Genomic DNA, 57,260 nt, shown 5'->3' with positions numbered 1-57,260 from the left:
ACTGGGGCTATCGGCTGCCCAGGCCGGTTTGCTGACCACCTTGCCGGTACTTTGCCTCGGTCTGTTCGCGCCGTTGGCGCCGGTGCTGGCGCGACGTTTTGGTGCCGAGCGGGTGGTATTGGGGATTCTCCTGATGCTGGCTGGCGGGATCATTTTGCGCAGCTCGTTCGGCGAGGTCGGCCTGTTCGCCGGCAGCGTGCTGGCCGGCGCCAGCATCGGGGTGATCGGCGTGCTGCTGCCCGGCATCGTCAAGCGCGACTTCCCGAAACAGGCCGGCACCATGACCGGCGTCTACACCATGGCGCTGTGCCTGGGCGCGGCCATGGCGGCTGGCGCGACAGTGCCGTTGAGCGAACACTTCGACAACAGCTGGGCCCTGGGCCTCGGCTTCTGGGTGGTTCCGGCCTTGGTCGCGGCCATGTTCTGGTTGCCGCAAGTCGGTCAGAAACACGGCGCGCACCACGTTGCCTATCGGGTCCGAGGCCTGTTGCGCGATCCGCTGGCCTGGCAAGTGACCTTGTACATGGGCCTGCAATCGTCTCTGGCCTACATCGTATTCGGTTGGCTACCGTCGATTCTGATCGGTCGCGGTTTGACGCCAACCCAGGCCGGTCTGGTGCTGTCGGGTTCGGTGATTGTCCAGTTGATCAGCTCGCTGGCGGCGCCGTGGCTGGCGACCCGTGGCAAGGATCAGCGGCTGGCGATTGTGATCGTCATGGCAATGACCCTCGGCGGCTTGTTCGGTTGCCTTTATGCGCCGATCGACGGCCTGTGGGGCTGGGCAATCCTGCTGGGGTTGGGGCAGGGCGCTACGTTCAGCCTGGCATTGACCCTGATCGTGCTGCGCTCGCGGGATGCTCATGTCGCAGCCAACCTGTCGAGCATGGCCCAGGGCTTCGGCTACACCCTGGCCTCCATGGGCCCGTTCGCGGTCGGTGTGGTGCATGACTGGACCGGCGGCTGGACAGCGCTGGGCTGGATCTTCGGTGTCATCGGCCTCGGCGCGATCATCGCCGGCCTCGGTGCTGGACGTTCGCTATACGTTCAGGTGGTCAGCGAAAAGGTCTGACTATAGGTAAACAACGTCCAGCGTCGCTGAACCGTCGAGTTGCACTTCGGTGCTCAGGTCCAGCTCGGAGGTCGGCGCGATGACCGTTTCGACTGTCACACGACTGGTCAGAGTGCGGATGGCAATCGGGCCGGCGCTGCTGCCTGCGCTGTCGGTAAAGCCAAGATAGCTTTTGGCGCCAATCGGAATGACCTGGCTGTTCGACGAACTCCAGGCTTTGCCGCCCGTGGTGGAGTCGGTTCGATAGACCTGCGTCAGGTCGTCGACCACGGTGCTGGCCGGATCGAAGTTGAGCGAATACAAGCCGATTTTATTGTGGCTGCGGTCGTGGTTCAGGCCGTAGTAAATCTCACTGTTGACGATGGCCGAGCCGTCGCGGTTGTCGTGCATCAGCAGGGCAAAACGCGCGGGCGCGTTGCACTGAATGATGAGGTCGAGCGTCTGGTCTCGCAGTCGCGTGCGTTTGTCGACGCTGAGGTCCTGCCGGGAGATTTTTCCGTAGTCGACGAGACCGCTGTTGGACAGCATCGGCGTGCAAGCGAGTGGGGTGATGGTGCCTTTGACGGTGAGGTCAACCGCAGATGTTGCGAGAGCGTGGGGTGGGGTGTCGATTAGTAGGATTGCGGAGAGGGCTGCGAAGTATTTGTTCATTCATGAAAATCCTTTTCGTGGGTTTGCCGTGTGCCGGTACCGCATCACCGTTGCGCTGTTTATGGTGAGCGGAATCGGTTCTTGCCCGAAGCATGACCTCGGGCAAGGTGCACGGCTTACAGGTACTTCATTTCAAATGTTGCTTAACCGTCGATAGCGACATCGTCGGCTAAGGTGAGGCTGTCGGCCCGGGCAATGAAGGTGTAAATCGTCAGTTCCATGGTGAGGTCTTTCACGGAGATTGGAATGAGAGTGCCGACAGCGCTTGTCGATGTGAGGTTATCCTTAAGGATCTGATAGAAGCGCGTCCAACTCGCGCCGTTATCAATTGATCTGATCGAGTGCACAGGTTGTCCGTCCGCAAGAGCGCTTTGGATCGATGGCGTGAAATAGCCTATTTTTCGTTATTGCTGGTCAAACCCAATCCGAAATACTGGTTGGACGATGATGTTCCGGCTTTATTATCTATACCGTTAAGTGCAAACAGAGTTGACGCATCACACGCGACCGTCAATTGCATCGGATGACTGCCTACTCTCGTGTACTGGGTTGGAAGGAGGTCTGTTGCCTGTACCTTGCCGACGTCGACCATTCCTCCGTCGGACAGCGAAGGTGCACAAGCTTTCGGCGTGATGATACCTGTGACAGTCAGGTCAGTGCTCGAAGCCGCCATTGCATAAGGCGCAACGCCGATCAACGCGGTGGCGGAAAGTGCTGCAAAGTACTTTTTAATCATTGTTTACTCACTTCTAAGGTTGTGTCCTGACTGCCCCGAACCGCTCAAGTGCACCCCGGATCCAGCAGGATCGGGTTGGGTATTACAGGTAAATAATCTCGATCGTCCCCGCGCCATCGAGCTCGATGGCGGTGCTCAGGTCGAGGTTGTTGGTGGGGGCGATAACGGCGTCGACGGTCACCGTGGTGCTGAGGTTCTGGATCAGCGCCGGGCCGACGCTGCTGCCGGCGCTGTCGGTGAACGCCAGGTAACGGGTCTGGCCTATGGGGATCGGGTGGGCGCTGCCGATGCTCCAGGCTGTGCCGGCGGTGGAGGAGTCAGTTCGATAGAGGCGGGCGAAGCCGTCGGCATTGGCGTCGGCCGGATTCACATTCAGTGAGTACTGGCCAATCTTGTTGCCGCGGCTGTCCTTGCCCAGCCCGTAGTCAATCTCGCTGTCGACTGTCGCCGAGCCGGCGCGGTTGTCATGCATGATCAAGGCGAAGGACGCCGGCGCGTCGCAGCCGACCATCAACGTCAACGATTTGGGTGGCAGGCGTGTGTTCTTGTCTGCGTTGAGGTTTTTTTTCGACAGTGTGCCGAAGTCGACCACACCACCGTTGGACAGCACCGGCTCACAGGCCGCCGGGGCGAAGCGGGCGCGCAAGGTCGCCTCGCGGGTGCGTCCTGCGCCGATGGCGTCGAACACCCCGAAGGCTTCCCAGGTCACAGCGTCACGCACCTGCATCCCTTGCTCTTGAACCCAGGCGGTCAACTCAAGTTGCGCCGAGAAACTGCGGCCCTGTACCGGCACACCGGCCCGCACCGGCACGACCCCGTGCTCCGGTCGCCAGATCAGGTTCGATGCCGTTACGGCCGGCGGCTGACTGGTCCCGGCAATCAATCCGATCTCCACCGATTGGCCGTCGAGCACGGCGTCTCGAATACGCAGCTGATAGCTGCCGCGTTCGGCAAAGTGAAAGCGGTCGGCGGTCGCGGCCATGGCCCGGTAAAACAGGCTCATGTCGATGGGCTGCGAACAGCTCAACGTCAGGCTGAGCTGGCGCTCGCCGAGGTGTCGTTCCGGTGCGGCATCGGGGCGGATCGCCCGGTTCATCAACCCGTAATCGAGCACCAGCTGGCTCAGGTTGAACTGGCAGTCGTCAGTGGACGCCGAGGCCAGTGGCGTGAATCCGCTCAGTGCCAGTGGCGCGAGGGTCAAAAGCAGATAGCGCGACAGGTTCATAAAGTCATCCTCAGAGGGCTCGGCACTTGGCGGGGGCGGTTTCGTAGTACGCGTGGGTGTCCGCGTCGGCGGGCAGTTTGAAGCGCAGCTCGCAGCGCTCCAGCCCCGGTGCGGTGATCCACAGCGCGCGGCGGTCGAGTACGTTGGGCAGAAACACCAATCCACCGTCCTGCACCAGGGTCACGAACTGGCCATCCTCGGTGTTCACGGCGGCACCACGCGGCAGGGGCGCGCCGTTGGCGGTGGTAGCCTTGAGCAAGGCTCGACGGGTCACCGTGACGCTGAATTCAACGTTGTCGACCGCACCGCGACCGGCCGAAATCACCGCCAACCCGTTGTGAATGTCGGCGTTGCGCGGCAAGGTTTTGGTGTCGACTTCCACCGGGCTGTTGCCGTATGCCGCCACCTGCGGGATCACCGCCTGACCTTGCCAGTCGGTCCACACCGGACCGCTGGGCGTCGACACTTTGATGGAACCCATGTCGCCCACCGATAGCAGCGCAAAGGTGTCGCTCACCGGGTACGGCGACAGCGTCAAGCCACCGCCGTGGAGCACGGCGCCGCCACGGGCGCTGGCCTGATAGCTGGAGCGTTCGGCGTCGGCGCGGGTGTAGTTGAGGTCCAGTTGGGTGTAGCGCGGCAGCAGCGAAACGCCGGCCGTGGACTGCACCTGTTTGTCGCGCGTGTCGTGTTCGACGCCGACCCTGTATGCCAGTTGATCGTTGATTTGTTCACTCAGGCCGACGCCGCTGCGGTATTCGCCGGCGGAACTGCGCACCCAGGTGCGCGCCCGTCGGTTCTCGCCCAATGGAATGCTGAGGTTCAGGTAAACGCTGTCATCGTTGCGGTTCGCGCCACTGACCTGCCATTCGGCGGTCGCCGAGACCGACACACCGCCGAGGCTGGTCCCCCAGGAGGCGAGGGCGCGGCTGCTGCTTTGGCCATCGAACGAGCTGGACCGACTGAAGCCGCTGCTGAAGGCGCCGAGCCATGGATGCGACCACGACAGGGCCGCGCTTTGCTGATCGCGGTAACGGGACTTGCTGTTGTCGGAAGAAGTGGCGAACACCGCCTCTTCCAGTTCCCGGTAGCCCAGAGTTCGATAAGAGCTGCCGGCATTGAGCGCCCACTGCTCGCTCAACCGGTGCGAGAGGCTCAGGTCAGACTGAAGTCCCTGACTGGCTTGTTTGCCACCAGTGTCTGCGCCGGTCAGTGTGGCTTGCACCTGGGTGGCGGGTGAGGGCAACAGGCCGACGCTGGCGCCCGTCGCTCGATAGTCGGCGGCGCCGGTCAGACCGGCACTCACCAACACTTGCTGGGTGAGCGCACCGCTCCAGCCGCCGCTGATCACCCAGGGATCGCCACCCTGCGCGTCACCGACACTGCGCACCTGGCCGGCACCGAACGAGTAACCGGGCGCTGGCAAAGTGACCCCCAGCATCGCGGCGGGAACGGTAAAGCTGCGCTCGCTGCCATCGGCCTCCTTGATCGTGACCTCAACGTCGGAGCGCGTGTTGAGCCGCCGCACGTTGGTGAGCGCGAACGGGCCGGCGGGCACCACCGTGGAATGGATCAGCGAACCGTTCTGGCGGACCTCGACCTGTGCCTGACTGTTGGCAATTCCTTCGATGACCGCGCTTTGCCCTTCGACCTGCAGTGCTTGCTCGTTCAGCACTTGCACGCCGGTGATCTGCGCACCGGCAAGCACCGGGTTGTAGAGGTTGATCTGACCCGCCTGCAGCACCGCTTCCTGACGGGCGAAGGTGCGCTGGGCGTAGGCCGCAATGTGCGTTATGCGGGAGATGTCGTCCTGCCAGGTCTGTACCTGACGGCTGCGCACGATCCAGTCACCGGCATTGAATCCGAGTTCGGTGTTGGCCGAGGCGTAGCGGCTCGAATTGTCGCCTGAACGACTGTGCAAACCGGTGACATCGTAGTTGAGCAAGCCGGCAATACCACCGGTCTGGTAGCCGGAAAAATCCCGGGCAATGGGGCGTATCGCATCGTTGGGCACGATCAACGACAGGGCAAGGCTCGCGGGGTCCGGTTCGATGGCGGTCTGCGGCGCGGTGCCAAGAAAATCGTGGCACTGGCCATCCTCCAGCGTAAGAACGGGTACCTTCAGGTTCGCCGCATCGAGCAGTGCGCGATCGAAGCACAACGCTCCTTCGTGATCGAACGTGACGTTGACCCGGCCCTGGCGCTGGCCGTTGACGCTGAGCGTGACCGGGTGCTGGCCGGCCGTGAACCGCGGTGCCTGCATCAGCAACGTCGCCAGCGCCGGATCAATGCCTCGCTGCAGCAACGTGTCCTTGTCGAACGACGCCGGCAACGACACCTCTGCGTGGGCGTCGAGCATCATCAGCGCGTTGCTCAGTAGCAACGCCACCGTGGTTCGCCGCCATGGATGAGGGCGAGCGCCGACCCGAATCACGGGCACGGCTTCGCCATCACGGTAAATCGATACTGTGGTCATCAGGTTCACTTGGGTTATTGCGGCGTGCGGTTACAGGCACTCCTGTGGCAACGGCCAGACGGCCGTCGCCTTGAAACATTGGCGCTCATCGTTCCTGAATGACGCCGTCAGGGTGGTTCAGGACTGGATAGGCGCCTCGTAATGCGGCACCGCAAAGCCGTAGACCGTCGCCGGTTGAAAACGCACCTGCGTGGCGGCGCCTTCGGGTACCTTGATGCTGATGTGCTCACCGGGTAGCACGTAGGTTTTCGGCAACATCGCGTTGCCCGCCGCCGGCAGCAATTGCACTTCCTGGCCCAGACGGACCACGTAAGGCGTGTCGTTGCGCACGGTCAATTGACCGTCTTTGAGCGACCATTGCAGGTCGGTCCACGGCGTGCGATTGGGCGCCAGGCCCTTGGGGTGCAGGATCACCGGCAAGTTCTGGCGCACCGTCACGCCGACCCGTGCCTGCCCCGCCTCGGCGGGGGCTTTGCCTTGGGGGATGCCTTCAAAGATCACCCGTTTCAAACGCTGGGTGAGCAGGGGTTTTTCCGATTGCAGAATGAACCGCACCAATTGGGTTTTGCCCGCTTCGACACGCGCCAGCGGTGGCGTCACGAACACCAGCGATTCGCTGTCCTCGGCAATGTCTTCGAGGGTGACGTGCATCAACGCCAGGTTGGCATCGGTGTTGGTCACCGACACGGACGCTTCGCCGTCGGCCTCGTTGACGATGACCACAGAAGTGTTCGGCACCATGCCGTCGGCCTGAGCCAGTGCGCTCAGCAACAGGGCGAATGCACCGATGCCGGAATGGAACAGATGACGGGTGACACTGGAAAACATCGTCATGACGTGTCTCGTTGAATGTTCGAAAAAAAGGAGCTGGAGCCCCGGCAGATCAATAGTTCAGCTGCACGGTGACATGCCCGTCGATGGGGATTTCGTCGGTCAGCGTCAGGTCGTTCGCGCGAACGATGGTGGTAAACGCCGTGAGCCGCGCGCGCAAATCCTTGATGGCGATGGGTGTGCTCAGGTCGGTCAATGCCGCGAACGCAGTCAGGCCGGCGTGCCCCAGGTAGGAGGACACTCGCCAGGAGGCACCGCCGTTGCGGGAGATGATGGTTTTCACCGCAACCCCATCGGCCACCGTATCGAACAGGCCGAAAGCGACACTGCCCAGATTCTGGTCGTCGTTGACGACGCCTAGCCCGTGACTATTGGGGTGGATGGCGGAAGAACCTTCGCGGTTGTCGATCGTGGTCAGGGTAAACGGCGTGGTGGCATCGCAATTCACCTCCAGGTACAACGTGCCCCTTTTCAGGGCTGTGGGCTGGTCCGGCTTTAAATCTTTCACTGTGACTTTGCCGTGGTCGACAATGCCGCCGCCGGACAGGCTGGGTGTGCAGGCGCTGGGTGTGATCAGGCCGGTGACGCGCAGGTCGGCACTGCTGGCGGCTAAGGCCACGGGGGCGCAGGCGATTACCAGAGGAGTCAATAGAGCAAGGGAGCATCTGTCCATGATGGGTCGTCCTTTGAGTGAGCGGGCAGCGCCGTGTACCAGGTGTTGCCCGTTGACGAGGGAGGGTTACAGGTACTTGATCTGGAGCGTTGCGGAGCCATCGAGTGTGACTTCGTCAGTGAGGGTCAGGCTGTTGGTGGGGGCGATGCCGGTACGCACATAGAGATCAAGGCTCAGGTCCTTCATCGCGATTGGCGCAATGACGGGCCCCAGGGCTCCGACACTCCAGATGTTATTGACCCCCCAGAATGCTGTGGACCCTTCCTTCAGCCAGGTCTCGCCGCCATCAGTGGAGAGAATGGCTTGAGCGTGGGTGGCGTCCGCCATCACATTGCGCGGAACAACGCGAAAGTGGCCCAGCTTTTCGTTGGTGTTGATCAGTCCCAGGCCAAAGTAAGCACCCGAAGTGCCTGTGCCTGCACGGTTATCAATCGGGTTGATGGCAAACGGCGTCGCGGCATCGCAGCTCACTGTCATTTGCATGATGATTTCAGACAAGTAAGTGGTTTTGTCGGGATGGAGGTCTTGTACGGAAAACTTGCCGTGATCGGCGATGCCGCCCCCGGCCAATACGGGTGTGCATGCATTCGGCGTGATCAGACCCTTCACGGTCAGGTCCGTGCTGGAGGCGGCAATAACGGACGATGCGCCGGTGAGCAGCAAAGCAGCCGCGAGGAGGGATACATTCTTGTTCATGTGTCGGTTCTTCTTTGATGAAAGATTGTTGGGGAGTTGCCCTGTGCGGACAGGGCGCAATCTATCGATCGGGGTAGCCGGGCGGAATGCAACTAATACGAAAAAGGGTGGCCGCGTGTATGAAAGTTCATGGAGGGCTACAGATCTCATTTTCTGAAGTGTTGTCTGTAGTCTTTTGGTGTGAGCTACGTAGCTTTAAAACGTAGGGCGGTTCCTTTTGTTTTATCAGAGAAAGGACAGAGTCCCGGATACGTTGGGGCAGGTGGTTATGCGGTCGGGATTGGTCGTTGTGGTTGGAATAGGACGGCGTTATTTTTCGCGTATTCCAGTCGCCAAACAGGATAAATCCGACAATGCGCGTAATTATTGCTGACGACCATCCTGTTGTCCGCATTGGATTGCGGATGCTCATCGATCTAAGCCGCACATGTGTGGTCGTGGGTGAGGCCGATGGTCCGGACAGCCTGTTGAGCCTTCTCTCAACCACGCCTTGCGATCTGTTGATCACGGACTTTTCCATGCCGGGCAACCAACAGGCCGATGGATTGAAGATGCTGAGCACGGTTCGACGTCACTACGCTTCGACACCGATTATTCTGGTCACGATGTTTGCCAACGTTGCGACGCTGAGAGTGGCGTTCGCTCAAGGCGTGATGGCGATCGTTGCCAAGGATGCCTCAGCGACGGAGCTTCCCCTGGCGATCAAATCGGTGAGCGAAGGGCGGCGTTTCATCAGCGAGTCCTTGCGTACGGCGCTCGCTCAGGCAGACACCACTGCTCAGTCGCATTCCCCTTCGCTGTCGGCCAAAGAACATGAAGTGGTGAGAATGCTCGCCAGCGGCATGACCGTCAGTGAAATCGCCAGCTACTTCAAACGCAGCGTTTCAACGATCAGCAAACAAAAAAGTATGGCCATGCAAAGGCTGGGCATTTCCACGGATGTGGATCTCTTTGCTTATGCTCGTGACAACGGCATGGCGCATTAGGCTTCGGCGCACATCAGGGTATTCCCGTCACGAATGCTGATGGTGTTTCGTCTGTTTGCAGATTATCGTGCTGGCAATCTGCCTATTCTCCGGAGACTGTCCATGAGTGATGCCCACGACGCCTTGATCACCCGCTTCTACCAGGCTTTTCAGCGGCTGGATTCCGAGGCCATGAGCGCCTGCTATACCGACGACGTGGTGTTCAGTGATCCGGCGTTCGGCGAACTGCGCGGGCGCGATGCCGGCGATATGTGGCGCATGCTCACTACCCGCGCCAAGGACTTCTCCCTGACCTTCGATAACGTACGCAGCGATGAGCGCACCGGCGGCGCCCATTGGGTGGCGACGTACCTGTTCAGCCAGACCGGCAATATCGTGGTCAATGACATTCAGGCGCGTTTCGTGTTTCGCGACGGCAAGATCTGCGAGCACCACGACAGTTTTGATCTGTGGCGCTGGTCGCGTCAGGCGCTGGGTTTCAAAGGGCTGCTGTTGGGCTGGACGCCAGTGGTGAGAAACGCCGTGCGTGCTCAGGCCTTGAAGGGCCTGAAGGCATTCCAGGCCAGTCGCTGATAAGATCGCGGCTTGTTTCCTATCAAGCCTTGATCGTCACGTGAGCACTTCGAGCGAATCTTCCGTCATTGCCGCCGAACCGTCGGTGCCCGTCAGCAAACCCTGGTTCGTCTACCTCGTTCGCGCGGCCAATGGTTCGCTCTACTGCGGGATCAGCGACGATCCCGTTCGCCGCTTCGCCACCCACCAAAGTGGCAAAGGTGCGCGCTTCTTCCTGTCCAGCCCGGCCGTGGCGCTGGTCTATACCGAAGCTTGCCGCGACAAAAGCGAAGCGCTGCGTCAGGAGCGCTTAATCAAAAAACTCAAGAAAAGCGCCAAGGAATGTCTGGTGGCGAGTGCGGCCGCGGGCTTATCAATCTGACTGATAAGTGCCCATCAGGCAGATGGGTAGGCTGCCTGCCGATTGCGCGTTAAGCTGCGGGCTCCTTATCCGAGCGGCGGAGCCGAGCATGTCCGAGTTGATTCTGCATCATTACCCGACGTCCCCTTTCGCCGAAAAGGCTCGCTTGCTGCTGGGCTTCAAGGGGTTGTCCTGGCGCTCTGTGATGATCTCGCCGGTGATGCCCAAACCCGATCTGACGGCCCTGACCGGCGGCTACCGCAAGACGCCGGTGTTGCAGATTGGTGCCGATGTCTATTGCGACACCGGGTTGATCGCTCGTCGTCTGGAGCAGGAAAAAGCTTCACCGGCGTTTTTCCCGGAAGGCCAGGAAATGGTCACGGCGACCTTTGCGGCGTGGGCCGATTCGGTGGTGTTCCAGCATGCGGTCAGCCTGGTGTTCCAGCCAGAATCGGTAGCGGTGCGCTTCGGCAAATTGTCGCCGGAAGCGATCAAGGCATTCCTGGCCGATCGCGCCGGTTTGTTCAGCGGTGGCAGTGCCACTCGGTTGTCAGCCGAGCAGGCCCGGCATCAGTGGCCAACGATCATGGCGCGTCTGGAGCAACAGCTTCAGCGCGAGCAGGGGGATTTCCTGTTCGGTGAACCGTCGATTGCCGACTTTGCCCTGGCTCATTCGCTGTGGTTCCTCAAGGCGACGCACGTGACGTCACCGTTGGTGGATGCTTATCCGGCCGTTTTGGCGTGGTTTGGCCGCGTGATGGGTTTTGGTCATGGCGCATTCAGCGAGATGACGGCCGAGCAAGCGCTGGAAATTGCCCGCAATGCCACACCGGCCGCATTGCCGGATGAGCAGTTCGATGAGCCGAACGGCTTTGAGGTCGGCCAGCAGGTGGTGATTGCAGCGACCGATTACGGGGTTGATCCGGTGGCGGGGGAATTGCTGTTTGCCGGCAGCGAGGAATTGATTCTGCGCCGTGAAGACGAGCGGGCCGGTGTGGTGCATGTGCACTTTCCGCGGTTCGGGTTTCGTATCGAAGCGCGTTGATCTGCTCTGAAATGCTTTGGTGACAGAAAACGCAAAAAGATCGCAGCCTTCGGCAGCTCCTACACAGGATCGGTGTGAACTCTGTAGGAGCTGCCGAAGGCTGCGATCTTTTGATTTTAAGGGTTACTTCAGCGCCGCAAGCACCTGGTCCGGGTCATACCCGCGAATCAGCGTCCCGTTCACATCGATCAGCGGAATCCCGCGTCCCCCCAGCGCCTCATAGGCTTTGCGCGCCACGGCATCCTTCTCGATATCGAATTCCTTGTACGGAATGCCTTTCTGATCGAGGAAGCGCCGGGTCAGCTTGCAGTAGCCGCACCAGTCAGTGGCGTAGAGCACGACGTTGGCCTTGGCCTGGGTCTGCTCGGACACCACCTGCGAGGGGTGAAGTACCCGCTCGATCTTGCCCCAGTTCTGGTAAACCACAACCACCAGCAGAATCAGCAGGAATTTTTTCAACACGCCACCGAGCATCAGTTGCGTCGCTTGAGCTGGTCGGTCAGTTGGGTCGGCAGACCCTTGATGATCAGCGTGCCGGCTTCTTCGTCGTATTCGATCTTCGAGCCCAACAGGTGCGCTTCGAAGCTGATCGACAGGCCTTCGGCGCGACCGGTGAAGCGGCGGAACTGGTTCAGGGTACGCTTGTCCGCCGGGATCTCCGGGGACAGGCCGTAGTCCTTGTTGCGGATGTGATCGTAGAAGGCTTTCGGGCGATCTTCATCGATCAGTTCGGACAATTCTTCCAGGCCCATAGGCTCGCCCATTTTGGCCTGGCTGCTGGCGTAATCCACCAGGGTCTTGGTCTTCTCGCGCGCGGACTCTTCCGGCAGGTCTTCGCTTTCGACGAAGTCACTGAACGCCTTGAGCAGGGTGCGGGTTTCGCCGGGGCCGTCGACGCCTTCCTGACAGCCGATGAAGTCGCGGAAGTACTCCGAAACCTTTTTGCCGTTCTTGCCTTTGATGAACGAGATGTACTGCTTGGACTGCTTGTTGTTCTGCCACTCGGAGACGTTGATCCGCGCTGCGAGGTGCAACTGGCCAAGGTCCAGATGTCGTGAAGGGGTCACGTCCAGCTGATCGGTCACCGCCACGCCTTCACTGTGGTGCAGCAGGGCGATGGCCAGGTAATCGGTCATGCCTTGCTGGTAATGCGCGAACAGCACATGGCCACCGACCGAGAGGTTGGATTCTTCCATCAGCTTTTGCAGATGCTCGACCGCCACCCGGCTGAAGGCTGTGAAATCACGACCACCGTCGAGGTATTCCTTCAGCCAGCCGCTGAATGGAAACGCGCCGGACTCCGGATGGAACAGCCCCCAGGCTTTGCCCTGTTTGGCGTTATAGCTTTCGTTCAGGTCGGCGAGCATGTTCTCGATGGCCGCGGACTCAGCCAGTTCAGAGTCGCGGGCGTGAAGAACTGCGGGTGTGCCGTCGGGTTTTTTGTCGATCAGGTGGACGATGCAATGACGGATCGGCATGGGCTTCTCGGCTGATTGAAGAGAGGAGGGCGTGCTCCCCCGAAAAAGCGCCCAGTGTACCGCAACCACTGGTTTTGGCGTGGTCCGAAGGGCAATTCGAAGCTCTGCGGCGACCCTAATGTGATTTTTTCCCGATTTAGAGCAATAAAGCTGACCAAATGGGTAGCTAGAGGCGGATATTTCCCCGTCTCTGTGCTAGTTTTGCCCGGTCTTACGCGAAGTCACTGCGTTAAGCGTGCATTCAGCATTTGTCAGGTCGAACCAAACCCTGATTTCGGTATCTATAACCCCGACTCGTCGTGGTTATGGCCGAGGGTGCCAGATCCAGAAGATCGGGCTCGATGGCTGACACTGCACTCTGCAATCCATATGAATTTGATAGGGAAGGAACACTACAATGGCTCTTACTAAAGACCAACTGATCGCCGACATCGCTGAAGCTATCGACGCGCCAAAAACCACCGCGCGTAACGCTCTGGACCAACTGGGCCAAATCGTTGCCGATCAGCTGGAAAACGGCGGCGAAATCACTCTGCCAGGTATCGGCAAGCTGAAAGTGACTGAGCGTCCTGCCCGTACCGGCCGCAACCCTTCGACTGGCGCTGCCATCGAAATCGCTGCCAAGAAAGTGATCAAGCTGGTTGTGGCCAAAGGCCTGACCGACGCTGTTAACAAGTAAGACTTGTTAAAAAAAACCGTGCTCCGGAGCAATCCGGGCACGGTTTTTTTGTGTCTGCGATTCAGCGATTGATCAGGCTCAATCGCTGTCTCGGTTGTTACTCAGCTTTTACGGGCCCAGCGTTCGCGCCAGACCTGTTGCTCGGATTTGGTCTGGAAGGTCCAGGCGACGAAACGGCTTTGCTTCTGCCCTTGGGACATTTCCACGACCTGGCTTTCCAATACGCCGGCCTTTTTCAGCGCCGTCTGGATCGCCGGCAGGTTCGAGGCTTTCGAGACCAGGGTACTGAACCAAAGCACTTTGTGTTGAAAGTGCGCGCTCTCGGCGATCAGTTGCGTCACAAACCGTGCCTCGCCACCTTCACACCACAGTTCGGCCGATTGCCCGCCAAAGTTCAGCACCGGCAGTTTGCGTTTTGGGTCGGCGCGGCCCAGCGCGCGCCATTTACGCACGCTACCCTTGGTCGCCTCGTCCATCGAGGCATGGAACGGCGGGTTGCACATCGTCAGGTCAAAGCGTTCGCCGGGTTCGAGCAAGCCCAGCAGAATGTGCTTGGGATTAGTTTGCTGGCGAAGCTGGATGGCTTTGTTCAGCCCGTTGGACTGCACGATGGCTTTGGCTGAGGCTACGGCTATCGGGTCGATTTCCGAGCCCAGGAAGTGCCAGCGGTAGTCGCTGTAGCCGATCAACGGATAGACGCAGTTGGCGCCCATGCCGATATCGAGCACCTTGACTGGCGCGCCGCGAGGGATTTCGCCGTCGTTGACGCTGGCCAGCAGGTCGGCCAGGAAGTGCACGTAGTCGGCACGGCCCGGAACCGGCGGGCACAGGTAGTCGGCCGGGATGTCCCAATGGGCGATACCGTAGAACGCCTTGAGCAGCGCCCGGTTGAACACTCGCACCGCGTCCGGGCTGGCGAAGTCGATGCTCTCCTTGCCGTACGGATTGATGATCACGAACTTCGCCAGCTCCGGCGTGGTCTTGATCAGCGCCGGGAAGTCGTAACGACCCTGATGGCGATTGCGCGGGTGCAGGCTGGCCTTCTCGCGTGGCTCCACGGCTTTGGCCGGGGTCGCGGGTTTAGGCTTTTTGCGCGCAGGTTTGGGTGTGCTGGGGGCGGTCATGGGCGAGGTCGATTCGGGTATGGCTAAAAGTGGCGGGTATTGTCCCACATCCAGCTGCTGCTCACCCAATTGTGAAGATCGCTGCATGTCCCTGTGGCAACGGGTGTTTGGGAGTATGTGGCGGGCATAAAAAAGGGAGGCCGCTGGGGCCTCCCTGTTTTATTGCGATGTGCCGTTACAAACTGGCAATCCGCGCATGTTGCTCCGCCAGCTTGCCCAAAGCCTGTTCAGCTTCAGCCAGTTTGGCGCGTTCCTTCTCGATGACTTCGGCCGGGGCCTTGTCGACGAAACCGGCGTTGGACAGCTTGCCGCCGACGCGCTGAACTTCGCCCTGCAAACGCAGGATTTCCTTGTCCAGGCGCGCCAGTTCGGCGTCCTTGTCGATCAGGCCGGCCATCGGCACCAGCACTTCCATCTCGCCAACCAGTGCGGTGGCGGACAGTGGTGCTTCTTCGCCAGCCTTCAGAACAGTGATCGATTCCAGGCGAGCCAGCTTCTTCAGCAGGGCTTCGTTCTCGGTGAGACGGCGCTGATCTTCGGCGCTGACGTTTTTCAGGAACAGGTTCAGCGGCTTGCCTGGACCGATGTTCATCTCGCCACGAATGTTACGCGTGCCGAGCATCAGACCCTTGAGCCATTCGATATCGTCTTCGGCAGCCTGGTCGATGCGTGCCTCAACGGCCACTGGCCAAGGTTGCAACATGATCGTCTTGCCTTGAATACCGGCCAGCGGCGCAACGCGCTGCCAGATTTCTTCGGTGATGAATGGCATGAACGGGTGAGCCAGGCGCAAAGCGACTTCCAGCACTCGAACCAGAGTGCGACGGGTGCCGCGCTGACGTTCGACCGGTGCGTTTTCGTCCCACAGCACAGGCTTGGACAGTTCCAGGTACCAGTCGCAATACTGGTTCCAGATGAACTCGTACAAGGCTTGTGCCGCCAGGTCGAAACGGAACTGATCGAGCTGACGGGTCACTTCGGCTTCGGTGCGTTGCAGCTGCGAAATGATCCAGCGATCCGCCAGGGACAGCTCATAGGCTTCGCCGTTCTGGCCGCAGTCTTCACCTTTGTCCAGCACGTAGCGCGCGGCGTTCCAGATCTTGTTGCAGAAGTTGCGGTAGCCTTCGACGCGGCCCATGTCGAACTTGATGTCGCGACCGGTGGACGCCAGCGAGCAGAACGTGAAGCGCAGGGCGTCGGTGCCGTAGCTGGCGATGCCGTCGGCGAACTCGTCGCGGGTCTGCTTCTCGATCTTCTTCGCCAGTTTCGGCTGCATCATGCCGGAGGTGCGTTTCTGCACCAGATCTTCCAGCTCGATACCGTCGATGATGTCCAGCGGGTCCAGGACGTTGCCCTTGGACTTGGACATCTTCTGGCCCTGGCCATCACGCACCAGACCGTGCACATAAACAGTCTTGAACGGAACCTGTGGCGTGCCGTCTTCGTTTTTCACCAGGTGCATGGTGAGCATGATCATCCGGGCAACCCAGAAGAAAATGATGTCGAAACCGGTCACCAGCACGTCGGTGGAGTGGAATTTCTTCAGGAATTCGGTCTGTTCCGGCCAGCCCAGGGTGGAGAAGGTCCACAGGCCCGAACTGAACCAGGTATCCAGAACGTCGTTGTCTTGTTGCAGCGCAACGTCCGGCCCGAGGTTGTGCTTGGCACGCACTTCGGCTTCGTCGCGACCGACATAGACCTTGCCCGACTCGTCGTACCAGGCCGGAATCCGGTGGCCCCACCACAGCTGACGGCTGATGCACCAATCCTGGATGTCGCGCATCCACGAGAAGTACATGTTTTCGTACTGTTTTGGCACGAACTGAATGCGGCCGTCTTCAACCGCAGCAATGGCCGGCTCGGCCAATGGCTTGGTGGACACGTACCACTGGTCGGTCAGCCACGGCTCGATGATGGTGCCGGAGCGGTCGCCTTTCGGCACTTTCAGGGCGTGGTCATCGACGCTGACCAGCAGGCCGGCGGCTTCGAACGCCGCGACGATTTCCTTGCGGGCCTGCTCGCGGTTGAGGCCGACGAAATCGGCGGGCAGTGTGCCGTCGATCTGCTCGTTAACGCTGCCATCGAGGTTGAACACTTGGGCTGCTGGCAACACGTCGGCATTCTTGTCGAAGATGTTCAGCAGCGGCAGGTTGTGGCGCTTGCCGACTTCGTAGTCGTTGAAGTCGTGGGCCGGAGTGATTTTCACGCAACCGGTGCCGAATTCAGGGTCGCAGTAATCGTCGGCGATGATCGGGATGCGGCGGCCGACCAGCGGCAGCTCGACAAATTTGCCGATCAGGGCTTTGTAGCGTTCATCGTTCGGGTTAACGGCCACGGCGGCGTCGCCGAGCATGGTTTCCGGACGCGTGGTCGCGACGATCAGGTAGTCGTTGCCTTCTGCGGTTTTGGCGCCATCGGCCAGCGGGTACTTCAGGTTCCACAGGAAACCTTTCTCGTCGTGGTTTTCCACTTCAAGGTCGGAAATCGCCGTGTGCAGCTTGGTGTCCCAGTTGACCAGACGCTTGCCGCGGTAGATCAGACCGTCTTCGTGCAGGCGCACGAAGGCTTCTTTCACCGCTTCCGAGAGGCCGTCGTCCATGGTGAAGCGCTCGCGGCTCCAGTCCACGGATGAGCCGAGGCGGCGGATCTGACGGCTGATGTTGCCGCCGGACTGATCCTTCCATTCCCAGACTTTCTCGAGGAATTTCTCGCGGCCCAGATCGTGGCGATTCTGGCCCTGGGCTTCGAGTTGACGCTCCACCAGCATTTGCGTGGCGATACCGGCGTGGTCGGTGCCCGGCTGCCACAGGGTGTTGCGACCCTGCATGCGGCGGAAACGGATCAGGGCGTCCATGATCGCGTTGTTGAAGCCGTGACCCATGTGCAGGCTGCCGGTGACGTTCGGCGGCGGGATCATGATGGTGTAGGACTCGCCCGCGCCTTGCGGGGCGAAGTAATTCTCAGACTCCCAGGTGTTGTACCAGGAAGTTTCAATGGCGTGCGGCTGGTAGGTCTTATCCATGCGCGGCGGGACCCTATTGGCATTTATTCAGGAAAAGCCGGGAAGTATAGCGGGGCACGGGGCGTAGGGCGAGCAGGGGCGGACTGTGGCGAGGGGGTTTACCCCCGTTCGGCTGCGAAGCAGTCGTAAAACCGATGTGTGGGTGCGCCAGATGCACCACGATGGCAGATATTGGGGCCGCTTCGCGACCCAACGGGGTAAACCCCCTCGCCACGGAAGCCCGCTCGGCTCAAGGTTACTCGTACTGGCTAAGCAACCGTTCCATCCGCGCATCCAGCCGGCGTTTGATTTCGGTTTCGATGTGCGGGGCGAAGTCGTCGATCACGTCTTGCATGATCAATTGCGCGGCGGCGCGCAGCTCGCTATCCAGGTGCAACAGGGCATCGGGGCCCTTGTTGGCGGCAGGAACCGGCTGGGCGGCCGGGGCGGGTGGTGGCGGTTCGACCTGCGGCGCATGGCCGACGGTGTCGAACAGCATGGGAATCTGTTCCTGGTCGCCTTCAATGACGGCGTCGGTCAGCAATGGCGGTTGCAGGTTGTCATCGCCGAGCAGTTGGCGGATCGACTCAAGGTCTTCCAGCAGGTGCACGGACTTTTGCGGTGGTTTTGGAGTGTCCATCGGAATGCTCAGAGTCGCTGTAAACGGTGATCTTGCAGAGGATAGCCCTGTTCGCGGTAGAAACGAAAACTCTCCCGCGCAGCCGCACGAATCGCCGGGTCTTCCACCACCACTTCCGCCACGCGGGCGAACTGTCTGGCAAAGGCCGGGACTTTCAGGTCGAGATTGACCAGCAGATCCTGATGCTGACCGCAGTCATCGCCAAGACCCAGCACAATCAAACCGTCCGGCTCGCTTTCGGCTGGGCCGTGGGGCACGAAGCTTTCGCCCTTGAACGCCCACAACCGCGCATCGAGCGCATCACGCTGGGCGGCATCGCTGCAATGCAGGTAAATGCGGTGGCCCATGCGCCAGGCTTTTTCGGTGAGCTTGCAGGCGAAATCCAGCCGCGCCGAAGGATCGGCGCTGGGCAGGATATAGAAGTCGACTTTGGTCATTGCGGTTCCTGAGCCACGGACGGCGTCACTCGAAAGTGACGCCGTCCGAGGTCATTGGTTTCAGGCTTTGGCGCGGTCCAGCAGGTATTGGGTCAGCAGGGGAACCGGACGGCCAGTGGCGCCCTTGTCCTTGCCGCCGCTGGTCCAGGCCGTGCCGGCGATGTCCAGGTGCGCCCAGTTCAGGTTCTTGGTGAAGCGCGACAGGAAGCAAGCGGCGGTGATGGTGCCGGCTTTCGGGCCGCCGATGTTGGCGATGTCGGCGAACGGGCTGTCCAGCTGCTCTTGATACTCATCGAACAGCGGCAGTTGCCAGGCGCGGTCGTCGGCGGATTGGCCGGCGCTCAGCAGTTGGCCGATCAGCTCGTCGTTGTTGCCCAGCAGGCCCGAGGTGTGGGCGCCCAGTGCCACGACACAAGCACCGGTCAGGGTGGCGATGTCGATCACCGCTTGCGGCTTGAAGCGTTCGGAGTAGGTCAGGGCATCGCACAGCACCAGACGGCCTTCGGCGTCGGTGTTGAGGATTTCAACTGTCTGGCCGCTCATGGTGGTAACGATGTCGCCCGGACGCGAAGCGTTGCCGCTCGGCATGTTCTCGGCGCAGGCCAGGATGCACACCAGGTTGATCGGCAGTTTCAGCTCAAGCACTGCGCGCAGCGTACCGAACACGCTGGCGGCGCCGCCCATGTCGTACTTCATCTCATCCATGCCGGCGCCCGGCTTGAGGCTGATGCCGCCAGTGTCGAAGGTGATGCCTTTGCCGACGAGGGCGTATGGCTTCTCGGATTTCTTGCCGCCGTTGTATTGCATGACGATCAGGCGCGGTGGCTGGGCGCTGCCCTGGCCGACGGCGTAGAACGAGCCCATGCCCAGGTCCTTGATCTTCTTCTCATCGAGGACTTCGACTTTCAGGCTTTTGAACTCTTTGCCCAGGTTCTTGGCTTGTTCGCCAAGGAACGTCGGGTGGCAGATGTTCGGCGGCAGGTTGCCCAGGTCACGGGTGAAGGCCATGCCGTTGGCGATCGCGGTGGCGTGGGCCACGGCGCGTTCGACTTCAGCCTGTGCCGCCTTGATGGTCACCAGAGTGACTTTCTTCAGGGAGCGCGGGTCGGCTTTCTGGCTCTTGAACTGTTCGAAGATGTACTCGCCGTCCACCAGTGTTTCGGCCAGCAGGCGGGTCTTGCCATAGCTGTCACGGCCCTTGACCACCACTTCGTCCAGGGCCAGCACTGCATCGCTGCCGCCCAGGCCTTTCAGGGTATTGAGGATGCCGGCGATGATTTTGCGGAACGGGCGATCGCCCAGTTCTTCATCCTTGCCCACGCCCACCAGCAGTACGCGTTCGGCCTTGAGGTTGGGCAGGCTGTGCAGCAACAGGCTTTGGCCGACTTTGCCGGCCAGGTCGCCGCGCTTGAGCACTGCGCTGATAGCGCCACCGCTCAGTTCGTCGAGTTGTTTGGCAACGGTGCCGAGCTTGCGGCCTTCGCGGACGGAGACTACCAACGTGGCGGTCTTCAACGTTTCCGGGCTAACGCTTTTTACAACCAGTTCCATGTCCGGGTCCCTGAATTAATGGTCAAACTGCGCGACGCGCAGAGGCTTGCTTATAAGTAGAAAGACGCTGGTGTATTGCCAGCGACAAAGGCGGCAGTTTGAACCTCGCTGCCTGCGCCTGACAACCCTCGGTTATGCGAACTTCAGCGGTTCAGGCGCCTGCTTGAGCATGTGCAGTGACAGGCGCACTCAATCACAGGATAATGCGCATCTTTTTCGGCGGCTCTGCCCTGCGGGCCGGCTGATATGTTTGCTTGTTTGGCCGCTTAGCCTGACAACCCTGGAGTGTCTGGTTTGATTGTCTTCCGTTATCTATCCCGCGAAGTCCTGTTGACCTTGAGCGCCGTCAGCGCCGTGCTGCTGGTCATCATCATGAGCGGACGCTTCATCAAATACCTCGCCCAGGCGGCCTCCGGGCTCCTGGACCCGGGCTCGCTGTTCCTGATCATGGGCTTTCGTCTGCCGGGTTTCCTGCAGCTGATTCTACCTTTGGGGCTGTTTCTCGGGATCCTGCTGGCCTACGGTCGTCTGTACCTCGAAAGCGAAATGACCGTGTTGTCTGCCACCGGCATGAGCCAGCAGCGTCTGTTTGCCATGACTCTTTTTCCGGCCACCCTGGTTGCCCTGGTCGTGGCGTGGCTGAGCCTGAGCCTGGCGCCACAAGGTGCCAACCAGTTCCAGCTGCTGCTGAACAAACAGGATGCACTGACCGAGTTCGACACCCTCGAGCCGGGTCGCTTCCAGGCCTTGCGCGACGGCACTCGGGTGACCTACACCGAGCAACTGTCGGATGACCGCATCAATCTGGGCGGCGTGTTCATTTCGCAAAAGAATGTCAGTTCTGACAACAAGGATCGGGGATTTCCGTGCTGGTAGCCGAGAAGGGCCGTCAGGAAATCAGGCCCGATGGCAACCGTTACCTGATTCTCGACAACGGCTACCGCTACGACGGTAATCCGGGTCAGGCCGACTACCGCGCCATCAAGTACGACGAATACGGCGTATTACTGCCAAAACCCGACGTCAGCGATGAAGTGACTGACCGTGATGCGATGACCACCAGTTCCTTGCTGGCCAGCGACGACATCCGCTCGCGTACCGAACTGCAATGGCGCCTGTCCCTGCCGTTGCTGGTCTTCATCGTGACCCTGATGGCGGTGCCGCTGTCGCGGGTCAACCCGCGCCAGGGCCGTTTCCTCAAGCTGCTGCCGGCGATTCTTCTTTATATGGCTTACCTGACCATCCTGATTGCCGCTCGCGGCGCCCTCGAAAAGGGCAAGATCCCGCCGGTGTTGGGCTTGTGGTGGGTGCATGCAGTTTTCCTGGCCATCGGTCTGGGCTTGCTGTACTGGGAGTCGCTGAGCTTGAAGATGGCGAGTCGCCGCAGCGCGCTGGAGGTGGCCCGTGGATAAGCTCGATCGCTACATCGGTAGCAGCGTGTTCATCGCGATCCTGGCTGTTCTGGGGATCATTCTGGGCTTGGCCACGCTGTTCGCCTTCATCGATGAAATGAGCGAAGTCAGCGATACCTACACGCTGATGGATGTCCTGAGCTACGTGTTGCTGACCGCGCCGCGCCGCCTGTACGACATGTTGCCGATGGCGGCGCTGATCGGTTGCCTGATCGGCCTCGGCAGTCTGGCCAGTCACAGCGAGCTGACCATCATGCGTGCCGCCGGTGTGTCCATCGGTCGGATCGTCTGGGCCGTGATGAAGCCGATGCTGATCCTGATGGTGGTAGGGTTGGTGATCGGCGAGTACGTTGCGCCGGCCACGGAAATCACCGCTCAAGCCAACCGCTCGCTGGCCCAGGGCAGTGGCGATGCGCAAAGCGCCAAGCACGGTTTGTGGCACCGTCAGGGTGATGAGTTCATTCACGTCAACTCCGTACAACCCAACGGTCTGCTGTACGGTGTGACCCGTTATCGTTTTGACGATCAGCGCCACATGCTGTCTTCGAGCTTCGCCAAACGTGCGGAATTCGATACCGATCACTGGCAACTGACCGATGTCACGACCACGCTGTTCCATGACAAAAGTACCGAGGTGGTGACTGCTCCGGTGGAGCGCTGGGAAATTGCCCTGAGCCCGCAGCTGCTGAGTACCGTGGTGATGGCGCCCGAGTCGTTGTCGATCAGCGGTCTGTGGAATTACATCCACTACCTGGCTGACCAGGGCCTGAGTAACGGACGTTACTGGCTGGCGTTTTGGGTCAAGGTATTGCAGCCGCTGGTGACCGCTGCATTGGTATTGATGGCGATTTCCTTCATCTTCGGTCCGCTGCGTTCGGTGACCCTCGGTCAGCGGGTCTTCACTGGTGTACTGGTGGGCTTCACCTTCCGTATCGTCCAGGATCTGCTCGGGCCTTCGAGCCTGGTGTTCGGTTTCTCGCCGCTCTTTGCGGTGCTGGTGCCGGCCGGTGTCTGCGCCCTGGCTGGGGTCTGGTTGCTGCGCCGGGCCGGTTGATCGCGGGTTTTTCCGGTCTTGCTTGTCACTCAAAACGCCCCTGTCGCAAGACCGGGGCGTTTTTGTAGGCGCCGTCTGACCTGCAAACGTGACGCTTGCGCCGTGGATCAGGTACAATTCCCGGCTATTTTTCGGCGGGCTATGCCTGCAGCCTTTTTGAGTGTTGATCCGTGAGTGATTTGAGTCATATCCGCAATTTCTCCATCATCGCCCACATTGACCATGGCAAGTCGACGCTGGCCGATCGCTTCATCCAGATGTGCGGCGGCCTTGCCGAGCGCGAAATGGAAGCCCAAGTGCTGGACTCCATGGACCTGGAACGTGAACGCGGGATCACCATCAAGGCCCACAGCGTCACCCTGTATTACAAAGCCCGCGATGGCATTAACTACCAGCTGAACTTCATTGATACCCCGGGCCACGTCGACTTCACCTATGAAGTCAGCCGGTCGCTGGCGGCCTGTGAAGGTGCGTTGCTGGTGGTCGATGCCGGTCAGGGCGTCGAGGCGCAATCGGTTGCCAACTGCTACACGGCGATCGAGCAGGGCCTGGAAGTCATGCCGGTGCTGAACAAGATCGACCTGCCACAGGCCGATCCGGAGCGCGTCAAGGAAGAAATCGAAAAAATCATCGGCATCGATGCCACCGATGCGGTCGAGTGCAGTGCCAAGACCGGCCTGGGCGTCGATGAAGTGCTCGAGCGCCTGGTTCACACCATTCCCGCGCCGACCGGCAACATCGAAGATCCGCTGCAAGCGTTGATCATCGACTCCTGGTTCGACAACTACCTGGGCGTTGTTTCCCTGGTTCGTGTGCGCCACGGTCGGGTGAAGAAGGGCGACAAGATTCTGGTCAAGTCCACCGGCAAGATCCATCTGGTGGACAGCGTCGGTGTATTCAACCCCAAACACACCCCTACCGTCGACCTGAAGGCCGGTGAAGTGGGCTTCATCATCGCCAGCATCAAGGACATTCACGGTGCGCCAGTGGGCGATACCCTGACCTTGAGCTCGACGCCGGACGTCGATGTGCTGCCAGGCTTCAAACGCATTCAGCCACAGGTGTACGCCGGCCTGTTCCCGGTCAGCTCCGACGACTTCGAAGACTTCCGCGAGGCGCTGCAAAAGCTCACCCTCAACGATTCGTCGCTGCAATACACACCGGAAAGCTCAGACGCACTGGGCTTCGGCTTCCGTTGCGGCTTCCTCGGCATGCTGCACATGGAAATCATCCAGGAGCGCCTGGAGCGCGAATACAACCTGGACCTGATCACCACGGCGCCGACGGTAATCTTCGAGCTGCTGCTCAAGACCGGCGAGACGATCTACGTCGATAACCCGTCCAAGCTGCCGGACCTGTCGGCCATCGAAGACATGCGCGAGCCAATCGTGCGCGCCAATATTCTTGTGCCGCAAGAGCACCTGGGTAACGTCATTACCCTGTGTATCGAAAAACGTGGTGTACAGGTCGATATGCTGTTCCTCGGCTCCCAGGTACAAGTGACCTACGACCTGCCGATGAACGAAGTGGTGCTGGACTTCTTTGATCGTCTGAAATCCACCAGTCGCGGCTATGCTTCTCTGGACTACCATTTCGATCGTTACCAATCGGCTAGCCTGGTGAAACTGGACGTGCTGATCAACGGCGACAAGGTCGACGCCCTGGCGCTGATCGTGCACCGTGACAACTCGCACTACAAAGGTCGCCAGTTGACCGAGAAGATGAAAGACCTGATTCCGCGGCAGATGTTCGACGTGGCAATCCAGGCCGCCATTGGCGGTCAGATTGTGGCGCGTACAACCGTCAAGGCACTCAGAAAGAACGTATTGGCCAAATGCTACGGTGGTGACGTCAGCCGTAAGAAAAAGCTGCTGGAAAAGCAAAAGGCCGGTAAAAAACGCATGAAGCAGGTCGGTAACGTGGAAATTCCACAAGAAGCCTTCCTTGCCGTGCTCAGGTTGGATAGTTAGGTCCTATGTCACTAAATTTCCCGCTGTTGCTGGTCATCGCCGTGTTCGTCTGCGGCCTGTTGGCGTTGCTCGATCTGCTGTTCCTGGCGCCACGGCGCCGGTCTGCCATCAACTCCTATCAGGGGAGCGTCAGCCAGGCTGACATGGTAGTGGTCGAGAAACTGAACAAAGAGCCGCTGCTGGTCGAATACGGCAAGTCGTTCTTCCCGGTGTTGTTCATCGTGCTGGTGCTGCGTTCGTTCCTGGTGGAACCGTTCCAGATTCCTTCCGGCTCGATGAAACCGACCCTGGACGTCGGCGACTTCATTCTGGTGAACAAGTTTTCTTACGGGATCCGCCTGCCGGTGATCGACAAGAAAGTCATCGAAGTCGGTGATCCGCAGCGCGGCGATGTGATGGTGTTCCGCTACCCGAGCGACCCGAATGTCAACTACATCAAGCGTGTGGTGGGCCTGCCGGGCGATCAGATTCGCTACACCGCCGACAAGCGCCTGTTCGTCAACGGTGAGTCGATTGCCGAACAACTGGTCGGCTCCGAGCCGGGCACGTTGGGCAGCGCCGAGCTCTACAAGGAAAAACTCGGCGTCGCCGAGCACCTGATCCGCAAGGAAATGAGCCGCTACCGTGCAACGCCGGACCATACGTGGACCGTGCCAGCCGGGCACTACTTCATGATGGGCGACAACCGCGACAACTCGAACGACAGTCGCTACTGGGATGACCCGAGTATTCCCAAGGATCTGCTGGGCATGGTTCCCGACAAGAATATCGTCGGCAAGGCCTTCGCAGTCTGGATGAGCTGGCCGGAACCCAAACTCAGTCACCTGCCGAATTTCTCGCGGGTAGGCCTGATCAAGTAATCACACACGGCGCTGTTGAACACAGCGCCGAATGCATTTCTGGAGTCGGCACAATCGGCGACAGAAGCATGAAAACAACGATATTCAGGACGTTATTTTTGAACACAGCGTTAATTGTCCCAAGCCTGCGCCGCATCAAGGCCCTGGCGGTGGAATCCAACCACGAACTCAGCGTGGGTAAACCGTGAGCGTCTCCTTAAGCCGTCTCGAGCGTCAGCTCGGTTACACCTTCAAGGATCAGGAGCTGATGGTCCTGGCCCTGACTCACCGCAGTTTTGCCGGGCGCAACAACGAACGCCTGGAATTCCTCGGCGATGCCATCCTCAACTTCGTCGCCGGCGAGGCGCTGTTCGATCGCTTCCCGCTGGCCCGCGAAGGCCAGTTGTCGCGTTTGCGTGCACGCCTGGTGAAAGGTGAGACCCTGGCCGTACTGGCCCGTGGTTTCGACCTGGGCGAATACCTGCGCCTGGGCTCCGGCGAGTTGAAAAGCGGCGGTTTCCGTCGCGAGTCGATTCTGGCCGATGCCCTCGAAGCGCTGATCGGTGCGATCTACCTGGACGCCGGCATGGAGGTGGCGCGCGAGCGCGTGCTGGCCTGGCTGGCCGGAGAGTTCGAAGGCCTGACGCTGGTCGACACCAACAAAGATCCGAAAACCCGCCTGCAGGAATTCCTGCAGTCCCGTGGTTGTGAGCTGCCGCGTTACGAAGTGGTGGATATCCAGGGTGAGCCGCATTGCCGGACGTTCTTCGTCGAATGTGAAATCATCTTACTGAATGAAAAAAGCCGAGGTCAGGGTGTGAGTCGTCGTATTGCCGAACAGGTAGCGGCCGCCGCAGCACTGATTGCCCTGGGTGTGGAGAATGGCAATGACTGATTCAACCGCAACTCGCTGTGGCTATGTTGCCATCGTCGGCCGTCCCAACGTGGGCAAGTCCACGCTGCTGAACCACATTCTGGGTCAGAAACTGGCGATCACCTCGCGCAAGCCGCAGACCACCCGCCACAACATGCTCGGCATCAAGACCGAAGGCGACGTTCAGGCGATCTACGTCGACACCCCGGGCATGCACAAGGGGGGCGAAAAGGCCCTGAACCGCTACATGAACAAGACCGCTTCGGCGGCGTTGAAAGACGTCGACGTGGTGATCTTCGTGGTTGACCGTACCAAGTGGACCGACGAAGACCAGATGGTCCTCGAGCGCGTTCAGTACGTGACCGGTCCTCTGATCGTGGCGCTGAACAAGACCGACCGCATCGAAGACAAATCCGAGCTGATGCCGCACCTGACCTGGTTGCAGGAACAGCTGCCGAACGCGCAGATCATGCCGATCTCGGCCCAGCACGGGCACAACCTCGACACGCTGGAGCGAGTGATCGCCGAGCACCTGCCGGAAAACGATCACTTCTTCCCGGAAGATCAGATCACCGACCGCAGCAGCCGCTTCCTTGCCGCTGAACTGGTTCGCGAAAAAATCATGCGCCAGTTGGGTGCCGAGCTGCCGTACCAGATCACCGTGGAAATCGAAGAGTTCAAGCAGCAGGGCAAAACCCTGCACATCCATGCCTTGATCCTCGTCGAACGTGACGGCCAGAAGAAAATCATCATTGGCGATAAGGGCGAGCGCATCAAGCGCATCGGCACCGAGGCGCGCAAGGACATGGAGCTGCTGTTTGACTCCAAGATCATGCTTAACCTGTGGGTCAAGGTGAAAGGCGGCTGGTCCGACGACGAACGCGCCTTGCGTTCGCTGGGTTACGGCGACCTGTAAATCGTCCACCAGCACATCGATTCAATTGTGGGAGCGAGCTTTTGTGGCGAGGGAGCTTGCTCCCGTTCGGCTGCGAAGCAGTCGTAAATCCTGGCATCGCGGTTTTACCTGAAACACTGTGGTGCATGGTTTTGGGGCCGCTTCGCAGCCCAGCGGGACGGTGCGGCGTTCCGACAAGCTCCCTCGCCACAGTGGATCTCCAGAGATTCGGAAACTGATGTCATCCAGCCCGCCAACCGGCCAACCCGCCTACGTGCTCCATTCCCGCGCCTACCGCGAAAGCAGTGCTCTGGTGGATTTCCTCACGCCGCAAGGTCGGCTGCGGGCGGTGTTGCGCAGTGCGCGGGGCAAGGCTGGGACGTTGGCGCGGCCGTTCGTGCCGCTGGAAGTCGAGTTCCGTGGCCGGGGCGAACTGAAGAATGTCGGCCGCATGGAAAGCGCCGGCGTTTCCACCTGGCTCAATGGCGAAGCGCTGTTCAGTGGTCTCTACCTCAACGAATTGCTGATCCGCCTGCTGCCCGCCGAAGATCCTCATCCCGCAGTTTTCGATCACTACGCCGCGACCTTGCTTGCCCTGGCCGAAGGTCGACCGCTGGAGCCGTTGCTGCGCTCCTTCGAATGGCGACTGCTTGATGATCTCGGTTATGGCTTCGCGTTGAATACCGACATCCATGGCGATCCCGTCGCGCCGGACGGTCTCTACCGCTTGCAGGTGGATGCGGGGCTGGAGCGGGTTTACCTGTTGCAACCCGGCCTGTTCAACGGTACCGAACTGCTGGCCATGGCCGATGCCGACTGGACCGCGCCCGGAGCACTGTCGGCCGCCAAGCGCTTGATGCGTCAGGCGCTGGCCGTTCATTTGGGTGGTCGTCCATTGGTCAGTCGCGAGTTATTTCGAAAGCCGTAGATCTGTTGATGCTTGCGTCAACAGACCCTATCTCCCGTGTATGCTGTGCACCGAATTTTCCCTCTTTCAGGAGCGCTTCCGTGACCACCAGCAATCGCATTCTTCTTGGCGTGAACATCGACCACGTTGCCACCCTGCGTCAGGCCCGGGGTACTCGTTACCCGGATCCGGTCAAGGCAGCGCTGGACGCGGAAGAGGCGGGCGCTGACGGCATCACCGTGCACTTGCGTGAAGACCGCCGGCACATTCAGGAGCGCGACGTATTGCTGCTCAAGGATGTGCTGCAAACCCGCATGAACTTCGAAATGGGCGTCACCGAAGAAATGATGGCGTTCGCCGAGCGTATCCGCCCGGCGCACGTTTGCCTGGTGCCGGAAACCCGTCAGGAACTGACCACTGAAGGCGGTCTGGACGTAGCGGGACAGGAAGCGCGGATCAAGGCGGCGGTGGATCGCCTGGCGAAGATCGGCTGTGAAGTGTCGCTGTTTATCGACGCTGACGAGCGGCAGATCGAAGCGTCCCGCCGTGTCGGCGCGCCGGCCATTGAATTGCATACCGGGCGTTATGCGGACGCCGAGACGCCCACCGAAGTCGCTGAAGAGCTCAAGCGCGTGGCCGACGGCGTGGCATTCGGTCTGGCCCAAGGCCTGATCGTCAACGCCGGCCACGGTTTGCACTATCACAACGTCGAAGCTGTTGCGGCGATCAAGGGCATCAACGAACTGAACATCGGCCATGCGCTGGTGGCCCATGCGTTGTTCGTCGGGTTCAAGTCGGCAGTGTCGGAGATGAAGGCGCTGATTCTGGCTGCTGCGTTGAAAGGCTAGATCGGCGGCGTTGCCATCGCGGGCAAGCCACGCTCCCACAGGTTTTGCGTCGAATACACAGTCGTCATTCAACGCAAAACCTGTGGGAGCGTGGCTTGCCCGCGATGGGGGCTTTGAAGGTTACGAAGATTTAAAGCGGTGGGGTTTCCTGGCTCGGCTTGGTCTTGTCGACCCCCGGCACATGCAGGTTGCCCTCGGCGACTTGGGTGCCTTCGAGCTGCGGCTGCGTGACCCACGTCAGGATGTCGTAGTAGCGACGGATGTTTGCCACGAAATGCACCGGCTCGCCGCCACGGGCGTAGCCATAACGAGTCTTGCTGTACCACTGCTTCTGCGAAAGGCGCGGCAGTATTTTCTTCACGTCCAGCCACTTGTCCGGGTTCAACCCTTCCTTGGCCGCCAGTTTGCGTGCGTCATCCAGGTGACCGCTGCCAACGTTGTAGGCTGCCAGCGCGAACCACGTACGATCCGGCTCCTGGATCGACTCATCCAGTTGATCCTTCATGTAGACCAGGTATTTCGCGCCGCCCATGATGCTCTGCTTGGGGTCCAGGCGATTGGAAACGCCCATGGCTTGCGCCGTGTTCTGGGTCAGCATCATCAATCCGCGCACGCCGGTCTTGGACGTGACTGCCGCTTGCCACAGCGATTCCTGATAACCGATCGCCGCCAATAGACGCCAGTCGACCTTTTCTTCCTTGGCGGACGCCTTGAAGTGCTTCTCGTACTTGGGCAACCGCTGCTGCAAATGCTGGGCGAAGGTGGTGGCGCCCATGTAGCCGAGTACGTCGACATGCCCGTAGTAGCGGTCTTTGAGGCGTTGCAGGGTGCCGTTTTTCTTCACCTTGTCGAGGTAGGCGTTGATTTCGTTGAGCAGGCTGTTGTCATCGCCGGCGGCCACCGCCCAGCTCTGGTTGCTGGCATCACCGAGGTCGAAGGCGACCCGCACGTTGGGGAAGTAGACCTGGTTCATCGCCACTTCGTTGGAGTCGACCAGGGTCAGGTCGATCTGACCTTCGTCGACCATGCGCAGCAGGTCGACGACTTCAACCGCGTCGGACTCTTCGTATTCAATGCCCGGATATTTCTTTTTCAGCTCTGCCAATTGCTCGGCGTGGGTGCTGCCCTTGAGCACGATGATCTTCTTGCCGACCAGATCGCCTGCGTCGGTCGGCCGCGACTGGCCGTTGCGATAGATGATCTGCGGGGTGACTTCGAGGTAGGAATGGGAAAACCGCACCTGTTTTTTGCGGTCCTCGCTGCTGACCAGGCCGGCAGCAGCCAGCACCGGGCCATTTGGCTTGCCCACCTGATTGAACAGGTCGTCGAGGTTGTCGGCGGTTTCGATCTTGAGCTCGACCCCCAGATCGTCGGCGAAGCGCTTCACCAGCTCGTATTCGAAGCCGGTTTCACCGTTGCGATCCTGAAAGTAGGTGGCGGGGCTGTTCCGGGTAACCACCCGCAGCACGCCATCCTCCTTTACGCGCTCCAGCGTGTTGGGTTTATCAACACAGCCACTGAGCATCAGGAAGAGTCCGGTTGCGATCAGCCATTTGGCGTACCGCGGACGCAAAGCCGTTGGGGAAAACATCTGCGCAGTATACGCAAAGGACCACGAGCGCCATATCTCGACAGCGAAGGGCTTGTCTGCTAGGGCGTCAAAAACCCGCTTGGAGCCCGCAGTAATGGGCCCGAACAGCATTTTGTGACAGAAAAAATAACCCCCGGCGCGCACCTGTTTACGGCCCGAATGCCCGGCCCGACGTTCGGGTGCAACCGCACGCACCGTTTCGGGTGATGTCGCGGGCGGTTTAGGCTAGAATGCACGGCCTCAAAGCACACCCCTTCCCGAGGCTGTCCCGAAGATGTTGATCCTGCGCGGCGCTCCTGCCCTTTCTGCCTTTCGCCACAGCAAACTCCTTGAGCAACTGAGCCAGAAGGTTCCAGCTGTCAGCGGCTTGTATGCTGAATTCGCTCACTTCGCCGAAGTTACCGGCGTCCTGACCGGCGACGAACAGCAGGTGCTCGCGCGCCTTCTGAAGTACGGCCCTAGCGTTCCGGTACAAGAGCCCACTGGTCGTCTGTTCCTGGTGTTGCCGCGTTTCGGCACCATTTCTCCATGGTCCAGTAAAGCCAGCGACATCGCTCGCAACTGCGGCCTGACCAAGATCCAGCGCCTGGAGCGCGGCATCGCGTTCTACGTCGCCGGCCAGTTCAGCGACGCTGACGCGCAGCTGATCGCAGACGCGCTGCACGACCGCATGACCCAGATCGTGCTGGGCAACCTCGAACAAGCCTCCGGCCTGTTCAGCCACGCCGAGCCCAAGCCCCTGACCGCGATCGACGTGCTGGGTGGCGGCCGCGCCGCGCTGGAAAAAGCCAACACCGAGCTGGGCCTGGCCCTGGCCGAAGACGAAATCGACTATCTGGTCAACGCCTTCCTTGGTTTGAAGCGCAACCCGCACGACATCGAACTGATGATGTTTGCCCAGGCGAACTCCGAGCACTGCCGTCACAAGATCTTCAACGCCAGTTGGGACATCGACGGTCAGAGCCAGGAAAAAAGCCTGTTCGGCATGATCAAGAATACCTACCAGATGCACAGCGAAGGTGTTCTGTCGGCTTATAAGGACAACGCCTCGGTCATCGTTGGCTCCGTGGCCGGCCGTTTCTTCCCGGACCCTGAAACCCGCCAGTACGGCGCGGTGCAGGAACCGGTGCACATCCTGATGAAAGTCGAAACGCACAACCACCCGACCGCGATTGCCCCGTTCCCGGGCGCATCCACCGGTAGTGGCGGCGAGATTCGCGACGAAGGCGCCACCGGTCGCGGCGCCAAGCCAAAGGCTGGCCTGACCGGTTTCACCGTGTCGAACCTGCAGATCCCGGGCTTCGAACAGCCGTGGGAAGTGCCGTACGGCAAACCCGAGCGCATCGTTACCGCGCTGGACATCATGATCGAAGGCCCGTTGGGCGGCGCTGCATTCAACAATGAATTCGGCCGTCCGGCGCTGACCGGTTACTTCCGTACCTTCGAACAGTCGATCACCACCCCTCATGGTGACGAAGTTCGCGGTTACCACAAGCCGATCATGCTGGCTGGCGGCATGGGCAACATCCGTGAAGAACACGTCAAGAAAGGCGAAATCGTCGTTGGCTCCAAGCTGATCGTGCTTGGCGGCCCGGCGATGCTGATCGGTCTGGGCGGCGGCGCGGCTTCCTCCATGGCCACCGGCACCAGCTCGGCGGACCTGGATTTCGCTTCCGTACAACGTGAAAACCCTGAGATGGAGCGTCGTTGCCAGGAAGTCATCGACCGTTGCTGGCAACTGGGCGACAAAAACCCGATCAGCTTCATCCACGACGTCGGCGCGGGCGGTCTGTCCAACGCCTTCCCGGAACTGGTCAACGATGGCGACCGCGGTGGCCGTTTCGAACTGCGCAACATTCCAAACGACGAGCCGGGCATGGCCCCGCACGAAATCTGGAGTAACGAATCCCAGGAACGCTACGTTCTGGCAGTCGGCCCGGCGGACTTCGAGCGCTTCAAGGCGATCTGCGAGCGTGAGCGTTGCCCATTCGCGGTAGTTGGCGAAGCCACTGCCGAGCCGCAACTGACCGTGACCGACAGCCACTTCGGCAACAGCCCGGTGGACATGCCGCTCGAAGTGTTGCTGGGCAAAGCCCCGCGCATGCACCGTTCGGTGGTTCGTGAAAACGAGCTGGGTGACGATTTCGATCCGTCGACCCTCGACATCGCCAACTGCGTCGAGCGCGTCCTGCATCACCCGGCCGTGGCCAGCAAAAGCTTCCTGATCACCATCGGCGACCGCACCATCACCGGCCTCGTGGCCCGTGACCAGATGGTCGGCCCGTGGCAGGTTCCGGTGGCCGACGTTGCCGTTACCGCCACCAGCTTCGACGTTTATACCGGTGAAGCCATGGCCATGGGCGAGCGCACTCCGCTGGCCCTGCTGGACGCTCCGGCGTCGGGCCGCATGGCCATCGGCGAAACCCTGACCAACATCGCCGCCTCGCGCATCGCCAAGATCTCCGACATCAAACTGTCGGCGAACTGGATGTCCGCTGCCGGTCACCCAGGTGAAGACGCACGTCTGTATGACACCGTGAAAGCGGTCGGCATGGAACTGTGCCCTGAGCTGGGCATCACCATTCCGGTGGGCAAGGACTCCATGTCCATGGCCACTCGCTGGAACGACGAAGGTGTCGATAAGGCTGTCACTTCGCCGATGTCGCTGATCGTGACCGGTTTCGCGCCAGTGGCTGACATCCGTCAGACCCTGACTCCGCAACTGCGCATGGACAAGGGCACCACCGACCTGATCCTGATCGACCTCGGTCGCGGCCAGAACCGCATGGGTGCCTCGATCCTCGCGCAGGTTCACGGCAAGCTCGGCAAACAAGCCCCGGACGTCGATGACGCCGAAGACCTTAAAGCCTTCTTCGCGGTGATCCAGGGCCTCAACGCCGACGGTCACCTGCTGGCTTACCACGACCGTTCCGACGGTGGTCTGCTGACCAGCGTGGTGGAAATGGCGTTTGCCGGCCACTGCGGTCTGAGCCTGAACCTCGACGGTCTGGCAGAGACTTCCGCCGATATCGCCGCGATCCTGTTCAACGAAGAACTGGGCGCCGTGATTCAGGTTCGCCAGGACGCCACCGCGGATATCCTCGCGCAGTTCAGCGCTGCTGGCCTGGGCGACTGCGTATCGGTGATCGGTCAGCCGATGAACAACGGCGAGATCAGCATCACGTTTAACGGCGATACCGTATTCGAAGGTCAGCGTCGTCTGCTGCAACGTCAGTGGGCTGAAACCAGCTACCAGATCCAGCGTCTGCGTGATAACGCCGACTGCGCCGAACAAGAGTTCGACGTGCTGCTGGAAGAAGACAACCCGGGCCTGAGCGTCAAGCTCAGCTATGACGTCAACCAGGACGTCGCCGCGCCTTACATCAAGAAAGGCATTCGCCCACAGGTTGCCGTGCTGCGTGAGCAGGGCGTCAACGGTCAGGTGGAAATGGCGGCCGCGTTCGACCGTGCCGGTTTCAACGCGATCGACGTGCACATGAGCGACATTCTGGCCGGCCGTGTCGACCTGAACGACTTCAAGGGCATGGTCGCTTGCGGCGGTTTCTCCTACGGCGACGTACTGGGTGCCGGTGAAGGCTGGGCCAAGTCCGCGCTGTTCAACAGCCGCGCTCGCGATGCCTTCCAGGGCTTCTTCGAACGTACCGACAGCTTCACCCTCGGCGTGTGCAACGGTTGCCAGATGATGTCCAACCTGCACGAGCTGATCCCGGGCAGCGAGTTCTGGCCGCACTTCGTGCGTAACCGTTCCGAGCAGTTCGAAGCCCGCGTGGCCATGGTTCAGATCCAGGAATCGAACTCGATCTTCCTGCAGGGCATGGCCGGTTCGCGCATGCCGATCGCCATCGCCCACGGTGAAGGCCATGCCGAATTCGCCAGCGAAGAAGCCTTGCTGCAAGCCGATCTGTCGGGTTGCGTGGCGATGCGTTTCGTCGACAACCACGGCAAGGTCACCGAGAAATACCCGGCCAACCCGAACGGCTCGCCGCGCGGTATCACCGGTTTGACCAGCCGCGACGGTCGCGTGACCATCATGATGCCGCACCCGGAGCGTGTGTTCCGCGCGGTGCAGAACTCGTGGCGTTCGGAAGACTGGAACGAAGACGCACCTTGGATGCGTATGTTCCGTAACGCTCGCGTCTGGGTTAACTAAGAGCGGGGAGCTGATTGCCGTGTACAAGCTCTGCTTTTTTGTTCCGGCCAGTCATGTCGAAGTGGTCAAAAGCGCTGTATTCGCCGCCGGTGGCGGGCGGATCGGGGCTTATGACCACTGTGCATGGCAAGTGTTTGGCTTGGGCCAGTTTCGTCCACTGGAGGGCAGTCAGCCGTTCATGGGTGAGGCTGGGCAGGTCGAGCAGGTTGAGGAGTGGAAGGTTGAGCTGGTGGTCAGCGATGAGTTGATTCGGGCGGTGGTGGTGGCTCTGAAAGAGAGTCATCCCTATGAGACGCCGGCTTATGAGGTATGGCGGTTGGAGGATTTCTGATCTTCCTGGCCGCTGAAATGAGAAACCCGCTGAAGTGATTTCAGCGGGTTTTTTATTGGCTGCGATTTAGGGCGTGGCGGCCTTAGAGCCGACCAGGTTCTTGTTGATTGAGTACATATCCATTGCTGTGGTAACGGCTGCTTATAGTTTCGCCCTTACGGCGACTCCCTTTGGCAAACGCCCCAAAGGAAGCAAAGGTCTTCGCCCCGAGCGTCCGGCCCCTCGCTAAGGCTCGGCGTTCCTTCGCTCCGGTATCCATCTGGGGGCATCGCCCTACGGTTGGCTTCGCTTCAACCTACATGCGATGTGTTCGACTGCGTCGAACGGCGCTGCGCGCCAATCCCCAGATGAACACCTGCGCTCAGCCTCCCGAAGGGGCGGGTGAATCAAGATCAAAAGCGGCAGGCGAGCTAACGCTCGGCCTGTAGTTTGGTGGGTGTACGCCGCTCCACTGTGGGAGCGGGCTTGCCCGCGATGGCGGTCTTACAGGCAATGATGTTTATTGATCTGTAAAAACGTCAGAACCTTCCCACAAGTCTTTCAGGTTGTCCGTCGGAAGTGGGCTCTCTAACCTTTGGATGTCGCTGCCAATTCAGCGATCGGGACTGCAAGCCCGCCGATAGTTTGTTAGGCACCTTTAAGCGCACCTATAATCGTGGCGCTTAAATCAACGGTCATCGATTTATGGTGGCTGTGTGCGGGAGATCTTCGGGTCTGCCGAGGTTGCCTAACGACTCGGTCTTGCAGACCCGCGCACAGCTGCCACCCATCATCTGCAAGTGATGCTGGTAGCTCCAACTTTTTGTTAGGAGTTTCACAATGATCAAAGACAGCCCAAATCCTCCAGAAACAGACGTAGAAACAGATTTAGAAACAGATTTAGAAACAAACTTGGAAAACGAATCCGTTTCCCCCTACACCTGCCTCAATTCCAAAAAACTCCACGATGCCGCAATCCGTGCACTCGATCACTATCTCGCGCCACCTTCCCAGAAGAAGGTCAAAGCCGAGCAGCGTCCAAGTACGATCTTCGTCGTCGCGCCCAACGTAGATTCAGAAACCCTGTTGGCCCATGCCTGTGAAACCCTGGCTTCGGCGAATGTCATGGCCAGTGAGTTGGCGTTCGATCTCACCGGCCCAGCGTGCAATCTGGCCTTGGGCATTCAGCAGATGATTTCGTTGGCGGAGTTGTCGGTGAACCGGGTGCTGGATCAGATCGATCCGCAGGGGTAGCACAATGAAAAAGCCCGCTGGACCAGTGACGGTCAGCGGGCTTTGAGATTTTCATTGGGAGTGCGGGCCTCTTCTCGGGCAGCCACCAACGATCTAAACCCTGGCACTCACCTCACTGCGATTAACCAACGCTTCCAACGCACCACTCAAACTCGCTGCCTTCTCACCAATCAACAGATGCCAAATGCCGTCCTCAAGTTGGCTGACACCCTGGCAACCAAGCGTTTTCAACTGGCCTTCCGACAACCCCGTGCCATCCGCCAGCTGCAACCGAATCCGGGTCATGGCGATGCAGTCCATCTGCAGCACATTCTCGCCGCCGCCCAGCGCCTTCAACCATTGCTGGGCTTCAGTGTTCGTTACTGCCACAGGTTTTGGCTCATCGATATCAACGGCAGGGGAGGCGATAACCGCGCGACCCAAAGCAGGCAGCGCCAAGCGGATCTCATCGGCGATGCTGTCCGCCATCGGCCCGACCACCACCTGCAAACTGCCGCCCTTGCCCGGACGCACTACCGCCATCGCACCCAATGCTTTCAAGTCCGCATCCGAGGCCTTGTTGCGATCAACCATGTCCAACCGCAACCGTGTCGTACACGCACCCACCGTGATCAAATTCTCCGCACCGCCCAGCGCCTTGATATATGCACCGGCGCGCTCATTCTCGGCGACCACAACTTTGTCGCCAGCCGGAACATCCTCACGCCCCGGCGTCTTGAGGTTGAAGCGGCGGATACAGAAATCAAACACCACGTAGTAGATCACTGCATACGCCAGACCCACGGGAAGTACGCGCCAGCCGTTGGTGGATTCACCCCAGCCCAGAATCATGTCGATGAAACCGCCGGAAAAGGTAAACCCCAGGTGAATGTTCAGCAGGTTGGTGACGGCCATCGACAGCCCCGTCAGCAACGCGTGCAGTAAAAACAGCAGCGGTGCGAGGAACATGAAGGCGAATTCGATCGGTTCGGTGACGCCGGTCAAAAACGAGGTCAGGGCCATGGACAGGAAAATCCCGCCCATGACTTTGCGCCGTTCCGGCAGGGCGTTGCGGTACATCGCCAGGCACGCGGCGGGCAGGCCGAAGATCATCATCGGGAACATGCCGGTCATGAACTGGCCGCCTTTCGGGTCGCCGGCAAAGTAGCGTGACAGGTCGCCGGTCACCAGTGCGCCCGTGGTCGGGTCGGTGAAGTTGCCGAACACGAACCACGCCATGTTGTTGAGGATGTGGTGCAGGCCGGTGACGATCAGCAAGCGGTTGAACACGCCGAAGATGAACGCACCGAAGCTGCCGCTCTCCATCATCAACGTGCCGAAGCCGTTGATGCCATGCTGGATTGGCGGCCAGATGTAGCCGAACACCACGCCGAGGCCAACCGCCGCGAACCCGGTGACAATCGGCACGAAACGCCGCCCGCCGAAGAACGCCAGGTATTCCGGCAGCTTGATGTCTTTGAAGCGGTTGTACAGCGCTCCCGCCATCAGGCCGCTGATGATCCCGGCCAGCATGCCCATGTTGATGCTCGAATCGAGCACCTTGAGGGTGGAGATCATCACCAGATAACCAATGACACCGGCCAGGCCTGCGGTGCCGTTGTTGTCCTTGGCAAAGCCGACCGCGATGCCGATGGCGAAGATCAGCGCCAGGTTGGCGAAAATCACCTGGCCGGCGTCGTGGATGATCGCGATGTCCAGCAGGTCAGTGTCGCCCAGACGCAGCAGTAACCCGGCAATCGGCAAGATCGCGATCGGCAGCATCAGTGCGCGACCGAGGCGCTGCAGGCCTTCGATGAAGTATTGGTACATGGCGGATCTCCCTGGATTCTTATCGTTGTTGTTCAGCTCAGAGGCCATTGCTGGTGACAGGCATGACGCACCGCGCCGGCGCTGCTCAGCTTGAGCAGGTCCTGGCTGATGCGTCGGCATTCGGTGGCGTCGAGGTGGCGCACGCGGTCCTTGATTTCACCGATTTGCACCGGGCTGACCGACAACTCGCTGACCCCCAGGCCAATCAATACCGGTGTGGCCAACGGATCGGAAGCGAGGGCGCCGCAGACCCCGACCCAGCGGTTATGCACCGCCGCACCGGCGCAGGTCTGGGCGATCAGCCGCAGCAGCGCCGGGTGCATCGCATCGACGCGGGCGGCGAGACCAGCGTGGTCGCGGTCCATGGCCAGGGTGTATTGCGACAAGTCGTTGGTGCCGATGGACAGGAAGTCCGCATGCTCGGCCAGTTGCTCGGCCAGCAGCGCGGCGGCCGGAACCTCGATCATCACGCCCAGCTGCGGGCGTTCACTCACATTGAGTTCAATGCACAATGCGTCGAGACGCTGGCGGATGTGCAGCAACTCATCGACTTCGGTGACCATCGGCAACAGGATCCGGCAACGCGACAGCGGGCTGACCTGCAGCAGGGCGCGCAGTTGCTGATCCAGCAGTTCCGGGCGCACCTGAGCCAGACGAATGCCGCGCAAACCAAGCACCGGGTTCGCTTCGACAGGGAGCGGTAAATAGTCGAGCTGTTTATCACCACCGACATCGATGGTGCGGATGATCACCGACTTGTCGCCCATGGCGTCGAGCACGGCTTGATAGGCAACGTGCTGCTCCTGTTCGTCCGGTGCGGTTTGGCGGTCGACGAAGAGGAATTCGGTACGCAGCAGACCGACGCCATCGGCACCGTTGGCCAGGGCATCAGCTGCCTCGGCACTGGACGCGACATTGGCGGCGACTTCGATTGGCAAACCATCAAGTGTCACTGCCGGGACGTGGGCCTGAGACTGTTGAAGCGCGCGACGTTGCTGATGATCGAGTTGCGCCTGATGCACCTCGGCCAGGCGCTCGGCAGTCGGCATCAGTTCGAGGCGACCGCCGTCGGCATCCAGCACCACCGCTTGACCTTGCTCCTGATCGAGCAGCGTCGAGCCCAGTGCAACCATGCACGGCAAGCCTTTGCCGCGAGCGAGAATCGCCACATGGGACGTCGCGCCACCTTCGGCCATGCACAAACCTGCCACCCCTTGCTGGCTCAGTTGCAGCAAATCGGACGGCGTCAGTTCATGGGCCGCGACGATAGCGCCGGCCGGCACGTCGTAATGCCAGGCTTCGCCGAGCAGGGCACGCAGCACCCGTTGCTTGAGGTCGCGCAGGTCGTTGGCGCGTTCGGCCAGCAACGGGCTGCCGAGTTGCAGCAGCACCTCGCATTGCACGTCGATGGATTGACTCCAGGCGTGAGTCGCGGCGATGCCTTGGTCGATGGATTGATGAGCCGCATCGAGCAGCGCCGGGTCTTCGAGCAACGCCAGATGCGCGGCGAAGATGGCTTCTTCATCGGTGTTCTTGTGCTTCTTCGCTTGGGCCAGTGTGCCGTCGATTTCGCTGCGTACTTGAGTCAGCGCGGTGTCCAGCGCGTGACGTTGTTGCTTCGGCTCATGATTACCAGCATCTATTGGCAGGCTGATCGAGTTCAGACGAAACAACGGCCCACCCACCAGGCCGGGCGCCGCGCACACGCCGTGCAGCACGCCCGCTTCGGCGGGGCGATTGCGTTGGGTTATTGGTGTTGATGCGGCAGCGTGGTTGTCTTCGGCCAGGGCTGTGGATAACGCGGCCAATAAAGCTTGCAGCGCAGCTTCGGCGTCCGGCCCTTGGCAGCTGACAAGGATTTCATCCTGCTCACCGACAGCCAGCCCCATCAGGCCGATCAAACTGTCGCAGGCTGCCGATTTACCGGCGAAGTGCAGCCAGGATTTGCTCTTGAACTGTTGGGCGGTCTGGCGGATCAGCGCCGCAGGCCGGGCGTGCAAGCCACCGCGATGGGCGACATGAACATGCCCTTGAACCTCGATGCCAACGACCTCGATGTCGATCTGCACGCCGTTGGTTACTTTCGGCACGACGTGCAGCAACGGATCGCCGACCTTCACCGATTTCAGCGTAATCGGTCGTGCTTGAAAGTCCTGGCTGTTGGTCAGGATCATCAGGCTGACCAGGCTTTTGCACTGCTGGGCGACCTGGTCCAGGTCGTAGCGCAGCAGCGGCTGGCCATTGCTGACTCGTGCACCTTCCTTGACCAGCATCGAGAAACCGACACCCTGCAACTCGACCGTATCGAGGCCCAGGTGCAGCAGTAACTCGGCACCGTTATCGGCACGCAAGGTGATGGCGTGACCGGTGCGGGCGACGTGGATCACGACCGCTTCACAGGGTGAATACAGCGTGTCGTTCAATGGATCGATGGCGATCCCGTCGCCCATGGCGCCACTGGCGAACACCGGGTCCGGGACTTTGGCGAGTGTGAGCACCGGGCCGCTGAGCGGGGCGCTGAGGGTCAGCTCTTTATTGTTGTTGTGCATGGCTCGGTCTCATCAATAAAACTACGGTTCGGATCAACTCGCCCTCTGTAGGAGCTATCGAGCGGAGCGAGGCTGCGATCTGTTCAACGCAGGATCAAAAGATCGCAGCCTCGTTTCACTCGGCAGCTCCTACAGGGTGTACGCCGAGCTTTTGTAGGAGCTGGCGAAGCCTGCGATCTTTTGACTTTGCTTTTCAAAGGCAGGATCAAAAGATCGCAGCCTCGCTCCGCTCGACAGCTCCTACGGCGGATTCGCCCGCCTTCAATGTGTGCGCGTCACTTTGCTCAAATGGCGCGGTTGGTCCGGGTTCATGTCGCGGGCGACGGCCAGGCCGGCGGCCATGACGTAGAAACTCTGGATCGCCAGAATCGGGTCCAGGGCCGGGTGTTCGGCACGAGTCAGGGTCAGGTCGCGTTCGGCGACGTCATCTGGCGCGGCCAGCAGCACGCGGGCGCCGCGTTGACGCATGTCGGCGGCCAGGCTCAGCAACCCGGCCTGCTCGGCACCGCGCGGGGCGAAGATCAGCAGGTGGTAGTTCTCGTCGATCAACGCCATCGGGCCGTGCCGCACTTCGGCGCTGCTGAAGGCTTCGGCCTGGATCGCCGAGGTTTCCTTGAACTTGAGTGCCGCTTCTTGGGCGATGGCGAAACCGGCGCCACGGCCGATCACCATCAAGCGTTGGCAATTGCGCAACGTATCGATAGCCAGGCTCCAGTCCTGTTGCGCCGCTTCGCGCAAACCATCCGGCAGGGCAAAGCCGGCTTCCAGCAACTCCACATCTTCTTTCCAGTGGGCGATCAGGCGGGCGCTGGCGGTGAGGGTGGCAATAAAACTCTTGGTCGCGGCGACGCTGCTTTCGGTGCCGGCGCACAGCGGCAGGCTGAATTCGCAGGCCGCTTCCAAAGGCGAGTTCTCGGCATTGACCATGGAAATGCTCAGGGCGCCGCGCTTGCGTAGCAGACGCAGGCTGTTCACCAGATCCGGGCTCTGCCCCGACTGCGAGAAGGCGAACGCGACCTGGCCGCTGACCTTCAACGGCGCTTGTTGCATGGTCACCACCGACATTGGCAACGACGCCACCGGAATGCCCAGTTGCTGCATGGTCAGGTAGGCGAAGTAGCTCGCCGCATGGTCGGAGCTGCCACGAGCCACGGTCATCACCACTTGCGGCGGCTGACGGCGCAGGCGTCCGGCGATCTCGATCATCTGCGGGTCGAGTTGCTGCAATTGGGCTTGCACGGCCTCGAACGAGGACAGCGCCTCTTCAAGCATTTTTGAAGTCAATGTCTTCTCCTTCGACCATGACGGCGGTCAGTGTGAGTGAGCGATCCAGCCGCACGCAGTCGGCCCAGGCGCTGGGTTGCAGGCGCCCGCGTTCTTGAAGGCCGAGGTAGTCGGCGGGGAATTGCGAAAGACGTTGCGAGGCTTCGCTGATCGGCAGACCGATCTTCACCAGATTGCGCAGAGCCTGATCCATGGTCAGAGTGCTGCCGGCCAGCGTGCCGTCGGGCAGGCGCACTCCGCCCAGGCATTTGGTCACGGTGTGGCTGCCAAGCTTGTATTCGCCGTCGGGCATGCCGGCGGCGGCGGTGGAATCGGTGACGCAATACAGGCACGGGATCGAACGCAGGGCCACGCGGATCGCACCGGGGTGCACGTGCAGCAAGTCCGGAATCAGCTCGGCGTATTTGGCGTGGGCCAGCGCCGCGCCGACGATGCCGGGTTCGCGGTGATGCAGCGGGCTCATGGCGTTGTAGAGGTGGGTGAAACTGCTGGCGCCGGCGGCCAGCGCGGCGACGCCTTCCTCGTAACTGCCCAGCGTGTGGCCGATTTGCATGCGCACGCCGCGAGCGCTGAGGGCGCGGATCAAACCGTCGTGGCCGGCGATTTCCGGGGCAATGGTGATCACCCGGATCGGCGCCAGTGCCAGGTATTCCTCGACTTCGGTCATCAACGCGGTGTGGGCGAAATTCGGTTGGGCGCCGAGTTTGCCGGGGTTGATGTAGGGGCCCTCCAGATGCACGCCGAGTACCCGGGCGCTGCCTTTGGGCCGCTGCTCGCAGAACTCGCCGACGGCTTTGAGCACACTGGAAATCTCTTCGCTCGGCGCGGTCATGGTGGTCGCCAGCAGCGACGTGGTGCCGAAGCGCACGTGGGTTCTGGTGATGGTTTCGAAGGCTGGCGCGCCTTCCATGATGTCTTTGCCACCGCCGCCGTGAACGTGCAGGTCGATGAAACCCGGCAGCAGGTAAGGCAGGTCGTTGTCCGCCGGATCGCACGGCTGGCCTTCGATGGACACGACCTTGCCGTGCTCATGGATCAGCCGGCCACGAACCCAGCCGTGGGCGGTGAGGATGTTGTCTTCGGACATGGGCAGCTCTCTGGTTTAACGGCGCCGTGACTTAACGACGAAGCAGTTTGGCTAGCGGCGAAGTTCTGCGACGAAGTCGTAGTAGTCGTTGCGGCAATAGGTGTCGGTGACTTCGATCGGCGTGTTGTCTTCCAGGTAGCCGACCCGGGTCATCAGCAGCATGGCGGTGCCGGGGGCGATGCCCACCAGCGCGGCGAATTCGTCGGAGGCGTTGATCGCCTGAATGTGTTGCAGGGCGCGGACCACCGGTTTGCCAATGCCGTCGAGGTATTCGTAGAGGGAATCGCCTACCGCTTGGGGCTTGGGAATGATCGACGCGGGCAGGGTGCTCATCTCGATTGCCATCACTGTGTCGTCGGCTTTGCGCAAGCGTTTGAGCCGCGCGACCTTGTCGTTGGGCGAGAGACCGAGGCGGATCAGTTCTTCGTGGGTCGGCGGGGTGATTTCCCGTTCCAGCCATTGCGAGCCGGGGACGAAACCCTTGAGGCGGAGCATTTCGCTGAAGCCCGAGAGACGCGACAGCGGTTGTTCCAGGCGTGGCGTGATGAACGTGCCGGAACCTTGGTTGCGGCGGATTAGGCCTTGCTCGAACAGCACTTCCAGCGCTTTGCGTGCGGTGACGCGGGAGATGCCCAGCATTTCGCTGAGGTTGCGTTCCGACGGCATGGCCTGCTCGGCTTTCCACTGGCCGGCGTGGATTGCCGCTTCCAGATTGCGCGCCAGTTGCAAGTACAGCGGCGTGGGCTGGGTGTCGTCAGGGCGTAGGGCTCGTAGGTCGTTCATGTAGGTTTGGTCCGATGCGGATATAGGATTGTTGTCGCCCGGTAATGCGGCGAAACTAATACCACTTAAATACCATGTCAATGCCAGTACTTTGCTGTGGACGCAGCAAAACCAGCCCTTGTGGGTGGTCTTCAGAGGACTTGGTTTCAAGTGGTATTAGAGGTGGGGATTTTGAAAGCAAAGATCGCAGCCTGAGGCAGCGCCTACAGGGAGCATTGGTATCTACCCGGTAGGCGCTGCCGAAGGCTGCGATCTTTTGATTTATTTTTTTGAAGCCGACCGAAGGTAGCGGCCAGAACACGAACTCAGCTGCTGTGGCGAGGGGGCTTGCCCCCGTTCGGCTGCGAAGCAGTCGCAAAATCAGCAGGCGCGGTGAGCCAGACAGGATGCAGTTTCAGGTTTTAGCACTGCTTCGCAGCGCAACGGGGGCAAGCCCCCTCGCCACAGGTAGGCTCCCCCACCGCAAAAGCCCTTTACGGGCGGATTTCGATCATCGTGCCGTCCGGTACCAGGCCCCACACTTCGCGCATGTCCATGTTGCGCATGGCGATGCAGCCGTCGGTCCAGTCCAGCGTGTGGAACAGGTTTTCCGGGTTCTCTTCGGTGTCCGGAGTACCGTGGATCATGATCATGCCGCCAGGCTCGACGCCTTCGCGCCGGGCACGGGCGGAATCGCTGATGTTGGGGTAGGAGATGTGCATCGCCAGGTTGTAACGATCGCTGGTCTTGCGCCAGTCCAGCCAGTAAAGGCCTTCGGGGGTGCGTTTATCACCTTCCATCAGTTTTGGGCCAATGGGGCGTTTGCCCAATGAAATGCGATAGGTTTTGAACGGCTTGCCATCGTTGATCAACTGCAACTGATGGGCAGATTTGAGGACCAGAACTTTTTCGATGACTTTACCGTCCGGGGCGGCCGCGACGGAAGCCTGGGAGACTGCGACGAACGATAAGCAAAACAGGGCAAGCAACCAGCGCATTGAAACGATATCCCTAAGAGGTGTCGCGACTATTTTATTTATAGATGGTTTTTTACTAACAAGTGCTTAGATGATGGCAGGCTGAGCGAGTGGCGGGATCGATTCGGACCGCACGGGGTAGACCTCGGTCCGCCGGTCAGCGAAGAAGCATTCTAATGTACGGCCCACCGTGCGGAAAGCCAGTTCGCCCCAAGGAATATCGGCCTCTTCGAACAGCTGCACTTCCAGGCTCTCGGGGCCTGCGCGAAAATCCAGATCCACAAGCTCAGCGCGAAAGAACACATGCACCTGACTGATGTGCGGCACATCGATCAGCGTATAGATGCTCAGGTTGCGTACCCGGGCGCAAGCTTCTTCGGCGGTCTCGCGAATGGCGGCCTGTTCGATGGTCTCACCGTTTTCCATGAAACCGGCGGGCAGGGTCCAATAACCGAGCCGTGGCTCGATGGCGCGACGGCACAGCAATATCTTCGAACCCCAGGTCGGCACGCAACCGGCGACGATATTGGGGTTCTGGTAATGAATGGTGTGACAGCTGTCGCAGACAAAACGCAGGCGCGAATCGCCTTCGGGAATGCGCTGGGTCACCGGGTTGCCGCATTGACTGCAAAATTTCATGCTTGGGTTCCTGAATGCTGCGCCTATCTTGGCGTGCAGCGGTGTCGGTCGGCAAGTTGTCGTTTCGCGACATGAGGCTGTTCGGGGGTTGGGCGGCCGGTGCGATTGGTGCATGATGCAGGGTAAGGCACAGATCGAGAAGACTCATGCTGGACGAGCTACTGCACCGGGTAAGCAATCACACACCGCGTACGCTGGAAACCGACCGACGTTTCCCCGAAGCCGCGGTATTGGTGCCCATCACGCGCAGTGACGAACCTGAACTGGTCCTGACCCTTCGCGCCAGCGGGCTCTCGACCCATGGCGGTGAAGTCGCTTTTCCCGGCGGTCGACGCGACCCTGAAGACCCTGATCTGATCTTTACCGCTCTGCGCGAGGCCGAAGAAGAAATCGGCCTGCCGCCGGGGCTGGTCGAAGTGATCGGTCCACTGAGCCCGCTGATCTCCCTGCACGGCATCAAGGTCACGCCCTATGTCGGCGTGATTCCGGATTTCGTCGAATACCTGGCCAACGATGCCGAGATCGCCGCAGTGTTCAGCGTGCCCCTGGAATTCTTCCGCAAGGACCCGCGCGAGCACACCCACCGCATCGACTATCAAGGCCACAGTTGGTACGTGCCGAGCTATCGTTATGGCGAGTACAAGATCTGGGGGTTGACGGCGATCATGATCGTCGAGTTGATCAACCTGCTCTATGACGCGAAAATCAGCCTGCATCAACCGCCCAAGAGTTTTATCAACACCTGAAGCCATCGCTCGTATGGCGTGAATCCTGCTTTTCGCTAGTGAGCCAGCCTGGTCGTGAGGACAACAAGATGAAATACCGCCTGGGCGACGCCCGCGTCGAGACCCATCCGCAGAGCTGGGTCGCACCCAATGCCGTGCTGGTGGGCAAGGTCAAACTGGAAGAGGGCGCCAACGTCTGGTTCAACGCCGTGTTGCGTGGCGACAACGAATTGATCCTGATCGGCAAGAACAGCAACGTGCAGGACGGCACCGTGATGCACACCGACATGGGCTATCCGCTGACCATCGGTACCGGCGTGACCATCGGTCACAATGCCATGCTCCACGGCTGCACGGTGGGCGATTACAGTCTGATCGGCATCAACGCGGTGATCCTCAACGGCGCGAAAATTGGCAAGAACTGCATCATCGGCGCCAACTCGCTGATCGGTGAAGGCAAGGAAATTCCGGACGGCTCGCTGGTCATGGGCTCGCCGGGCAAGGTGGTACGCGAGCTGACCGAGCCGCAGAAGAAGATGCTTGAAGCCAGCGCCGCGCACTATGTGCACAACTCGCAGCGTTATGCCCGCGATCTGGTCGAGCAGGAACAATGAGCACCCCTGAACGTGAGCGACCGGTCCCGTCGCCGTGCGTGAGCATTTGTGCGCTGGATGAGGATGACATTTGCACCGGGTGTCAGCGCACGGTGGAAGAGATCACCCGCTGGAGCCGGATGGACAACGAGGAACGGCGCAAGGTGTTGGGGTTGTGTCATGAACGGGCGAAATCGAGTGGGCTGATCTGGATGTTGCCTTCCAAATCCGATTCCTGAATCGTTTGGTGCATTGTGGCGAGGGAGCTTGCTCCCGCTGGGCTGCGAAGCAGCCCCAAAATTGACCAATACATTCCATCTGACAGGCCACCCCACCCCAGATTTCAGGGCCGCTTCGCGCCCCAGCGGGAGCAAGCTCCCTCGCCACAGGTTATCTGTGCGCTGAAGATGAAGTACCCTGTGCACAAAATTGACAGGTATTCCCCGTCCCATGCTCTTCCTGATCGCCTACATCAGCAGCGTCGTGCTGATCAATTACGCCTTTTCCACCGCCCCGCACCTGGACATCATCTGGTCGGCCTGGGGTGGCCTGGTGTTCGTGCTGCGCGACATGGTGCAAACCCGCTTCGGCCATGGCGCGATCGCGGCGATGCTAGTGGCGCTGGGGCTGTCTTACGTCACCTCCGATCCCTCAATTGCTCTCGCCAGTGCCACGGCGTTCGCCGTGTCCGAATGCATCGACTGGCTGGTGTTCAGCCTCACCAAGCGCCCGTTGCACGATCGCCTGTGGATAAGTTCGGCCCTGAGCATCCCGCTGGACACCTTCATCTTCTTCGGCATGATCGATGCGCTCACACCGGGCGTGATCTTCACTGCGCTGGGTTCGAAGTTCGCGGGCGTCACCGTGGTCTGGTTGGCCATGGCATGGCGCCTGCGTAAACAGGCTGTCGTCAGCTGAAGCCAAACCCTCAGGTTCATGTAAAATGCCGCGCTTTCTCCCCATGGGAAGCGCGCTTCCCTCGATGATCCGCTCCTTTGAGGACCTGAGATGACCCGTATCGGAACTCCATTGTCGCCAACCGCGACCCGCGTATTGATGTGTGGCTGTGGTGAGTTGGGCAAGGAAGTGGTGATCGAGCTGCAACGCCTGGGCGTTGAAGTGATTGCCGTGGATCGCTACGCCAATGCGCCGGCCATGCAAGTCGCCCATCGCAGCCATGTGATCAACATGCTTGACGGCGCCGCCCTGCGTGCGGTGATCGAAGCCGAGAAGCCGCACTTCATCGTGCCGGAAATCGAAGCCATCGCCACCGCGACCCTGGTGGAGCTGGAATCCGAAGGTTTCACCGTGATCCCGACCGCTCGCGCCGCGCAGCTGACCATGAACCGCGAAGGCATCCGCCGCCTGGCCGCTGAAGAGCTGGACCTGCCGACATCGCCGTACCACTTCGCCGACACCTTCGAGGATTACCGCAAGGCAGTCGAAGACCTGGGCTTCCCGTGCGTGGTCAAGCCGGTCATGAGTTCCTCGGGTAAAGGCCAGAGCCTGCTGCGCAGCGTCGATGACGTGCAGAAAGCCTGGGATTACGCTCAAGAGGGTGGCCGCGCCGGTAAAGGTCGCGTGATCGTCGAAGGCTTCATCGACTTCGACTACGAAATCACTCTGCTGACCGTGCGTCACGTCGGCGGCACTACGTTCTGCGCGCCTGTCGGTCACCGTCAGGAGAAGGGCGACTACCAGGAATCCTGGCAGCCACAAGCTATGAGCCCGGTTGCCTTGGCCGAATCCGAGCGCGTTGCCAAAGCGGTCACCGAAGCCTTGGGCGGTCGTGGCCTGTTTGGCGTCGAGTTGTTCATCAAGGGTGATCAGGTGTGGTTCAGCGAAGTCTCGCCGCGCCCGCATGACACCGGTCTGGTGACCCTGATTTCCCAGGACCTGTCGCAGTTCGCGCTGCACGCACGGGCGATCCTGGGCCTGCCAATTCCATTGATCCGTCAGTTCGGCCCATCGGCGTCGGCGGTCATTCTGGTGGAAGGGCAGTCGACTCAGACTGCTTTCGCCAACCTGGGTGCAGCCTTGAGCGAGCCGGATACTGCGTTGCGTCTGTTCGGCAAGCCTGAGGTCAATGGTCAGCGGCGGATGGGTGTGGCGTTGGCGCGTGATGAGTCGATCGAGGCCGCTCGTGCCAAGGCGACCCGCGCGTCCCAAGCTGTCGTCGTAGAGCTGTAACCGAGGCGGGGCCATCGCGGGCAAGCCCGCGATGGCGGTCTATCAGGCAACCCGATTCAAATCGTTATTGCGCGTCTCCTTCAGGCACAGCACCGCTATCAAGCTCAGCACCGCCGCCCCCGACACATACCCGCCGACATAACTCAAACCGCCCATCGCCACCAGTTTTTGCGCAAAGAACGGTGCCGCCGAGGCGCCGACAATACCGCCCAGGTTGTAAGCCGCCGATGCGCCGGTATAGCGCACGTGGGTCGGAAACAGCTCCGGCAGCAGCGCGCCCATCGGCGCAAACGTCACGCCCATCAGAAACAGTTCTATGCACAGGAACAGCGCCACACCCCAGGTCGAGCCATGGGTCAGCAGCGGTTCCATCAAGAATCCGGACAGAATCGCCAGCACGCCGCCAATGATCAGCACCGGTTTACGCCCGAAACGGTCGCTGGCCCAGGCTGACAGCGGTGTTGCGGCCGCCATGAACAGCACCGCGAAACACAGCAGGGCGAGAAAGGTTTCCCGGGTGTAGCCAAGCGTCGACACACCGTAACTCAGCGAAAACACTGTCGAGATGTAAAACAGCGCATAGCACACCACCATCGACCCGGCGCCCAGCAGCATCGGTGCCCAGTATTGGCTGAACAGCTCGACCAACGGAATCTTCACCCGCTCCTGGCGAGCCACGGCGTTGGCGAACACCGGGGTTTCGTGGAGCTTGAGGCGTACGTACAGGCCCACCATTACCAGTGCGGCACTGAGCAGGAACGGAATCCGCCAGCCCCACGAACGGAATTGCTCGTCGTTCAGGCTCATGGCCAGGGTCAGGAACAGGCCGTTGGCCGCCAGAAACCCGATCGATGGGCCGAGCTGCGGAAACATGCCGAACCAGGCTCGCTTGCCTTTGGGCGCGTTCTCCGTGGCCAGCAATGCGGCGCCGCCCCATTCACCGCCCAGCCCCAGACCCTGGCCGAAGCGCAGCACGCAAAGCAGGATCGGCGCCCAGGCACCAATGCTGTCGTAACCCGGCAGCACGCCGATCAATGTGGTGCACACACCCATCAGCAGCAGCGAGGCAACCAGTGTCGATTTGCGTCCGATGCGGTCACCGAAATGGCCGAACAGCGCCGAACCCAATGGTCGTGCAAGGAAGGCGATACCGAAGGTAAGGAACGCCGACAGCATCTGGGCGGTGCCGGAGGTTTGTGGAAAGAACACCGGGCCGATCACTAGCGCCGCGGCAGTGGCGTAGACGTAGAAGTCATAGAACTCGATAGCCGTGCCAATGAAACTCGCGGTAGCCACGCGGGTGGCGGAGTTCGTCGGTTGGGCTGGCGTGGTGTCGCTGAACGTTGTGCTGGTCGTCATGCAGTTATCCCTGACAGTCATGTGCCCCAGTGGAGCGAATTATTATGGTCGAATACCCAGGGATGTGGGTTGAGACACGGTCGCTATTCAAGGTAGGAATAGTCGCCGCAGTGGTGCGGATGTTGTCGAAGAACTGGCCGGAACCTGCTGCATGCGGGGTAAGCACGTGGGTCGGCGGGAGGCTTGGGTAAGCCGGCTTGATTATAGGAAGGCGGCTAACGATCGAACAAGGGCATGGACATTGAAAAAGATCGCAGCCTCGCTTCGCTCGACAGCTCCTACAGTTTGGAATGAGTTCCCTTGTAGGAGCTGTCGAGCGAAGCGAGGCTGCGATCTTTTGGCAAACTAACGGATAAGCGCAGGAGCCGAACTGGTATGCCAGATCAGCACGCGTGTGACGCGATTCTCTTCCGTCTCCAGAATTTCCAGCCGATATCGCCCGATCTTCAGGCACACCGCACTGTCCGGAATCGTCTCCAACGCCTCGGTCACCAAACCGTTGAGGGTTTTCGGACCATCGCTGGGCAAATGCCAGCCGAGGCTCTTGTTCAGTTCGCGGATGGACGCTGCGCCATCAATTACCAGTCGGCCATCGGCCTGCGGGTGAATGTGCGGGTTATCCAGGGTGTGCTGGCTTTCGAACTCTCCGACGATTTCTTCGAGAATATCTTCCAGGGTCACGATACCCAGTACTTCCCCGTACTCGTCGACCACCATGCCCAAGCGCCTCTGCTGCTTGTGGAAGTTCAGCAATTGCAGCTGCAACGGCGTGCTTTCCGGCACGAAGTACGGTTCGTGACTGGCCGCCAGCAGCGCTTCCACGGTCAGGCTTGAATCCGGCAGCAAATGACGGATCTGTCGGGTGTTGAGCACCGCTTCAACCTGGTTGATGTCGCTGTGGAATACCGGCAGGCGGGTGCGTTTGTTGTGGCGCAGTTGCTCGATGATTTCTTCGAGGGGGTCGTCCAGGTTGATCCCGTCGACGTCGCTGCGTGGCACCAGAATATCGTTGACCGTGATGTTATCCAGTGCGTGGATACCTGACAGTGGGCGATAGGCCGCGTGTTCGTGATCGTCGTGCCGATCTGCCGGTGCCTCGTCTTCGCTTTGCTGCACCACGTTGATTTTGCGGGCGAATGGCCGCATCAGAAGTTGGCTGATGCCATTGAGTAGCCATGCGGCGGGATAGACGATTTTCAACGGTATGCCGAGCAGTGTGTTGCCCAAGGCCAGGACGGCATCCGGATAGCGGGCGGCGAGGGCGCGTGGCAGGTAGTCGGCGAACACCAGCAACACTGCGCCGGCACCGAGGCAGGCAATCCACGGGCCGTTTTGTGCCCAGGTGAAAATCGCCAGCAGGGTGCTGATAACCACCACCAGCGCGCGGCAGAGGGTATTGCAGAGGATCAGGCTATTGAGCGGAAAACTCAGCTTGGCCACGGGTTTGTCGCTGGAGCGCGAGGCTGTGCGCTGGGCCAGCAACTGCTGTTGTGCAACTTCGATGGCGGTAAACAGCCCCGACCATAGAATCAGCAGGGCCAGCACCGCAAGCATCGGCCCTATGGGCAAGTCGTCCATTAATGCCGCCCGTCAGATGTGCAGAATGTATTCGCGGACCAGCTTGCTGCCGAAATACGCCAGCATCAGCAGGCAGAAACCGGCAAGGGTCCAGCGGATGGCTTTGTGTCCGCGCCAGCCGAGACGGTTGCGCCCCCAGAGCAGCACGCTGAACACGATCCAGGCCAGGCACGCCAGCAGGGTTTTATGCACCAGGTGCTGGGCGAACAGGTTCTCGACGAACAGCCAGCCGGAAATCAGCGACAGCGACAGCAGGCTCCAGCCGGCCCAGAGGAAACCGAACAGCAGGCTTTCCATGGTTTGCAGCGGCGGGAAGTTCTTGATCAGCCCAGACGGATGCTTGTGCTTGAGCTGATGGTCCTGAACCAGCAGCAGCAAGGCCTGGAACACCGCGATGGTGAACATGCCGTAAGCGAGAATCGACAAGAGGATGTGGGCGAGAATGCCTGGCTCTTCGTCAATGATCTGCACCGTGCCAGCGGGGGCGAACTGTGCCAGCAGCGCGGTTGCGGCGCCCAGCGGGAACAGCAATATAAGCAGGTTTTCCACCGGAATCCGTGAACAGGCCAGCAAGGTCAGGGCGATGACCGCTGCGGCAATCAGGCTGGCGGCGCTGAAAAAGTCCAGGGCCAGGCCGACCGGAGTCAGCAGATAGCTGATCAGGCTGGCACTGTGGGCCAGCACGGCCAGTACGCCGAGCGTGACCAACAGGCGTTTGTTCGCCTTGGCGCCGGAGGCCAGACGAGTGCCTTGATAGAAGGTCGCAGCGGCATATAAGCAGGCGGCGGCGAGAGTAGTAAGCAAACTGGGTGACAAGGGGAGCATAAATCCTGTTAGGCAGGCCCGAAAGGCGTTGAGTTTGGCATAGAACCCATACGGCACGAAAGACTATGCAAGCTGACGGCGAGGTGTCCGCCAGACGCAGTCTTCGCTATAATCCGCGACCTGCCCACGCCGCAGGCTCGCCGAGCACATGTTGATTCCGGTCTGGGCCGCCATTATCCCGGTCTACACAGGGCCTGAAAGGATCGCGCAATGTTTGAAAACTTAACCGACCGTCTCTCGCAGACGCTGCGCCATGTCACCGGCAAGGCCAAGCTGACCGAAGACAACATCAAAGACACCCTGCGTGAAGTGCGCATGGCGTTGCTCGAGGCCGACGTCGCCTTGCCGGTGGTCAAAGACTTCGTCAATTCGGTCAAGGAACGCGCTGTCGGCACCGAGGTGTCGCGCAGCCTGACGCCGGGCCAGGCCTTCGTGAAGATCGTCCAGGCCGAACTCGAAAGCCTGATGGGCGCGGCCAACGAAGATTTGAACCTGAGCGCCGTTCCACCGGCCGTGGTTCTGATGGCCGGTTTGCAGGGTGCGGGTAAAACCACCACCGCCGGCAAACTGGCGCGCTTCCTTAAAGAGCGCAAGAAGAAGTCGGTCATGGTCGTGTCCGCGGACGTTTACCGTCCGGCGGCGATCAAGCAGCTGGAAACCCTGGCCAACGACATCGGCGTGACGTTCTTCCCGTCCGACCTGAGCCAGAAGCCGGTCGATATCGCGCAAGCGGCTATTAAAGAAGCCAAGCTGAAATTCATCGACGTGGTCATTGTCGACACCGCCGGTCGTTTGCACATCGACGAAGAGATGATGGGCGAGATCAAGGCGCTGCACGCCGCGATCAATCCGGTCGAAACCCTGTTCGTGGTCGATGCCATGACCGGCCAGGACGCCGCCAACACGGCCAAGGCCTTCGGTGATGCATTGCCGCTGACCGGTGTGATCCTGACCAAGGTCGACGGTGATGCCCGTGGCGGTGCCGCACTGTCGGTACGTGCCATTACCGGCAAGCCGATCAAGTTCATCGGTATGGGCGAGAAGAGCGAAGCGCTCGAACCGTTCCATCCTGAGCGTATCGCCTCGCGCATCCTCGGCATGGGCGACGTGCTCAGCCTGATCGAACAGGCCGAAGCGACCCTCGACAAGGACAAGGCCGACAAACTGGCCAAGAAGCTGAAGAAGGGCAAGGGTTTCGATCTCGAAGACTTCCGCGATCAGCTGCAGCAGATGAAGAACATGGGCGGTCTCGGCGGCCTCATGGACAAGCTGCCGAATATCGGCGGTGTGAACCTGGCGCAGATGGGCAATGCCCAGGGCGCGGCAGAGAAGCAATTCAAGCAGATGGAAGCCATCATCAATTCCATGACCCCGGCCGAGCGCCGCGACCCTGAGCTGATCAGTGGTTCGCGCAAGCGCCGGATCGCCATGGGTTCCGGCACCCAGGTGCAGGACATCGGTCGCTTGATCAAGCAGCACAAGCAGATGCAGAAGATGATGAAGAAATTCTCCGCGAAAGGCGGAATGGCCAAAATGATGCGCGGCATGGGCGGTATGTTGCCCGGCGGCGGCATGCCCAAGATGTAAAGAATTCGCGCAGGAGCTTGCTCCTGCGCCGACCCACACGGACGTGGGATCTCCAGCAAACCCGCACTTGGCGGGAGCTGACTGGCCATCTTCAACGATGGCTCTATAGCAAATCTGGATGGCACGCCGATAGGCGCCGGAAAAAGACATTTGCAAAAGTCCGGATATTCCTTAGAATATGCGGCCTTTCGGGCACCTATGCCCGCTGTGCATTTAGATTTGCAGCACCGACTACAGGAACGATGTTCACATGCTAACAATCCGTCTTGCCCTTGGCGGCTCCAAAAAGCGCCCGTTTTACCACTTGACCGTAACCGACAGCCGCAACCCGCGTGACGGTTCGCACAAGGAACAGGTTGGTTTCTTCAACCCTGTTGCTCGTGGTCAAGAAGTTCGTCTGTCCGTGAACCAAGAGCGCGTAGCCTACTGGCTGAGCGTTGGTGCACAGCCTTCTGAGCGCGTTGCTCAGTTGTTGAAGGAATCTGCTAAGGCTGCGGCCTGAGCAATATGAACGCGACGCCAGCTGTTGCTGATGATTTGATCGTTATCGGCAAGATTTATTCTGTTCACGGCGTTCGCGGCGAAGTGAAGGTGTATTCCTTTACTGATCCGATTAAAAACCTGTTGGACTACAAAACCTGGACGCTCAGGCGCGAAGGCAGCGTAAAACAGGTCGAGCTGGTCAGCGGACGCGGGAACGACAAGTTCCTGGTCGCAAAGCTCAAGGGTCTTGATGATCGTGAAGAAGCTCGTCTTCTGGCTGGTTATGAGATCTGCGTGCCGCGCAACCTGTTCCCTGAATTGACCGATGGCGAGTACTACTGGTACCAGCTGGAAGGTCTGAAGGTCATCGATACTCACGGGCAATTGTTCGGGAAAATCGATCATCTTCTGGAAACCGGCGCCAATGATGTAATGGTGGTCAAGCCTTGCGCTGGCAGCCTGGATGATCGCGAACGCCTGTTGCCGTATACCGAGCAATGCGTGTTGGCCGTCGATCTGGCAGCGGGCGAGATGAAGGTGGAATGGGATGCGGACTTCTAAACGTGGCTAACCTGCGCGTAGAAGTGATCAGTTTGTTTCCCGAGATGTTCTCCGCCATCAGCGAGTACGGCATCACCAGTCGGGCGGTGAAACAGGGGTTGTTGCAGCTTACCTGTTGGAATCCGCGAGACTACACGACGGATCGACATCACACTGTGGATGATCGCCCATTTGGCGGTGGTCCGGGCATGGTGATGAAGATCAAGCCCCTGGAAGATGCTCTGGTTCAGGCCAAGGCAGCAGCCGGGGAGGCGGCGAAGGTAATTTACCTGTCCCCCCAAGGCCGTCAACTGACACAGTCGGCGGTGCGCGAGTTGGCGAATCTGGATGCATTGATCCTGATTGCCGGCCGCTATGAAGGCATTGACGAGCGTTTTATTGATGCTCATGTCGATGAAGAGTGGTCGATTGGCGACTATGTACTGTCTGGCGGCGAGCTGCCGGCGATGGTCCTGATCGATGCGGTTACACGACTGCTGCCTGGAGCTTTAGGGCATGCGGACTCCGCTGAGGAAGATTCCTTTACGGATGGTTTGCTGGATTGCCCGCACTACACCCGACCGGAGGTGTATGCGGATCAGCGTGTTCCCGACGTATTGCTAAGTGGCAATCACGCGCACATCCGGCGTTGGCGTTTACAGCAGTCCCTTGGTCGGACCTATGAACGACGCGCCGATCTTCTGGAAAGCCGCTCGCTTTCTGGAGAAGAGAAGAAGCTGCTCGAGGAATACATCCGCGAGCGGGACGATAGTTAACAACGTATCGATGGTAGATCCGACGATTTACCTTAGGAGCACAGCATGACTAACAAAATCATCCTTGCACTCGAAGCAGAGCAGATGACTAAAGAGATCCCTACCTTTGCCCCGGGCGACACCATTGTCGTTCAGGTGAAAGTGAAGGAAGGCGATCGTTCGCGTCTGCAAGCGTTCGAAGGCGTAGTTATCGCCAAGCGTAACCGCGGCGTAAACAGTGCTTTCACCGTTCGTAAAATCTCCAACGGTGTTGGCGTAGAGCGTACTTTCCAGACCTACAGCCCGCAAATCGACAGCATGGCTGTCAAGCGTCGCGGTGATGTACGTAAGGCCAAGCTGTACTACCTGCGTGACCTGTCCGGTAAAGCAGCTCGCATCAAGGAAAAACTGGCTTAAGTCCAGCTTCCGATGCCGAAAAGCTGGCCTGCTCAGGTTGGCTTTTCAAGAAAATGCCCCGTATCGAAAGATGCGGGGCATTTTTCGTTATGGCTGCATATAAAAAAACTGCGGCGCGCTTCCTGTAGCAGCTGCCGAAGGCTGCGTTCGGTTGTAGCAGCTGTCGAGCTCCAGCGAGGCAGTGTCCGGCTGCGAAGCAGTCGTGAATCCGGCTAATGCGGTCTGTCTGGCGTACCGCAATCTCTGATTTTGCGACTGCTGCGCAGCCGAACGCAGGCTGCGCCAGCTGCTACATATCGCGTTATGGCTTAACTTGGGGATTTTGTTCGCACAAAAGCAAACGCCCCGAACCAGTCGGGGCGTTTGCTTTAAGTGTTGCGGCTTTTTGGGCTTGGGCCCTTAGCGCTTCAGCGAAGCTGGCAGGTGCGGCTGGATCGCGGTCAGTACTGCCTTGAAGCACTTGGTGTTGCCGGCAACGACGTGACCTTTCTCCAGGAAGTCGTGACCGCCGGTGAAGTCGCTCACCAAGCCGCCGGCTTCCTGGATCAGCAGGGCGCCTGCAGCCATGTCCCACTCGGACAGGCCTGACTCCCAGAAGGCGTCGAAACGGCCGGCAGCCACGTAGGCCAGGTCAAGGCTTGCCGAGCCGGCGCGGCGGATGCCGGCGGTCTGGCCAACCAGGGCGCGGAACATACCCAGGTAGTTGTCGAGGTTGTCCATCTGGTCGTCACGGAACGGGAAGCCGGTACCCAGCAGGGCGCCGTC

Annotated in this window: 52 protein-coding genes and 1 pseudogene (2 of these 53 running past the window's edge); 27 read left to right on the top strand and 26 right to left on the bottom strand. The window is 60.2% G+C overall.

The window, feature by feature from the left end; all coding sequences use genetic code 11:
* Positions 1–1,069, top strand: partial view of a CynX/NimT family MFS transporter gene (locus LOY36_RS23345; RefSeq protein ID WP_258671102.1) — the 3' portion only. It extends 248 nt beyond the left edge of the window; the window shows 1,069 of its 1,317 coding nt (coding positions 249–1,317); its start codon lies beyond the left edge, outside the window; its stop codon occupies positions 1,067–1,069.
* Here the strand turns inward: LOY36_RS23345 and LOY36_RS23340 are convergent, their stop codons facing one another.
* The 7 genes from LOY36_RS23340 to LOY36_RS23310 form a co-directional block, all read right to left on the bottom strand.
* A complete protein-coding gene (locus LOY36_RS23340) occupies positions 1,070–1,720 on the bottom strand; it encodes a DUF1120 domain-containing protein (protein WP_258671101.1) in 651 nt (216 codons plus the stop codon).
* 394 nt (positions 1,721–2,114) lie between these two features.
* Positions 2,115–2,456: a DUF1120 domain-containing protein gene (locus LOY36_RS23335; RefSeq protein ID WP_258671100.1), complete on the bottom strand. Its 342-nt coding sequence runs from the start codon at positions 2,454–2,456 to the stop codon at positions 2,115–2,117.
* 82 nt (positions 2,457–2,538) lie between these two features.
* Positions 2,539–3,681, bottom strand: a complete 1,143-nt coding sequence (locus tag LOY36_RS23330) for a DUF1120 domain-containing protein (protein WP_258671099.1) — start codon at positions 3,679–3,681, stop codon at positions 2,539–2,541.
* Positions 3,682–3,691: 10 nt separating this feature from the next.
* Positions 3,692–6,157: a fimbria/pilus outer membrane usher protein gene (locus tag LOY36_RS23325; RefSeq protein ID WP_258671098.1), complete on the bottom strand. Its 2,466-nt coding sequence runs from the start codon at positions 6,155–6,157 to the stop codon at positions 3,692–3,694.
* Positions 6,158–6,274: 117 nt separating this feature from the next.
* Entirely contained in the window at positions 6,275–6,991 is a 717-nt protein-coding gene (locus LOY36_RS23320) for a fimbria/pilus chaperone family protein (RefSeq protein ID WP_258671097.1), read from the bottom strand.
* Positions 6,992–7,040: 49 nt separating this feature from the next.
* Positions 7,041–7,661 carry a DUF1120 domain-containing protein gene (locus LOY36_RS23315; protein ID WP_026345667.1) on the bottom strand — a complete coding sequence of 207 codons (621 nt, stop codon included), beginning with the start codon at positions 7,659–7,661 and terminating at the stop codon, positions 7,041–7,043.
* A gap of 66 nt (positions 7,662–7,727) precedes the next feature.
* Complete coding sequence (locus LOY36_RS23310) at positions 7,728–8,357, bottom strand: DUF1120 domain-containing protein (protein WP_258671096.1); 630 nt, start codon at positions 8,355–8,357, stop codon at positions 7,728–7,730.
* A gap of 353 nt (positions 8,358–8,710) precedes the next feature.
* Between LOY36_RS23310 and LOY36_RS23305 the strand changes: the two genes are divergently transcribed.
* The 4 genes from LOY36_RS23305 to LOY36_RS23290 all read left to right on the top strand — a co-directional run bounded on the left by LOY36_RS23305 (position 8,711) and on the right by LOY36_RS23290 (position 11,301).
* Positions 8,711–9,343 (top strand): response regulator transcription factor, encoded by a 633-nt coding sequence (locus tag LOY36_RS23305; protein WP_026345668.1) that lies wholly within the window; start codon positions 8,711–8,713, stop codon positions 9,341–9,343.
* 102 nt (positions 9,344–9,445) lie between these two features.
* Entirely contained in the window at positions 9,446–9,916 is a 471-nt protein-coding gene (locus LOY36_RS23300; protein WP_258671095.1) for a nuclear transport factor 2 family protein, read from the top strand.
* Between the two features lie 40 nt (positions 9,917–9,956).
* Positions 9,957–10,277, top strand: a complete 321-nt coding sequence (locus LOY36_RS23295; RefSeq protein ID WP_019647746.1) for a GIY-YIG nuclease family protein — start codon at positions 9,957–9,959, stop codon at positions 10,275–10,277.
* Positions 10,278–10,365: 88 nt separating this feature from the next.
* Entirely contained in the window at positions 10,366–11,301 is a 936-nt protein-coding gene (locus tag LOY36_RS23290; protein WP_019647747.1) for a glutathione S-transferase family protein, read from the top strand.
* A 123-nt stretch (positions 11,302–11,424) separates the two neighbouring features.
* Here LOY36_RS23290 and LOY36_RS23285 read toward each other — a convergent pair whose 3' ends face one another.
* Complete coding sequence (locus LOY36_RS23285) at positions 11,425–11,775, bottom strand: glutaredoxin family protein (RefSeq protein WP_019647748.1); 351 nt, start codon at positions 11,773–11,775, stop codon at positions 11,425–11,427.
* Positions 11,775–12,779 carry a nucleoid-associated protein YejK gene (gene yejK, locus LOY36_RS23280; RefSeq protein WP_018927100.1) on the bottom strand — a complete coding sequence of 335 codons (1,005 nt, stop codon included), beginning with the start codon at positions 12,777–12,779 and terminating at the stop codon, positions 11,775–11,777. Before yejK ends, LOY36_RS23285 begins: the two co-directional genes overlap by 1 nt.
* A 397-nt stretch (positions 12,780–13,176) precedes the next feature.
* On the opposite strand from yejK, the gene LOY36_RS23275 reads away from it, so the two are divergent.
* Positions 13,177–13,458, top strand: a complete 282-nt coding sequence (locus LOY36_RS23275) for an HU family DNA-binding protein (RefSeq protein ID WP_007905514.1) — start codon at positions 13,177–13,179, stop codon at positions 13,456–13,458.
* Positions 13,459–13,559: 101 nt separating this feature from the next.
* Here the strand turns inward: LOY36_RS23275 and rlmF are convergent, their stop codons facing one another.
* From rlmF to LOY36_RS23250, 5 genes are all read right to left on the bottom strand, one after another.
* Complete coding sequence (gene rlmF / locus LOY36_RS23270; RefSeq protein ID WP_028940334.1) at positions 13,560–14,582, bottom strand: 23S rRNA (adenine(1618)-N(6))-methyltransferase RlmF; 1,023 nt, start codon at positions 14,580–14,582, stop codon at positions 13,560–13,562.
* A 175-nt stretch (positions 14,583–14,757) separates the two neighbouring features.
* Complete coding sequence (locus LOY36_RS23265) at positions 14,758–17,604, bottom strand: valine--tRNA ligase (RefSeq protein WP_258671094.1); 2,847 nt, start codon at positions 17,602–17,604, stop codon at positions 14,758–14,760.
* Positions 17,605–17,839: 235 nt separating this feature from the next.
* A complete protein-coding gene (locus tag LOY36_RS23260) occupies positions 17,840–18,223 on the bottom strand; it encodes a hypothetical protein (RefSeq protein ID WP_019647751.1) in 384 nt (127 codons plus the stop codon).
* Positions 18,224–18,231: 8 nt separating this feature from the next.
* Positions 18,232–18,660 carry a DNA polymerase III subunit chi gene (locus tag LOY36_RS23255; RefSeq protein ID WP_018927096.1) on the bottom strand — a complete coding sequence of 143 codons (429 nt, stop codon included), beginning with the start codon at positions 18,658–18,660 and terminating at the stop codon, positions 18,232–18,234.
* 60 nt (positions 18,661–18,720) lie between these two features.
* Entirely contained in the window at positions 18,721–20,211 is a 1,491-nt protein-coding gene (locus tag LOY36_RS23250) for a leucyl aminopeptidase (protein ID WP_258671093.1), read from the bottom strand.
* Between the two features lie 294 nt (positions 20,212–20,505).
* Between LOY36_RS23250 and lptF the strand changes: the two are divergent.
* From lptF to pdxJ, 8 genes and pseudogenes are all read left to right on the top strand, one after another.
* Positions 20,506–21,623: pseudogene (gene lptF, locus LOY36_RS23245) on the top strand (LPS export ABC transporter permease LptF).
* Positions 21,616–22,677: an LPS export ABC transporter permease LptG gene (gene lptG, locus LOY36_RS23240; RefSeq protein WP_018927093.1), complete on the top strand. Its 1,062-nt coding sequence runs from the start codon at positions 21,616–21,618 to the stop codon at positions 22,675–22,677. The pseudogene lptF and the gene lptG overlap by 8 nt, the downstream one beginning before the upstream one ends.
* A 170-nt stretch (positions 22,678–22,847) precedes the next feature.
* On the top strand, positions 22,848–24,647 hold the full coding sequence (lepA, locus tag LOY36_RS23235) for a translation elongation factor 4 (protein WP_018927092.1): 1,800 nt from the start codon (positions 22,848–22,850) through the stop codon (positions 24,645–24,647).
* A gap of 5 nt (positions 24,648–24,652) precedes the next feature.
* The gene (gene lepB / locus LOY36_RS23230) at positions 24,653–25,507 is read left to right on the top strand and encodes a signal peptidase I (RefSeq protein ID WP_258671092.1); all 855 of its coding nucleotides are present in this window, start codon (positions 24,653–24,655) and stop codon (positions 25,505–25,507) included.
* A 184-nt stretch (positions 25,508–25,691) separates the two neighbouring features.
* A complete protein-coding gene (gene rnc, locus LOY36_RS23225) occupies positions 25,692–26,381 on the top strand; it encodes a ribonuclease III (protein ID WP_018927089.1) in 690 nt (229 codons plus the stop codon).
* Positions 26,374–27,276, top strand: coding sequence for a GTPase Era (gene era, locus LOY36_RS23220; protein ID WP_007936226.1), 903 nt, complete (start codon positions 26,374–26,376; stop codon positions 27,274–27,276). The genes rnc and era overlap by 8 nt, the downstream gene beginning before the upstream one ends.
* A gap of 217 nt (positions 27,277–27,493) precedes the next feature.
* The gene (gene recO / locus LOY36_RS23215; RefSeq protein ID WP_258671091.1) at positions 27,494–28,183 is read left to right on the top strand and encodes a DNA repair protein RecO; all 690 of its coding nucleotides are present in this window, start codon (positions 27,494–27,496) and stop codon (positions 28,181–28,183) included.
* 80 nt (positions 28,184–28,263) lie between these two features.
* On the top strand, positions 28,264–29,010 hold the full coding sequence (gene pdxJ, locus LOY36_RS23210; RefSeq protein ID WP_007936221.1) for a pyridoxine 5'-phosphate synthase: 747 nt from the start codon (positions 28,264–28,266) through the stop codon (positions 29,008–29,010).
* Positions 29,011–29,140: 130 nt separating this feature from the next.
* On the opposite strand, the gene mltF is transcribed toward pdxJ, so the two are convergent.
* Positions 29,141–30,601 (bottom strand): membrane-bound lytic murein transglycosylase MltF, encoded by a 1,461-nt coding sequence (gene mltF / locus LOY36_RS23205; protein ID WP_258671090.1) that lies wholly within the window; start codon positions 30,599–30,601, stop codon positions 29,141–29,143.
* Positions 30,602–30,875: 274 nt separating this feature from the next.
* Between mltF and purL the strand changes: the two genes are divergently transcribed.
* From purL to LOY36_RS23190, 3 genes are all read left to right on the top strand, one after another.
* Positions 30,876–34,772 carry a phosphoribosylformylglycinamidine synthase gene (gene purL, locus LOY36_RS23200; RefSeq protein ID WP_258671089.1) on the top strand — a complete coding sequence of 1,299 codons (3,897 nt, stop codon included), beginning with the start codon at positions 30,876–30,878 and terminating at the stop codon, positions 34,770–34,772.
* A 19-nt stretch (positions 34,773–34,791) separates the two neighbouring features.
* The gene (locus tag LOY36_RS23195; protein ID WP_019581076.1) at positions 34,792–35,103 is read left to right on the top strand and encodes a YqfO family protein; all 312 of its coding nucleotides are present in this window, start codon (positions 34,792–34,794) and stop codon (positions 35,101–35,103) included.
* Between the two features lie 819 nt (positions 35,104–35,922).
* Positions 35,923–36,336, top strand: a complete 414-nt coding sequence (locus tag LOY36_RS23190) for a DUF6124 family protein (protein WP_258671088.1) — start codon at positions 35,923–35,925, stop codon at positions 36,334–36,336.
* A 93-nt stretch (positions 36,337–36,429) separates the two neighbouring features.
* Here LOY36_RS23190 and nagE read toward each other — a convergent pair whose 3' ends face one another.
* The 7 genes from nagE to LOY36_RS23155 all read right to left on the bottom strand — a co-directional run bounded on the left by nagE (position 36,430) and on the right by LOY36_RS23155 (position 45,443).
* Positions 36,430–38,145: an N-acetylglucosamine-specific PTS transporter subunit IIBC gene (gene nagE, locus LOY36_RS23185; RefSeq protein WP_258671087.1), complete on the bottom strand. Its 1,716-nt coding sequence runs from the start codon at positions 38,143–38,145 to the stop codon at positions 36,430–36,432.
* Between the two features lie 32 nt (positions 38,146–38,177).
* On the bottom strand, positions 38,178–40,694 hold the full coding sequence (ptsP, locus tag LOY36_RS23180; RefSeq protein WP_258671086.1) for a phosphoenolpyruvate--protein phosphotransferase: 2,517 nt from the start codon (positions 40,692–40,694) through the stop codon (positions 38,178–38,180).
* 261 nt (positions 40,695–40,955) lie between these two features.
* Positions 40,956–41,966, bottom strand: a complete 1,011-nt coding sequence (locus LOY36_RS23175) for an SIS domain-containing protein (RefSeq protein ID WP_258674213.1) — start codon at positions 41,964–41,966, stop codon at positions 40,956–40,958.
* Positions 41,959–43,065, bottom strand: coding sequence for an N-acetylglucosamine-6-phosphate deacetylase (gene nagA / locus LOY36_RS23170; protein ID WP_258671085.1), 1,107 nt, complete (start codon positions 43,063–43,065; stop codon positions 41,959–41,961). Before nagA ends, LOY36_RS23175 begins: the two co-directional genes overlap by 8 nt.
* Positions 43,066–43,116: 51 nt before the next feature.
* Entirely contained in the window at positions 43,117–43,848 is a 732-nt protein-coding gene (locus tag LOY36_RS23165) for a GntR family transcriptional regulator (RefSeq protein ID WP_258671084.1), read from the bottom strand.
* A 473-nt stretch (positions 43,849–44,321) separates the two neighbouring features.
* Complete coding sequence (locus LOY36_RS23160) at positions 44,322–44,825, bottom strand: murein L,D-transpeptidase family protein (protein WP_019647759.1); 504 nt, start codon at positions 44,823–44,825, stop codon at positions 44,322–44,324.
* A 66-nt stretch (positions 44,826–44,891) separates the two neighbouring features.
* On the bottom strand, positions 44,892–45,443 hold the full coding sequence (locus tag LOY36_RS23155; RefSeq protein WP_019647760.1) for an NUDIX hydrolase: 552 nt from the start codon (positions 45,441–45,443) through the stop codon (positions 44,892–44,894).
* A 146-nt stretch (positions 45,444–45,589) separates the two neighbouring features.
* On the opposite strand from LOY36_RS23155, the gene LOY36_RS23150 reads away from it, so the two are divergent.
* From LOY36_RS23150 to purT, 5 genes are all read left to right on the top strand, one after another.
* Positions 45,590–46,189, top strand: a complete 600-nt coding sequence (locus tag LOY36_RS23150; protein WP_018927081.1) for a CoA pyrophosphatase — start codon at positions 45,590–45,592, stop codon at positions 46,187–46,189.
* 68 nt (positions 46,190–46,257) lie between these two features.
* On the top strand, positions 46,258–46,782 hold the full coding sequence (locus LOY36_RS23145; RefSeq protein WP_007936184.1) for a gamma carbonic anhydrase family protein: 525 nt from the start codon (positions 46,258–46,260) through the stop codon (positions 46,780–46,782).
* On the top strand, positions 46,779–47,000 hold the full coding sequence (locus LOY36_RS23140) for a DUF1289 domain-containing protein (protein ID WP_105340210.1): 222 nt from the start codon (positions 46,779–46,781) through the stop codon (positions 46,998–47,000). Before LOY36_RS23145 ends, LOY36_RS23140 begins: the two co-directional genes overlap by 4 nt.
* A gap of 211 nt (positions 47,001–47,211) precedes the next feature.
* Positions 47,212–47,679, top strand: coding sequence for a VUT family protein (locus LOY36_RS23135; protein WP_018927079.1), 468 nt, complete (start codon positions 47,212–47,214; stop codon positions 47,677–47,679).
* Between the two features lie 90 nt (positions 47,680–47,769).
* Positions 47,770–48,951, top strand: coding sequence for a formate-dependent phosphoribosylglycinamide formyltransferase (gene purT / locus LOY36_RS23130; protein WP_258671083.1), 1,182 nt, complete (start codon positions 47,770–47,772; stop codon positions 48,949–48,951).
* Between the two features lie 42 nt (positions 48,952–48,993).
* Here the strand turns inward: purT and LOY36_RS23125 are convergent, their stop codons facing one another.
* From LOY36_RS23125 to LOY36_RS23115, 3 genes are all read right to left on the bottom strand, one after another.
* Entirely contained in the window at positions 48,994–50,310 is a 1,317-nt protein-coding gene (locus tag LOY36_RS23125) for an MFS transporter (RefSeq protein WP_258671082.1), read from the bottom strand.
* Positions 50,311–50,655: 345 nt separating this feature from the next.
* Positions 50,656–51,888, bottom strand: a complete 1,233-nt coding sequence (locus tag LOY36_RS23120; protein WP_258671081.1) for a transporter associated domain-containing protein — start codon at positions 51,886–51,888, stop codon at positions 50,656–50,658.
* A 12-nt stretch (positions 51,889–51,900) separates the two neighbouring features.
* Positions 51,901–52,713 (bottom strand): inner membrane protein YpjD, encoded by an 813-nt coding sequence (locus LOY36_RS23115; protein ID WP_019647764.1) that lies wholly within the window; start codon positions 52,711–52,713, stop codon positions 51,901–51,903.
* A 210-nt stretch (positions 52,714–52,923) separates the two neighbouring features.
* Between LOY36_RS23115 and ffh the strand changes: the two genes are divergently transcribed.
* The 5 genes from ffh (at position 52,924) to rplS (ending at position 56,495) form a co-directional block, all read left to right on the top strand.
* A complete protein-coding gene (ffh, locus tag LOY36_RS23110; protein ID WP_007941401.1) occupies positions 52,924–54,300 on the top strand; it encodes a signal recognition particle protein in 1,377 nt (458 codons plus the stop codon).
* Between the two features lie 250 nt (positions 54,301–54,550).
* Positions 54,551–54,802 (top strand): 30S ribosomal protein S16, encoded by a 252-nt coding sequence (gene rpsP, locus LOY36_RS23105; RefSeq protein WP_003198088.1) that lies wholly within the window; start codon positions 54,551–54,553, stop codon positions 54,800–54,802.
* Positions 54,803–54,807: 5 nt separating this feature from the next.
* Positions 54,808–55,344: a ribosome maturation factor RimM gene (gene rimM / locus LOY36_RS23100; RefSeq protein WP_086944744.1), complete on the top strand. Its 537-nt coding sequence runs from the start codon at positions 54,808–54,810 to the stop codon at positions 55,342–55,344.
* Positions 55,326–56,099 (top strand): tRNA (guanosine(37)-N1)-methyltransferase TrmD, encoded by a 774-nt coding sequence (gene trmD / locus LOY36_RS23095; RefSeq protein ID WP_172901170.1) that lies wholly within the window; start codon positions 55,326–55,328, stop codon positions 56,097–56,099. The genes rimM and trmD overlap by 19 nt, the downstream gene beginning before the upstream one ends.
* Before the next feature lie 45 nt (positions 56,100–56,144).
* Positions 56,145–56,495 carry a 50S ribosomal protein L19 gene (gene rplS / locus LOY36_RS23090; protein WP_003175895.1) on the top strand — a complete coding sequence of 117 codons (351 nt, stop codon included), beginning with the start codon at positions 56,145–56,147 and terminating at the stop codon, positions 56,493–56,495.
* A gap of 399 nt (positions 56,496–56,894) precedes the next feature.
* On the opposite strand, the gene suhB is transcribed toward rplS, so the two are convergent.
* On the bottom strand, positions 56,895–57,260 hold the end of the coding sequence (gene suhB, locus LOY36_RS23085; protein ID WP_007941397.1) for an inositol-phosphate phosphatase. It continues 453 nt past the right edge of the window; the window shows 366 of its 819 coding nt (coding positions 454–819); its start codon lies off the right edge, out of view; the stop codon is at positions 56,895–56,897.

It is taken from the genome of Pseudomonas sp. B21-019, from assembly GCF_024749225.1.
In the GTDB taxonomy this organism is placed as follows: Bacteria; Pseudomonadota; Gammaproteobacteria; order Pseudomonadales; family Pseudomonadaceae; genus Aquipseudomonas.
The sequence above is the reverse complement of the archived record's forward strand: the minus strand, read 5'-3'. Positions and strand labels throughout refer to the sequence as shown.

Excerpts from the sequence above, each read along its gene's own strand:
- LOY36_RS23340 (WP_258671101.1), bottom strand. The coding sequence starts at position 1,720 with ATGAACAAATACTTCGCAGCCCTCTCCGCAATCCTACTAATCGACACC.
- LOY36_RS23335 (WP_258671100.1), bottom strand. The coding sequence starts at position 2,456 with ATGATTAAAAAGTACTTTGCAGCACTTTCCGCCACCGCGTTGATCGGC.
- LOY36_RS23330 (WP_258671099.1), bottom strand. The coding sequence starts at position 3,681 with ATGAACCTGTCGCGCTATCTGCTTTTGACCCTCGCGCCACTGGCACTG.
- LOY36_RS23325 (WP_258671098.1), bottom strand. The coding sequence starts at position 6,157 with ATGACCACAGTATCGATTTACCGTGATGGCGAAGCCGTGCCCGTGATT.
- LOY36_RS23320 (WP_258671097.1), bottom strand. The coding sequence starts at position 6,991 with ATGACGATGTTTTCCAGTGTCACCCGTCATCTGTTCCATTCCGGCATC.
- LOY36_RS23315 (WP_026345667.1), bottom strand. The coding sequence starts at position 7,661 with ATGGACAGATGCTCCCTTGCTCTATTGACTCCTCTGGTAATCGCCTGC.
- LOY36_RS23310 (WP_258671096.1), bottom strand. The coding sequence starts at position 8,357 with ATGAACAAGAATGTATCCCTCCTCGCGGCTGCTTTGCTGCTCACCGGC.
- LOY36_RS23305 (WP_026345668.1), top strand. The coding sequence starts at position 8,711 with ATGCGCGTAATTATTGCTGACGACCATCCTGTTGTCCGCATTGGATTG.
- LOY36_RS23300 (WP_258671095.1), top strand. The coding sequence starts at position 9,446 with ATGAGTGATGCCCACGACGCCTTGATCACCCGCTTCTACCAGGCTTTT.
- LOY36_RS23290 (WP_019647747.1), top strand. The coding sequence starts at position 10,366 with ATGTCCGAGTTGATTCTGCATCATTACCCGACGTCCCCTTTCGCCGAA.
- LOY36_RS23285 (WP_019647748.1), bottom strand. The coding sequence starts at position 11,775 with ATGCTCGGTGGCGTGTTGAAAAAATTCCTGCTGATTCTGCTGGTGGTT.
- yejK (WP_018927100.1), bottom strand. The coding sequence starts at position 12,779 with ATGCCGATCCGTCATTGCATCGTCCACCTGATCGACAAAAAACCCGAC.
- LOY36_RS23275 (WP_007905514.1), top strand. The coding sequence starts at position 13,177 with ATGGCTCTTACTAAAGACCAACTGATCGCCGACATCGCTGAAGCTATC.
- rlmF (WP_028940334.1), bottom strand. The coding sequence starts at position 14,582 with ATGACCGCCCCCAGCACACCCAAACCTGCGCGCAAAAAGCCTAAACCC.
- LOY36_RS23265 (WP_258671094.1), bottom strand. The coding sequence starts at position 17,604 with ATGGATAAGACCTACCAGCCGCACGCCATTGAAACTTCCTGGTACAAC.
- LOY36_RS23260 (WP_019647751.1), bottom strand. The coding sequence starts at position 18,223 with ATGGACACTCCAAAACCACCGCAAAAGTCCGTGCACCTGCTGGAAGAC.
- LOY36_RS23255 (WP_018927096.1), bottom strand. The coding sequence starts at position 18,660 with ATGACCAAAGTCGACTTCTATATCCTGCCCAGCGCCGATCCTTCGGCG.
- LOY36_RS23250 (WP_258671093.1), bottom strand. The coding sequence starts at position 20,211 with ATGGAACTGGTTGTAAAAAGCGTTAGCCCGGAAACGTTGAAGACCGCC.
- lepB (WP_258671092.1), top strand. The coding sequence starts at position 24,653 with ATGTCACTAAATTTCCCGCTGTTGCTGGTCATCGCCGTGTTCGTCTGC.
- era (WP_007936226.1), top strand. The coding sequence starts at position 26,374 with ATGACTGATTCAACCGCAACTCGCTGTGGCTATGTTGCCATCGTCGGC.
- recO (WP_258671091.1), top strand. The coding sequence starts at position 27,494 with ATGTCATCCAGCCCGCCAACCGGCCAACCCGCCTACGTGCTCCATTCC.
- mltF (WP_258671090.1), bottom strand. The coding sequence starts at position 30,601 with ATGTTTTCCCCAACGGCTTTGCGTCCGCGGTACGCCAAATGGCTGATC.
- purL (WP_258671089.1), top strand. The coding sequence starts at position 30,876 with ATGTTGATCCTGCGCGGCGCTCCTGCCCTTTCTGCCTTTCGCCACAGC.
- LOY36_RS23190 (WP_258671088.1), top strand. The coding sequence starts at position 35,923 with ATGATCAAAGACAGCCCAAATCCTCCAGAAACAGACGTAGAAACAGAT.
- nagE (WP_258671087.1), bottom strand. The coding sequence starts at position 38,145 with ATGTACCAATACTTCATCGAAGGCCTGCAGCGCCTCGGTCGCGCACTG.
- ptsP (WP_258671086.1), bottom strand. The coding sequence starts at position 40,694 with ATGCACAACAACAATAAAGAGCTGACCCTCAGCGCCCCGCTCAGCGGC.
- LOY36_RS23175 (WP_258674213.1), bottom strand. The coding sequence starts at position 41,966 with ATGCTTGAAGAGGCGCTGTCCTCGTTCGAGGCCGTGCAAGCCCAATTG.
- nagA (WP_258671085.1), bottom strand. The coding sequence starts at position 43,065 with ATGTCCGAAGACAACATCCTCACCGCCCACGGCTGGGTTCGTGGCCGG.
- LOY36_RS23165 (WP_258671084.1), bottom strand. The coding sequence starts at position 43,848 with ATGAACGACCTACGAGCCCTACGCCCTGACGACACCCAGCCCACGCCG.
- LOY36_RS23160 (WP_019647759.1), bottom strand. The coding sequence starts at position 44,825 with ATGCGCTGGTTGCTTGCCCTGTTTTGCTTATCGTTCGTCGCAGTCTCC.
- LOY36_RS23155 (WP_019647760.1), bottom strand. The coding sequence starts at position 45,443 with ATGAAATTTTGCAGTCAATGCGGCAACCCGGTGACCCAGCGCATTCCC.
- LOY36_RS23150 (WP_018927081.1), top strand. The coding sequence starts at position 45,590 with ATGCTGGACGAGCTACTGCACCGGGTAAGCAATCACACACCGCGTACG.
- LOY36_RS23145 (WP_007936184.1), top strand. The coding sequence starts at position 46,258 with ATGAAATACCGCCTGGGCGACGCCCGCGTCGAGACCCATCCGCAGAGC.
- LOY36_RS23140 (WP_105340210.1), top strand. The coding sequence starts at position 46,779 with ATGAGCACCCCTGAACGTGAGCGACCGGTCCCGTCGCCGTGCGTGAGC.
- LOY36_RS23135 (WP_018927079.1), top strand. The coding sequence starts at position 47,212 with ATGCTCTTCCTGATCGCCTACATCAGCAGCGTCGTGCTGATCAATTAC.
- purT (WP_258671083.1), top strand. The coding sequence starts at position 47,770 with ATGACCCGTATCGGAACTCCATTGTCGCCAACCGCGACCCGCGTATTG.
- LOY36_RS23125 (WP_258671082.1), bottom strand. The coding sequence starts at position 50,310 with ATGACGACCAGCACAACGTTCAGCGACACCACGCCAGCCCAACCGACG.
- LOY36_RS23120 (WP_258671081.1), bottom strand. The coding sequence starts at position 51,888 with ATGGACGACTTGCCCATAGGGCCGATGCTTGCGGTGCTGGCCCTGCTG.
- LOY36_RS23115 (WP_019647764.1), bottom strand. The coding sequence starts at position 52,713 with ATGCTCCCCTTGTCACCCAGTTTGCTTACTACTCTCGCCGCCGCCTGC.
- ffh (WP_007941401.1), top strand. The coding sequence starts at position 52,924 with ATGTTTGAAAACTTAACCGACCGTCTCTCGCAGACGCTGCGCCATGTC.
- rpsP (WP_003198088.1), top strand. The coding sequence starts at position 54,551 with ATGCTAACAATCCGTCTTGCCCTTGGCGGCTCCAAAAAGCGCCCGTTT.
- rimM (WP_086944744.1), top strand. The coding sequence starts at position 54,808 with ATGAACGCGACGCCAGCTGTTGCTGATGATTTGATCGTTATCGGCAAG.
- trmD (WP_172901170.1), top strand. The coding sequence starts at position 55,326 with ATGGGATGCGGACTTCTAAACGTGGCTAACCTGCGCGTAGAAGTGATC.
- rplS (WP_003175895.1), top strand. The coding sequence starts at position 56,145 with ATGACTAACAAAATCATCCTTGCACTCGAAGCAGAGCAGATGACTAAA.